At 45.2% G+C, this 57,671-nt stretch carries 56 protein-coding genes, 1 pseudogene and 1 riboswitch (1 of these 58 running past the window's edge); of the genes and pseudogenes, 27 read left to right on the top strand and 30 right to left on the bottom strand.

What is annotated here, in order from left to right:
• On the top strand, positions 1-1,783 hold the 3' portion of the coding sequence (locus tag OH461_RS16255) for a M16 family metallopeptidase (RefSeq protein ID WP_270021624.1). The gene continues 1,052 nt to the left of window position 1, outside the view; 1,783 of the gene's 2,835 nt are visible here — the last part of the coding sequence; its start codon lies beyond the left edge, outside the window; the stop codon is at positions 1,781-1,783.
• 86 nt (positions 1,784-1,869) lie between these two features.
• Here OH461_RS16255 and glmS read toward each other — a convergent pair whose 3' ends face one another.
• Entirely contained in the window at positions 1,870-3,702 is a 1,833-nt protein-coding gene (gene glmS / locus OH461_RS16250; protein ID WP_270021623.1) for a glutamine--fructose-6-phosphate transaminase (isomerizing), read from the bottom strand.
• A 57-nt stretch (positions 3,703-3,759) separates the two neighbouring features.
• Positions 3,760-4,521, bottom strand: coding sequence for a DeoR/GlpR family DNA-binding transcription regulator (locus OH461_RS16245; protein WP_270021622.1), 762 nt, complete (start codon positions 4,519-4,521; stop codon positions 3,760-3,762).
• Between the two features lie 471 nt (positions 4,522-4,992).
• On the opposite strand from OH461_RS16245, the gene pykF reads away from it, so the two are divergent.
• On the top strand, positions 4,993-6,405 hold the full coding sequence (gene pykF / locus OH461_RS16240) for a pyruvate kinase PykF (protein ID WP_270021621.1): 1,413 nt from the start codon (positions 4,993-4,995) through the stop codon (positions 6,403-6,405).
• A 171-nt stretch (positions 6,406-6,576) separates the two neighbouring features.
• On the top strand, positions 6,577-7,239 hold the full coding sequence (locus tag OH461_RS16235) for a GntR family transcriptional regulator (protein WP_270021620.1): 663 nt from the start codon (positions 6,577-6,579) through the stop codon (positions 7,237-7,239).
• A 44-nt stretch (positions 7,240-7,283) separates the two neighbouring features.
• On the opposite strand, the gene OH461_RS16230 is transcribed toward OH461_RS16235, so the two are convergent.
• The 3 genes from OH461_RS16230 to OH461_RS16220 form a co-directional block, all read right to left on the bottom strand.
• On the bottom strand, positions 7,284-9,176 hold the full coding sequence (locus OH461_RS16230; protein ID WP_270021619.1) for a sensor domain-containing diguanylate cyclase: 1,893 nt from the start codon (positions 9,174-9,176) through the stop codon (positions 7,284-7,286).
• A gap of 138 nt (positions 9,177-9,314) precedes the next feature.
• The gene (locus OH461_RS16225; RefSeq protein ID WP_270021618.1) at positions 9,315-10,010 is read right to left on the bottom strand and encodes an oxidative stress defense protein; all 696 of its coding nucleotides are present in this window, start codon (positions 10,008-10,010) and stop codon (positions 9,315-9,317) included.
• A gap of 97 nt (positions 10,011-10,107) precedes the next feature.
• Complete coding sequence (locus OH461_RS16220; RefSeq protein ID WP_270021617.1) at positions 10,108-11,004, bottom strand: LysR family transcriptional regulator ArgP; 897 nt, start codon at positions 11,002-11,004, stop codon at positions 10,108-10,110.
• Between the two features lie 133 nt (positions 11,005-11,137).
• On the opposite strand from OH461_RS16220, the gene OH461_RS16215 reads away from it, so the two are divergent.
• Both OH461_RS16215 and OH461_RS16210 read left to right on the top strand, forming a co-directional pair.
• Positions 11,138-11,767, top strand: coding sequence for a LysE/ArgO family amino acid transporter (locus OH461_RS16215; protein ID WP_270021616.1), 630 nt, complete (start codon positions 11,138-11,140; stop codon positions 11,765-11,767).
• A 5-nt stretch (positions 11,768-11,772) separates the two neighbouring features.
• A complete protein-coding gene (locus OH461_RS16210; RefSeq protein ID WP_270021615.1) occupies positions 11,773-12,255 on the top strand; it encodes a YbaK/EbsC family protein in 483 nt (160 codons plus the stop codon).
• Positions 12,256-12,310: 55 nt separating this feature from the next.
• On the opposite strand, the gene mscS is transcribed toward OH461_RS16210, so the two are convergent.
• From mscS to epd, 4 genes are all read right to left on the bottom strand, one after another.
• Positions 12,311-13,177 (bottom strand): small-conductance mechanosensitive channel MscS, encoded by an 867-nt coding sequence (mscS, locus tag OH461_RS16205; RefSeq protein ID WP_270021614.1) that lies wholly within the window; start codon positions 13,175-13,177, stop codon positions 12,311-12,313.
• A gap of 327 nt (positions 13,178-13,504) precedes the next feature.
• Positions 13,505-14,581 carry a class II fructose-bisphosphate aldolase gene (fbaA, locus tag OH461_RS16200; protein WP_270021613.1) on the bottom strand — a complete coding sequence of 359 codons (1,077 nt, stop codon included), beginning with the start codon at positions 14,579-14,581 and terminating at the stop codon, positions 13,505-13,507.
• Between the two features lie 152 nt (positions 14,582-14,733).
• The gene (locus OH461_RS16195) at positions 14,734-15,894 is read right to left on the bottom strand and encodes a phosphoglycerate kinase (protein ID WP_270021612.1); all 1,161 of its coding nucleotides are present in this window, start codon (positions 15,892-15,894) and stop codon (positions 14,734-14,736) included.
• Between the two features lie 155 nt (positions 15,895-16,049).
• A complete protein-coding gene (gene epd, locus OH461_RS16190; RefSeq protein ID WP_270021611.1) occupies positions 16,050-17,090 on the bottom strand; it encodes an erythrose-4-phosphate dehydrogenase in 1,041 nt (346 codons plus the stop codon).
• A 195-nt stretch (positions 17,091-17,285) separates the two neighbouring features.
• On the opposite strand from epd, the gene OH461_RS16185 reads away from it, so the two are divergent.
• Entirely contained in the window at positions 17,286-17,522 is a 237-nt protein-coding gene (locus OH461_RS16185) for a hypothetical protein (protein WP_270021610.1), read from the top strand.
• Between the two features lie 63 nt (positions 17,523-17,585).
• Here the strand turns inward: OH461_RS16185 and tkt are convergent, their stop codons facing one another.
• Positions 17,586-19,580 carry a transketolase gene (tkt, locus tag OH461_RS16180; RefSeq protein WP_270021609.1) on the bottom strand — a complete coding sequence of 665 codons (1,995 nt, stop codon included), beginning with the start codon at positions 19,578-19,580 and terminating at the stop codon, positions 17,586-17,588.
• A 325-nt stretch (positions 19,581-19,905) separates the two neighbouring features.
• On the opposite strand from tkt, the gene metK reads away from it, so the two are divergent.
• The 8 genes from metK (at position 19,906) to ruvX (ending at position 26,489) form a co-directional block, all read left to right on the top strand.
• Positions 19,906-21,060 carry a methionine adenosyltransferase gene (gene metK / locus OH461_RS16175; RefSeq protein WP_270021608.1) on the top strand — a complete coding sequence of 385 codons (1,155 nt, stop codon included), beginning with the start codon at positions 19,906-19,908 and terminating at the stop codon, positions 21,058-21,060.
• A gap of 285 nt (positions 21,061-21,345) precedes the next feature.
• The gene (locus OH461_RS16170; protein WP_270021607.1) at positions 21,346-22,143 is read left to right on the top strand and encodes a DUF2189 domain-containing protein; all 798 of its coding nucleotides are present in this window, start codon (positions 21,346-21,348) and stop codon (positions 22,141-22,143) included.
• A 69-nt stretch (positions 22,144-22,212) separates the two neighbouring features.
• Positions 22,213-22,710, top strand: coding sequence for a SprT family zinc-dependent metalloprotease (locus tag OH461_RS16165; protein ID WP_270021606.1), 498 nt, complete (start codon positions 22,213-22,215; stop codon positions 22,708-22,710).
• Between the two features lie 125 nt (positions 22,711-22,835).
• Positions 22,836-23,531: an endonuclease gene (locus tag OH461_RS16160; RefSeq protein ID WP_270021605.1), complete on the top strand. Its 696-nt coding sequence runs from the start codon at positions 22,836-22,838 to the stop codon at positions 23,529-23,531.
• Between the two features lie 123 nt (positions 23,532-23,654).
• Positions 23,655-24,386: a 16S rRNA (uracil(1498)-N(3))-methyltransferase gene (rsmE, locus tag OH461_RS16155; protein WP_270021604.1), complete on the top strand. Its 732-nt coding sequence runs from the start codon at positions 23,655-23,657 to the stop codon at positions 24,384-24,386.
• A 12-nt stretch (positions 24,387-24,398) separates the two neighbouring features.
• A complete protein-coding gene (gene gshB, locus OH461_RS16150; RefSeq protein WP_270021603.1) occupies positions 24,399-25,346 on the top strand; it encodes a glutathione synthase in 948 nt (315 codons plus the stop codon).
• A gap of 91 nt (positions 25,347-25,437) precedes the next feature.
• Positions 25,438-26,001, top strand: a complete 564-nt coding sequence (locus OH461_RS16145; protein ID WP_270021602.1) for a YqgE/AlgH family protein — start codon at positions 25,438-25,440, stop codon at positions 25,999-26,001.
• Between the two features lie 62 nt (positions 26,002-26,063).
• On the top strand, positions 26,064-26,489 hold the full coding sequence (gene ruvX / locus OH461_RS16140; RefSeq protein ID WP_270021601.1) for a Holliday junction resolvase RuvX: 426 nt from the start codon (positions 26,064-26,066) through the stop codon (positions 26,487-26,489).
• Between the two features lie 69 nt (positions 26,490-26,558).
• Here the strand turns inward: ruvX and pmbA are convergent, their stop codons facing one another.
• Complete coding sequence (pmbA, locus tag OH461_RS16135) at positions 26,559-27,902, bottom strand: metalloprotease PmbA (protein WP_270021600.1); 1,344 nt, start codon at positions 27,900-27,902, stop codon at positions 26,559-26,561.
• 120 nt (positions 27,903-28,022) lie between these two features.
• Here pmbA and yjgA point away from each other — a divergent pair, with 120 nt between their 5' ends.
• On the top strand, positions 28,023-28,550 hold the full coding sequence (yjgA, locus tag OH461_RS16130) for a ribosome biogenesis factor YjgA (RefSeq protein WP_270021599.1): 528 nt from the start codon (positions 28,023-28,025) through the stop codon (positions 28,548-28,550).
• Positions 28,551-28,626: 76 nt separating this feature from the next.
• Here the strand turns inward: yjgA and thiQ are convergent, their stop codons facing one another.
• From thiQ to mpl, 5 genes are all read right to left on the bottom strand, one after another.
• Positions 28,627-29,334: a thiamine ABC transporter ATP-binding protein gene (gene thiQ, locus OH461_RS16125; protein WP_270021598.1), complete on the bottom strand. Its 708-nt coding sequence runs from the start codon at positions 29,332-29,334 to the stop codon at positions 28,627-28,629.
• Positions 29,321-30,946 carry a thiamine/thiamine pyrophosphate ABC transporter permease ThiP gene (gene thiP / locus OH461_RS16120; protein WP_270021597.1) on the bottom strand — a complete coding sequence of 542 codons (1,626 nt, stop codon included), beginning with the start codon at positions 30,944-30,946 and terminating at the stop codon, positions 29,321-29,323. The genes thiQ and thiP overlap by 14 nt, the downstream gene beginning before the upstream one ends.
• Before the next feature lie 8 nt (positions 30,947-30,954).
• The gene (gene thiB / locus OH461_RS16115) at positions 30,955-31,962 is read right to left on the bottom strand and encodes a thiamine ABC transporter substrate binding subunit (protein ID WP_270021596.1); all 1,008 of its coding nucleotides are present in this window, start codon (positions 31,960-31,962) and stop codon (positions 30,955-30,957) included.
• Between the two features lie 61 nt (positions 31,963-32,023).
• Positions 32,024-32,133, bottom strand: a riboswitch (TPP riboswitch).
• Positions 32,134-32,197: 64 nt separating this feature from the next.
• Entirely contained in the window at positions 32,198-32,821 is a 624-nt protein-coding gene (locus tag OH461_RS16110; RefSeq protein ID WP_270021595.1) for a flavin prenyltransferase UbiX, read from the bottom strand.
• Between the two features lie 3 nt (positions 32,822-32,824).
• Positions 32,825-34,180 carry a UDP-N-acetylmuramate:L-alanyl-gamma-D-glutamyl-meso-diaminopimelate ligase gene (mpl, locus tag OH461_RS16105; protein ID WP_270021594.1) on the bottom strand — a complete coding sequence of 452 codons (1,356 nt, stop codon included), beginning with the start codon at positions 34,178-34,180 and terminating at the stop codon, positions 32,825-32,827.
• 329 nt (positions 34,181-34,509) lie between these two features.
• Here mpl and fbp point away from each other — a divergent pair, with 329 nt between their 5' ends.
• On the top strand, positions 34,510-35,523 hold the full coding sequence (fbp, locus tag OH461_RS16100; RefSeq protein ID WP_270021593.1) for a class 1 fructose-bisphosphatase: 1,014 nt from the start codon (positions 34,510-34,512) through the stop codon (positions 35,521-35,523).
• A 129-nt stretch (positions 35,524-35,652) separates the two neighbouring features.
• Complete coding sequence (gene ppa, locus OH461_RS16095) at positions 35,653-36,180, top strand: inorganic diphosphatase (RefSeq protein WP_270021592.1); 528 nt, start codon at positions 35,653-35,655, stop codon at positions 36,178-36,180.
• 65 nt (positions 36,181-36,245) lie between these two features.
• On the opposite strand, the gene OH461_RS16090 is transcribed toward ppa, so the two are convergent.
• The 4 genes from OH461_RS16090 to tamA are packed head-to-tail and all read right to left on the bottom strand — an operon-like array spanning position 36,246 to position 42,484.
• On the bottom strand, positions 36,246-36,593 hold the full coding sequence (locus tag OH461_RS16090) for a DUF2799 domain-containing protein (RefSeq protein WP_270021591.1): 348 nt from the start codon (positions 36,591-36,593) through the stop codon (positions 36,246-36,248).
• 23 nt (positions 36,594-36,616) lie between these two features.
• On the bottom strand, positions 36,617-36,964 hold the full coding sequence (locus OH461_RS16085; protein WP_270021590.1) for a gamma-glutamylcyclotransferase family protein: 348 nt from the start codon (positions 36,962-36,964) through the stop codon (positions 36,617-36,619).
• A 37-nt stretch (positions 36,965-37,001) separates the two neighbouring features.
• Positions 37,002-40,769, bottom strand: a complete 3,768-nt coding sequence (gene tamB / locus OH461_RS16080; RefSeq protein ID WP_270021589.1) for an autotransporter assembly complex protein TamB — start codon at positions 40,767-40,769, stop codon at positions 37,002-37,004.
• On the bottom strand, positions 40,766-42,484 hold the full coding sequence (gene tamA / locus OH461_RS16075) for an autotransporter assembly complex protein TamA (RefSeq protein WP_270021588.1): 1,719 nt from the start codon (positions 42,482-42,484) through the stop codon (positions 40,766-40,768). Before tamA ends, tamB begins: the two co-directional genes overlap by 4 nt.
• Positions 42,485-42,612: 128 nt before the next feature.
• Here tamA and msrA point away from each other — a divergent pair, with 128 nt between their 5' ends.
• The 8 genes from msrA to OH461_RS16035 all read left to right on the top strand — a co-directional run bounded on the left by msrA (position 42,613) and on the right by OH461_RS16035 (position 48,839).
• Positions 42,613-43,245, top strand: a complete 633-nt coding sequence (gene msrA, locus OH461_RS16070) for a peptide-methionine (S)-S-oxide reductase MsrA (protein ID WP_270021587.1) — start codon at positions 42,613-42,615, stop codon at positions 43,243-43,245.
• An 87-nt stretch (positions 43,246-43,332) separates the two neighbouring features.
• Positions 43,333-43,884 carry a YtfJ family protein gene (locus tag OH461_RS16065; protein WP_270021586.1) on the top strand — a complete coding sequence of 184 codons (552 nt, stop codon included), beginning with the start codon at positions 43,333-43,335 and terminating at the stop codon, positions 43,882-43,884.
• A gap of 103 nt (positions 43,885-43,987) precedes the next feature.
• Positions 43,988-44,287 carry a DUF2607 family protein gene (locus OH461_RS16060; protein ID WP_270021585.1) on the top strand — a complete coding sequence of 100 codons (300 nt, stop codon included), beginning with the start codon at positions 43,988-43,990 and terminating at the stop codon, positions 44,285-44,287.
• Positions 44,288-44,369: 82 nt separating this feature from the next.
• Positions 44,370-45,119 carry a zinc uptake protein ZrgA gene (gene zrgA, locus OH461_RS16055; RefSeq protein WP_270021584.1) on the top strand — a complete coding sequence of 250 codons (750 nt, stop codon included), beginning with the start codon at positions 44,370-44,372 and terminating at the stop codon, positions 45,117-45,119.
• Between the two features lie 68 nt (positions 45,120-45,187).
• The gene (locus OH461_RS16050) at positions 45,188-45,895 is read left to right on the top strand and encodes an ABC transporter ATP-binding protein (protein ID WP_270021583.1); all 708 of its coding nucleotides are present in this window, start codon (positions 45,188-45,190) and stop codon (positions 45,893-45,895) included.
• Positions 45,892-47,151 (top strand): ABC transporter permease, encoded by a 1,260-nt coding sequence (locus tag OH461_RS16045; protein ID WP_270021582.1) that lies wholly within the window; start codon positions 45,892-45,894, stop codon positions 47,149-47,151. Before OH461_RS16050 ends, OH461_RS16045 begins: the two co-directional genes overlap by 4 nt.
• A gap of 2 nt (positions 47,152-47,153) precedes the next feature.
• Positions 47,154-47,651, top strand: a complete 498-nt coding sequence (locus OH461_RS16040) for a DUF3299 domain-containing protein (RefSeq protein WP_270021581.1) — start codon at positions 47,154-47,156, stop codon at positions 47,649-47,651.
• 291 nt (positions 47,652-47,942) lie between these two features.
• Positions 47,943-48,839 (top strand): TIGR03899 family protein, encoded by an 897-nt coding sequence (locus OH461_RS16035; protein WP_270021580.1) that lies wholly within the window; start codon positions 47,943-47,945, stop codon positions 48,837-48,839.
• Between the two features lie 58 nt (positions 48,840-48,897).
• On the opposite strand, the gene pgi is transcribed toward OH461_RS16035, so the two are convergent.
• Entirely contained in the window at positions 48,898-50,550 is a 1,653-nt protein-coding gene (gene pgi, locus OH461_RS16030; protein WP_270021579.1) for a glucose-6-phosphate isomerase, read from the bottom strand.
• Positions 50,551-50,836: 286 nt separating this feature from the next.
• On the opposite strand from pgi, the gene OH461_RS16025 reads away from it, so the two are divergent.
• Positions 50,837-51,256 carry a secondary thiamine-phosphate synthase enzyme YjbQ gene (locus tag OH461_RS16025; RefSeq protein WP_270021578.1) on the top strand — a complete coding sequence of 140 codons (420 nt, stop codon included), beginning with the start codon at positions 50,837-50,839 and terminating at the stop codon, positions 51,254-51,256.
• A gap of 78 nt (positions 51,257-51,334) precedes the next feature.
• Here OH461_RS16025 and alr read toward each other — a convergent pair whose 3' ends face one another.
• The gene (gene alr, locus OH461_RS16020) at positions 51,335-52,411 is read right to left on the bottom strand and encodes an alanine racemase (RefSeq protein ID WP_270021682.1); all 1,077 of its coding nucleotides are present in this window, start codon (positions 52,409-52,411) and stop codon (positions 51,335-51,337) included.
• Between the two features lie 13 nt (positions 52,412-52,424).
• On the bottom strand, positions 52,425-53,837 hold the full coding sequence (locus OH461_RS16015) for a replicative DNA helicase (RefSeq protein WP_270021577.1): 1,413 nt from the start codon (positions 53,835-53,837) through the stop codon (positions 52,425-52,427).
• A 178-nt stretch (positions 53,838-54,015) separates the two neighbouring features.
• Here OH461_RS16015 and OH461_RS16010 point away from each other — a divergent pair, with 178 nt between their 5' ends.
• Positions 54,016-54,780 (top strand): DUF481 domain-containing protein, encoded by a 765-nt coding sequence (locus tag OH461_RS16010; protein ID WP_270021576.1) that lies wholly within the window; start codon positions 54,016-54,018, stop codon positions 54,778-54,780.
• 73 nt (positions 54,781-54,853) lie between these two features.
• Here OH461_RS16010 and rplI read toward each other — a convergent pair whose 3' ends face one another.
• The 7 genes and pseudogenes from rplI to OH461_RS15975 all read right to left on the bottom strand — a co-directional run.
• Entirely contained in the window at positions 54,854-55,306 is a 453-nt protein-coding gene (rplI, locus tag OH461_RS16005) for a 50S ribosomal protein L9 (protein WP_270021575.1), read from the bottom strand.
• Positions 55,307-55,339: 33 nt separating this feature from the next.
• Entirely contained in the window at positions 55,340-55,567 is a 228-nt protein-coding gene (rpsR, locus tag OH461_RS16000; protein ID WP_000090472.1) for a 30S ribosomal protein S18, read from the bottom strand.
• A 15-nt stretch (positions 55,568-55,582) separates the two neighbouring features.
• Positions 55,583-55,885: a primosomal replication protein N gene (gene priB / locus OH461_RS15995; protein ID WP_270021574.1), complete on the bottom strand. Its 303-nt coding sequence runs from the start codon at positions 55,883-55,885 to the stop codon at positions 55,583-55,585.
• 8 nt (positions 55,886-55,893) lie between these two features.
• Positions 55,894-56,283, bottom strand: a complete 390-nt coding sequence (gene rpsF / locus OH461_RS15990) for a 30S ribosomal protein S6 (RefSeq protein ID WP_270021573.1) — start codon at positions 56,281-56,283, stop codon at positions 55,894-55,896.
• 212 nt (positions 56,284-56,495) lie between these two features.
• Positions 56,496-56,981, bottom strand: coding sequence for a bacterioferritin (gene bfr, locus OH461_RS15985; RefSeq protein WP_270021572.1), 486 nt, complete (start codon positions 56,979-56,981; stop codon positions 56,496-56,498).
• A gap of 74 nt (positions 56,982-57,055) precedes the next feature.
• Entirely contained in the window at positions 57,056-57,244 is a 189-nt protein-coding gene (locus tag OH461_RS15980; RefSeq protein ID WP_270021571.1) for a (2Fe-2S)-binding protein, read from the bottom strand.
• A gap of 315 nt (positions 57,245-57,559) precedes the next feature.
• Positions 57,560-57,671 (bottom strand): annotated as a pseudogene (locus OH461_RS15975) (elongation factor Tu); the annotation flags it as partial.

Genomic DNA, 57,671 nt, shown 5'->3' with positions numbered 1-57,671 from the left:
AAGCAAAACTCGACTGCAATATTTGATCGTCGCTCATCCATTTAATGATCAATACCAAGCGGCTTTTGAACAAGTATCGACTGAGCTACAGCGATTAGCTAAGCAACCTATCAGCGCTGAGGAGTTGGTGACGGCTAAAGAGCAAATGCACAGCAAAGTTGAACAACAAGCTAAATATCATGCTCGCTACGGCAATCAATATCTAGCAGACCAATTAGTACAAGCAGACAGCTATGATCTACCTATGATGGATAAGCCGCAGCAACTGGCTCTGACCGAGGCCTTCTTAGCTTCACTGACTGCGCAAGATATACAACAAGCGGTTGCGGCAAGACTTAACATCGCTTCACCAAAACTGGCCTTAGTGGGCCCAGATAGTGATGCTAAATCTGTCGACATCGATCAGTTCATCACGAAGTGGCAAGAGATTCGTCAGTCAGCGCCACCAGCATTCACGCTGACTGAACCCAAAATCTCAATTGATATTGAACCTGCGGCGAAAGGGAACATCATTTCTAGTGCTTCAATTGATTCATCTAACGATCAAGAGATTAACGAGTATCAACTTTCTAACGGCATGAAAGTCGTAGTGATGAGCCAAGAAGGATTAAAAGGCGGTACTCAAATAAACCTAAGACTAAAAGGTGGTCGCTCGCTCGAACCGGATAACGAATTAGGTGTTGTGGATTGGGCTGGTAAACTTGCTCAACAGTGTGGCTATGGCGATCTCACAGCCCATCAAGTGAATCAATGGAGTAAGCAGCATCAAGTGTTTGCCTCTCCATACAGTGAACTACTCCACCATGGATTCACGGCATCAGCGGAAACCGATCTGTTTGATCAAGCATTACGCTTATTGTATTTCAAACTAACCCAAGCGAATGCCTGCCAAGACAAATTAGCTAAAATGAAGAAAGCCACTTTGCAAGGGCTAACCAAGGTGCCTGCGGAACGTATTTTCATGGATCAAATCAGCCAATCAGCTTTTGAGCACAGCGAACGTTTAATTGCAGACAAAAACGGCCCATGGCAGCAGTTCACCGTTGAGCAACTCACTCAGTGGCGAGAGCGCCTATATAGCGACCCATCACAAATGATAACCACCATTGTGACCAATAGTGATAGCAAAACACTGCTGCCAAGTATTGAGAAGTGGTTGGGGGGTATTGAACCTAACGAACAACCTCAACTGAAAGCGGTGGATCGTGGCGTTCGTCCAATAGCGAAACAAGAAACTAAACGTTTTGATATTGGATCAAGCAACAAAGCCATGGTGCAAATTCAGTACAGTAATAGCCACGACTGGTCTCTCGAAGATCAAAGTGCATTGCAGCTATTAGAGCAAATTACCAACATGAGGCTGCGTGAAACCGTGCGCGTAAAAGCATCCGGTGTTTACGTGATTAATATGTCTCAAATGCTTGCGCGCGATCCTGCCCCTTACTATTTAGCAAGGTTGAACTTTACAACCGCTCCGCAGCGGGCTGAAGGTTTAGTAAAACTCGCCAATGCAGTTGTGCAGCATGTTCGTACGAACGGAGTTACACAGCAAGAGTTAAACCAAGCGAAAAAAGCGTGGCTAGTGAATCAAGAACAACAAGAGGTTTACAGTGACTATTGGTCTGCATCTCTTAGCCAAGATAGCTTTGGTGAGCAGCCGTACAAAAATACCTTAGAGGCGAAAGCCTATATTGAGGATGTAGAACTCAGCCATGTTAACCAACTGGCTGCATCTTTGTTAGGACAAAATCAAAAAACCTACTTACTGATGCCTAAGCAATAAATGCGGTTTAAAAGAGCATTGTTGTACTCCAAGTAAACAACAAAAAACCGAGGCAATGGCCTCGGTTTTCTCATTTATCACTTCGATTACTCAACCGTCACCGCTTTGGCTAGGTTGCGGGGTTGGTCTACGTCAGTCCCTTTGATAAGGGCAACGTAATAAGAGAGGAGCTGCATTGGCACTGTGTAGTAGATTGGCGCAGTCACTTCACTCACATGCGGCATGGTGATGATCTTCATCGTCTCATCCGCTTCAAAGTCTGCATCCGCATCGGCAAATACATACAGTAGACCACCACGGGCACGTACTTCTTCAATGTTTGATTTCAGCTTTTCTAGCAAGTCATTGCTTGGGGCGACCACTACGACTGGCATATCTGCGTCAATCAAGGCTAATGGACCATGCTTCAACTCTCCTGCCGCATACGCTTCAGCGTGAATGTAAGAGATTTCTTTTAACTTCAATGACGCTTCCATCGCAATTGGATAGAACTCACCACGCCCCAAGAACAATGTGTGGTGCTTATCAGCAAAGTCTTCGGCTAATGCTTCAATCTCTTTCTCAAATGCCAACGCTTGATTAATCTGATTTGGTAACGCATGCAGTGCTTCGACAATCTGTTTTTCTTTCTCTTGGCTAATGCGGTTTTGCTGTTTACCTAAAGCAGTCACAAGCATCAACAATGCAGACAGCTGTGTAGTAAACGCTTTCGTTGAAGCCACACCAATTTCTACACCGGCACGAGTCATAAATGCAAAGTCAGATTCACGAACTAAAGAAGAACCCGCGACGTTACAGATAGTCATAGCTGCCATGTAACCTTTCTCTTTTGCCAATCGCAGTGCTGCCAACGTATCGGCTGTTTCACCCGATTGAGAAAGCGTAATCAATAAGCTGTTAGGGCGAGTCACAAACTTGCGGTAGCGGAATTCAGAAGCGATTTCGACATCACAACTCACACCAGCAATATCTTCAAACCAATAGCGTGCGACCATACCCGCGTTATAAGACGTACCACATGCGACAATCTGTACGTGCTCAACGTTAGTTAAAATCTCTGCTGCGTTAACACCGATTGCTTCTGTCACGACAGAGTCCGCAGTGATACGGCCTTCCATTGTGTTGATCAAAGCCGTTGGTTGTTCATAGACTTCTTTTTGCATGAAATGACGATAGTTGCCCTTGTCACCTGCGTCATGTTCTGCGTTTGACTCAGCGATTTCGCGCTCAACACGCTCACCTGTCACATCATAGACCGTCACTTCACGGCGAGTAATTTCAGCCACATCACCCTCTTCAAGGTACATGAAGCGGCGAGTCACATTCAGCAGTGCAAGTTGGTCTGAGGCTAGGAAGTTTTCACCGACACCAAAACCAATCACAATCGGGCTACCAGAACGAGCAACAACAACACGTGAAGGATCATTACGATCCATAACAACTGTGCCATAGGCACCTTCAAGTTGCTTGGCTGTTTTTTGCAGTGCTTCTAAAAGAGTAGAAGATGAACGCAGTTCCCAAGCGACTAAGTGAGCAATCACTTCGGTGTCAGTCTCTGATTCAAAGACATAGCCACGCTCGCGCAGCGTTTCACGTAGCTCCTTATGGTTTTCAATTATACCGTTATGTACCACGGTAATGTCGCCAGAGATGTGTGGGTGAGCATTCGCTTCTGAAGGCTCGCCATGAGTTGCCCAGCGCGTATGAGCGATACCTGTACCACCCTCTACTTGAGCAGCATCAACAGCATCAGCCAACTCTTGGACTTTGCCAAGACGACGAACTCGAGTCAGATTAGATTGACTATCTACGACGGCAATCCCCGCCGAATCGTAACCACGATACTCAAGGCGTCGTAGCCCTTCTACCAAAATTTCAGCGACGTCACGCTGTGCTACTGCACCAACGATTCCACACATAATTCTCTCCAAATTGTCATTCCAGTGGGCAGCAAGCAAAGGCCCATAAAAGGAAGGTTAAGCTAACACCACCTTGATACCGTTCGATTCGATTTGTTGTCGGTATTCTGGTGATAAATCTTTGTTGGTGACTAAGATGTCGATGGCATCCCAGCTCAATTCTAGATTAGGGATTTTTCGAGCGATTTTTTCTGATTCGACCATCACTATCACTTCGCGGGATACTTCAGCCATCACTTTGCTCAAACCAACTAATTCATTAAACGTCGTGGTACCACGTTCTAAATCAACGCCGTCAGCACCAATAAACAATTGGTCAAAGTCGTAAGAGCGTAATACCGTCTCAGCAACTTGACCTTGGAATGACTCTGAATGGGCATCCCATGTACCGCCCGTCATGAGCAAATGTGGTTCGTTTTCTAACTCATTAAGCGCATTCGCGACATTCAACGAGTTGGTCATTACGACTAAACCACGCTTGGTATTTAACTGCTGAATCAGCGCGGCAGTGGTGCTGCCACTATCAACCACAATTCGGTTGTGGTCTCTGATCAACTTGGCAGCGGCTTCTGCCAACTCAACCTTACGAATCGAAACTTCTCCGTTAATTTCTTCACTGGTTACCTCAGAAGGTAGAGCAATTGCTCCGCCATATCGGCGTAATAATTGACCATTTTTCTCCAGCGAAGCGAGATCCTTTCTAATCGTTACTTCAGAAGTCTCAAACTGTTGCGAGAGTTCTTCAACACTGACTTCACCTTGTTGGTTTACAAGGTTTGATATTGCGTGTCTTCGTAGTTGAGTGTTTCGTTTCGACATTTAATTTTCAGCTTTAAGTTTCGATGTGAAAGCTATTATAGTCAAGTCGAAACTTTTAAGTCCATTTATTTCGATCCAAAAAATTAATAATTAGCGATAAAACCTTGTCCTAAGACAATTCTTAAGCAGTGATATTGAACTCATTCAGTGGTAGAATTCGCAGCCGAAAAGAAAATAAATTACAGAAAAGACCGTTATTTTTTTGCAACCTTGAGCGTCTAAAGTGGCATTTGTCACAGAAACACCGACGAGAAGGACGTCAAAATGGTCATAAAATGACTAAATTTGACAACAGACTTTCAGAACTGGAGCAGAACGCTAGGCGTGACTACACTGATAGATTGCAGGCACAAAATGCATAATCATCAGTAAAAGCTTCAGAGACAGGAGTGATGGCGAAACAACTCGCCACGGCTTCTGAACACAAACCGAGTTTCAAATTGTAACTATATTTACCGGAGAGTATCTTCCATGAAAAAGACCAAAATCGTATGTACGATTGGCCCTAAAACTGAATCTGTAGAGAAGCTAACTGAACTAGTAAACGCAGGCATGAACGTTATGCGTCTTAACTTCTCTCACGGTGACTACGAAGAGCACGGCACTCGTATCGCGAACTTCCGTCAAGTAATGGACACTGTAGGCAAGCAACTTGCTATCCTTCTTGATACTAAAGGTCCTGAAATCCGTACTATCAAACTAGAAAACGGCGACGACGTTGATCTAGTAGCTGGTCAAGAATTCACATTCACTACTGACACTTCAGTAGTGGGTAACAAAGAAACTGTAGCGGTAACTTACGCTGGTTTCGCTCAAGACCTAGAAGCTGGTAACACTATCCTAGTAGACGACGGTCTAATCGAGATGGAAGTTATCTCTACAACTGCTACTGAAGTTAAGTGTAAAGTTCTTAACAACGGTGCACTAGGCGAAAACAAAGGTGTTAACCTTCCTGGCGTTTCTGTTCAACTTCCAGCTCTATCTGAAAAAGATAAGAACGACCTTAAATTCGGTTGTGAGCAAGGCGTTGACTTCGTTGCTGCTTCTTTCATCCGTAAAGCATCTGACGTTAAAGAAATCCGTGAAATCCTAGACGCGAACGGCGGTAGCGACATTCACATCATCTCTAAGATCGAGAACCAAGAAGGTGTTGATAACTTCGACGAAATCCTAGAGCTTTCTGACGGCATCATGGTTGCTCGTGGTGACCTAGGTGTTGAAATCCCAGCTGAAGAAGTAATCTTCGCTCAGAAGATGATGATCGAGAAATGTAACCGTGCTCGTAAGATGGTTATCACAGCTACTCAAATGCTTGATTCTATGATCAACAACCCACGTCCAACTCGTGCAGAAGCGGGTGACGTTGCGAACGCAATCATGGACGGTACTGATGCTGTAATGCTTTCTGGTGAAACTGCGAAAGGTAAGTACCCAGTTGAAGCTGTAACTATCATGGCTCAAATCGCTAACCGTACAGACGGCGCGCTTAAAGCTGAACTAGGTTCTCGTCTAGACAGCCCACGCCTACGCATCACTGAAGCAGTATGTAAAGGTGCAGTAGACACAGCTGAGAAGCTAGCTGCTCCACTAATCATCGTTGCAACAGACGGTGGTAAATCTGCACGTTCAGTACGTAAGTACTTCCCAACTGCAAACATCATTGCTCTAACAACTAACAAGAAAACTGCTGCACAGCTAGTTCTAACTAAAGGTGTTCGCCCTGTTCTTGTTGATTCAATCGACAGCACTGATGCTTTCTACCAAATGGGTAAAGAGTACGCTCTAAACGCTAACTTTGGTAAGAAAGGTGACATCGTAGTAATGGTTTCTGGTGCACTAGTTGCTTCAGGTACAACGAACACTGCGTCTGTACACGTTCTATAAGATTCGAAATTAAAAATCGAATATATAAAAAAGAGGGCTTCGGCCCTCTTTTTTTATATATCTGCACTTGCCTCACTATTCAGTACGCTGTATTATCCACCAGATAGTATTACGTACCGTTAAAGTTTGAATGGTTATAACCAATTCAAACCACAAAATGAGGAAGCAGCAGTGTCTAGCCCAACGTTGACAGATAAAGTCGCACAAATGATTCGTAAGGACATTCTGACTGGTGAACTTCTACCGGGTCAAAAACTGGTCGTCGCAGATCTTAAGGATAAATACAATGTCGGTGCGTCCCCTATTCGTGAAGCTCTTGTCCAACTTTCTTGGAGCAAATACGTTGCTCTAGAACCACAGAAAGGCTGCTGGGTAGCGCCTGTATGTATTGAAGAATTAGCTGACTTATATGAAAGTTTACGTGTCGTTGCGAATGTTCTACTGAAAAAAGCGATCAACTCTGGAGACGAGAGCTGGGAACTCGATGTTCTAACATCTTTCCACAAGCTATCAAGAATGAAAGTGATTGATGGTGAATACGATTGGACAGAGTGGGAAGAGCGTCAGCAACAATTCCACGTATCACTACTGGAAGGTGCGAATTCTAAGCACATGTTTAGCTTCTTCAGCGACTTAATCAACCAAATTAAACGCTACCGCTACTACGCAATCATCAACGGTTTGGATGTCAGTGCATTTGATATCGATGAGTACGAAGCGATCATGAAGCTTGTTCTCGCGAAAGACAGCGAGCAAGCGGCAGACAAATTTGATAACCATCTAAACCGTTCAATGGAACAGATTCAACGTGTTATTGAAGAAACCAGCGCTTAACAACGTAATGAACCCATAAAAAATCGAGCCTAGGCTCGATTTTTTTATGCAATATCATCACTGCTATAACATATGGATACTCGATTTCGGCCATGAGCTTTGGACTCATACAAAGCAATGTCTGCACACTTATAACAACGTGTATTGTCGCCGGTTAAATCCGTCAAACCAATACTGATCGTTACTGGCACATCTTCAGACATTTCGACGATAATTCGTAAACGATTCAAGGCAATTTCCGCTTCAGCGACTGACGTTTGCGGCATGATCACAGCAAATTCTTCACCACCAATTCGAGCGATAAAATCAGTATCGCGCAATGAATCTACCATGATGGCACTGATTTGGCTGATCACTCTATCCCCTTCATCATGGCCAAGATCATCATTCACTCGCTTAAAGTAGTCGATATCAAGCAGTGCTAAGCATGACGGCAGAGCTTCAGGGTAGCGCTCTAGAACTCGAGCCGATTGTCTTAGTTCAATCTCAAACTTACGGCGATTCCAAAGCTGAGTCAGTTCATCTTTTTCACTCAAAATTCGGAGTCGATTCTCAAGCTCTTTGCGCTCACTGATATCAACCAATGAGGTAATGTAATAACTGACGCGCCCTACTTTGGATAACACTCGCTGCGTTCTCATCAAAGCGATCACTTGTGCTCTATCGTTTCTGATTGTGGCTAAGGTGACCTCGCCTTCCCACAATTCATCATTAGTGACCGTTTCAAAGATCTCTAACATGGTTTCAATGTGATCGTCGTCCATTAAAAGCTTGATGACGTTTTTCATCTTTAATTGCTCAGCGCTATAACCCGTCAGACGAGTAAACTCATCATTAATCATAATCGCGCGGTGATAACGATCGGAAATGAGCACAGCAGACATCCCGTTTAACGCAGCACGAGCTAATTGACTCTCGTTACTGCGATTACGGTAATACAATAGCGCCCAAGTTGCAGGCACTGCGAAAGCAAGCACTAAAATGAATACGAGTGAGGCTTCTTGTCTCAACGCTCGTAACTGCTCTGAAGAACGCTCGACCAATCTTTTTTGATCAAGAATCACGGTCAAATAAAGCGAAGTGTTTGGCATAAAGTGCATTTTTTTATAAGCGACAATACCGCCCTTCTCGACGACATAGCCAGACTCAGTATCACTGGTTGTCATCTCTTGCCATGCAACAGGATAATGATTGGCAATGTTGTATTCTTGGCGCTCAGGTAGGATATGACCAAAAAGATAATTAGAGTCTTCATTGGCTAAATAAAACCCGTCAGGGTTAATCAAAGTCGGACGAAAATCCTGGTCTGGTGAGTAATTCAGGCGGGAGGCCAAATACCAAACATCAACATTGAGCAGTAAATAGCCAAGCCTTTCCCCTTGAGAGCTCACTGGAGTCATCACTCTCAGTGCAGGAGTATATGGCTGAACGTGAGCCCCATTTTCCATCTCAAGATCAATACCCCACGAGCCTATCTGCTCATTTTCAAGTGTCTGAGCGTAAGCAAAGTAATCTCGTTGGGATTTATCTTGTAAAACCGTGGCAACGGTCGAAATAGAGTCTAATTGCGAATGATTGAGGCGGATCTTTTCAACACCACTCGTGTCCAAAAAACGAAGCTGACTATACCAATGCTGATTTTTAAGCACAGAGCGCCACATTTCTTCAACTACAACTTTATTTGATGCATTTGGATTGTTGGCATAGTCAAACAAACTGCGACTATGTGAAAGTAGTTCCGTCACGGAGATAAACTGACTACGTAAACTTTCATATTCACGTTCACTATAGATCAGCTGATGGATGGCATCTTTGCCAGTTTGTCGCACGATCTCGGACTTCACCTCGTAGTACTCTTGGACGTAGTACAGAGAAGCCAAAAAAAACAGTGTCAGCGTAGTACCGACTAAAGAAAAAAAAGTGTATTTTCGTTGCATGAGGCCACAGCAGGGATTTGCGTGGTGGGTATTATATACTCAAAAGTATGAAAAATATTCGTCTGATTGGCAGACGAATTTAAGAAAAACCAACTTCCATCGGAAATTTTGGTCGCCGAAGCGACCAAACATAATCAGTTAATCTTCCAATCGATAAATGACGTCAACTCGATCTCGAATCACTAATGTAGAATCTTGATAACCATTTGATTCGGCTTTCATATCCATACTCATTGCGCGCATTAACACCGGTTGAGTATTGTGGGAATTGTAATTGATCTGCCAAACACCAGAAATATCTTTGCCGAAACCTTCTGCCAATGATTTTGCTTTTTGCTCAGCATCTTTGATCGCCGCTAAACGCGCTTGCTCATGAAACTTAGCTTCATCTTTCACTTTCAAAGTGATGTTATCCACTTGATTGATACCAGAGCTTAAAGCCACATCCAACAACGGATTGAGCTTCTCTAACTCAACGACCGTTACGGTTACTGTGCGCGTCGCGCGGTAACCAACCAACTCTGGTTTGCCTTTCTTCGGATAATGATACTGAGGGGCAATATATAAATTAGTGCTAGAGATTTGTTCTGCTGAAACGCCGTTGTCTTTAAGCAACTGCAAGAAATCACCGACAACTTTATCTACTCCTTGCTTAGCTTGTTCAGCGGTCATGGTACTTTCGACCACTTTCACCGAGAACTCAGCCATGTCAGGCGTTGCGATTACTTCACCGTAACCTGATGTCGAAAGGTGGGGAAAATCCATAGTATTGGCTACTGCGCCAAAACTCATACCAGCAGAAAGTGCCAGTAATAGTGCAGATACCTTTTTCATACTGTAAACCTTATGAATGTAGTTGACCTTTACATCATAAGTTAATTACCTTTGACCACCAATTAACCACGATAAAACTGACACAATTTTAACCAAGTTAACTCGGTAAAATGGAGCGAGCATGATCAACAATTGCTTCAGAAATCGACTTTAACAATCCACTTTCTAACTGCCAATGGTGCCAATAAATACGCTGAGACAAAAAGAAATCAGGCGTGATATTAACCAGAGATCCCTCTTCCAATTCTTGTTCAATTTGCAGCCTTGGGATCAGGCAGTAAGCAACGCCACTTAATGCCAACTTCACAAACGCCTCAGAACTTCGCACCGTATGCTTAATAATGCTGCCTTTCGGTAAATTAAAGTGCTGATGAACAAAACGCTCATGCATGTCATCATGCTGATCGAAAGCCACCGCCGGCGCATGCTGCAAAGAGTCTCTATTTACGCCACCAGGAAAGTAACGTCGGCAAAAATCTGGGCTGGCGACACACAAGTAATCCACTCGGCCTAAATAGTCCGCATCGCAACCCGCAATAGGCTGATCCTCTAAGCTAATCGCCCCTGCAACTTCCCCTCTTCTAAGCCTTTCCAAGGTTCTGACTTCATCATCAACCGTTAGGTTTATCTCTACTCTGGTTTCTCTCATCAATTGCGTTAAGCTTGGCAGCAACCATGTCGCTAAGCTATCTGCGTTTGTTGCTAAAGAGACGCTCAATGGCTTACTACTCGCATCATTAGTAAGCTCAGGGACAAGCTCACTTTCGAGGATACGTACACGCCGATATAGACCGAGTAATTTTTTTCCCACAGGTGTTGGTCTAGGCGGATGTTCCCTTACTAAGGCCGGTTGGGCGAGAAACTTTTCTAGCTGTTTTAGCCTTTGCGATACCGCAGACTGAGAGATACATAGTTCATCTGCTGCGCGCTCAAAACTGCCCTGTTGAACAATACAATCTAATGCTTCTATCCATTTATAATCTAAGCCTCGCACTACCCGACTCCACTCTAAGCAACCACCATTAGTGATACTTATACTAGATTAAAATCATTAAATATACTTATTTAGAACTGAGCGTTATCTTGTCGCCCATAGTAGAGATTCAGTCACTTTGGAGAGAGAAACAGTGAGCTTTTGGGTGTTGTTACAAGGGTTTGGCTTAGGGGCTACCATGATCATTCCGATCGGAGCACAAAACGCATATGTACTTAATCAAGGAATTAAGCGCAATCACCATCTTACTACTGCAACGATTTGTAGTTTGTTAGATACCCTCTTTATCTCGTTAGGGATCTTTGGCGGCGGTGCCCTGCTGTCTCAAAGTGAATGGCTACTGACTTCTGTCACCCTTGGTGGTATCGCTTTTCTTTCTGTCTATGGCGCCCTATCACTCAAAAGTGCATTTCAATATAAACATTATGATGAAACGCAGCGAGAAGTCACGGCTCGCGGGAAACGCACTGTGATCTTAGGTGCATTAGCGGTTACGGTACTTAACCCACATTTGTATTTGGATACTGTGGTTATACTGGGCTCAATCGGCGGACAATTCGAAGGCCATGAGCGGTTATCATTCGCTATCGGGACTATTATGGCTTCTTTTGTATGGTTCTATTCGCTATCAATCGGCGCAGCAAAACTTGGCCCAACCTTGTCTAAACCCAAAGTAAAGCAAGGCATCGACATTGCGGTAGCACTAATGATGTTCACCATTGCAGGGCTACTCAGTAAAGAGCTTATTCATCAATATTGGTAATCAACATGGACAAACTAGAGCATTTATATCAAGCAAACATCGAGTTACTTCAGCAACTCAGTGTTGATTATGGCCAATGGCAACATGAACCAATTTTGGACTTTGAAACGGATGTGCTAGTGGCTAAACGGCTGGGCTGGACGGCCACTCATACTAAGAGTTTATTCTTAAAGTTAAAAGGCGGAGGGCATGCTCTTTTTCTCACTGAAAAAGATACCCGTCTTGATAGCAAGGCGTTAAAAGAGATTCTGGGAAAAAGGCCATCGATTTGTAACGACCAAGAGATGTCTGAGATCACTGGCTGTGTTGCCGGTGCGGTATGCCCCTTCACCCTACCCGCAGATATTACTATCGTTGTTGATAGTAAGCTGCACCAAGAAGATGAGATCCTCTACACTCCTGCACGACCAGACATCACATTTGCGATTAAAGGGGCGGACCTTAAAACGGTATTAGCCAAGCTGCCCAACGCCATTCATGAGCTATAAAAAAGCGAGGCTAGTGCCTCGCTTTTTAAATCCACTCAATCACTTTAATCAGTAATTAGCCTTCAACCTTGTTTAGGTGAACATCCATTTGTGGGAATGGGATCTCGATACCTGCTTCATCTAGCGCTTCTTTGATCGCTTGAGTTGAATCGAAGTATACATCCCAGTAATCCGCAGTCTTACACCATGGGCGAACCACAAAGTTCACTGAAGAGTCCGCTAGAGCCACGACACCAATTTGAATGTCTGGGTTCTTAAGGATACGCTCATCTTTCTCTAGTACTTCACGAATCACGTTCTTCGTTAGTTTTAGATCGGCGCTGTAAGAAACACCAATAGTCAAATCAACACGGCGGGTTTCATGACGAGAGTAGTTTGTGATTGGACCACCAATCACACCAGAGTTCGGCACAACAACCATTTTGTTGTCTGGGGTTTTCAGTACCGTTTGGAAGATTTGAATCGCTTCAACGCTACCTGCCACACCGCCAACTTCTACGTAATCACCTGATTTAAATGGACGGAATGCCACAATCAATACGCCAGCAGCAAAGTTAGATAGAGAACCTTGCAGAGCCAGACCAACCGCTAAGCCCGCAGCACCAATTACGGCTACTACAGAAGCGGTTTGAACACCGATACGGCTTAGAGCAGCAATCAATACGATAACAAATAGCATGTAACGTACTAGGCCGTGTACGAACTCTACAACCGCTTTATCTAGCTTCTTCTTCTCTAATACTTTCGCTACGCTGTTAGCAACCATCTTAGTGATGATGTTACCAATAAACAGAATCAGAACTGCTGAGATAATGTTTACACCGTATTGCACAAGCAAGTCTGAGTTGTTTGCCAACCAACTTTCTGCTTTGGCTAAGCCATCCACTAATGGAGTTTGAATCTCTACTGATTCACCTGACATAAAAATTTCCTCTTAAAATAAACGACTTAATAAGCCGTGCTGCTTTTTATAACGACAAAATCCATATTGACTTTCTTAGTGAGGGCGTCAATTTTGCGCGACGATATCCCAATTTCTAGATTATGCAAAGTCAACTTTGTGCAAAGATAATCAAAAACAGTGATTTAGGGGGCTGAGGATATCGACCTGTTAAAGGTTACGCATGCCCTTTACATTTCGCCACATTTTTTTAGCAAAAATTGCTTCTGTCTTATAACTACTCAGAAAAAGAGCAAAAAAAACCCGCTCAAAGAGCGGGTTTTCAAAACGATAAATTCTAATTCAGAATTATAGTACGTCGATTGCGTTAAGGTCTTTGAACGCTTGCTCAAGACGAGTAACCATTGAAGTTTGAGCCGCACGTAGCCATACGCGTGGATCGTAGTACTTCTTGTTTGGCGCATCTTCGCCAGTTGGGTTACCGATTTGACCTTGTAGGTAATCGCGGTTTTCAGCTTCGTACGCGCGGATACCGTCCCAAGTTGCCCACTGTGTATCAGTATCGATGTTCATCTTGATAACGCCGTAACCGATAGACTCTTGGATTTCAGCTTCAGTTGAACCAGAACCACCGTGGAATACGAAGTTTAGAGCGTTAGGTGCGATACCGAACTTCTCTGCACAGTATGCTTGAGAATCACGTAGGATAGTTGGAGTTAGAACAACGTTACCTGGCTTGTAAACACCGTGTACGTTACCGAAAGATGCTGCGATAGTGAAACGGTGTGAAACAGCGTTTAGTTTCTCGTATGCGTAAGCAACGTCTTCTGGAGAAGTGTAAAGCTCAGATGCGTCCATGTGAGAGTTATCTACGCCATCTTCTTCACCACCAGTACAACCTAGTTCGATTTCTAGAGTCATGTTCATTTTAGCCATGCGCTCTAGGTACTTAGCAGAAATTTCGATGTTCTCTTCTAGAGACTCTTCAGAAAGGTCGATCATGTGAGAAGAGAATAGAGGCTTACCAGTTTGAGCGAAGAACTCTTCACCCGCGTCTAGAAGACCGTCGATCCATGGAAGAAGTTTCTTAGCAGCGTGGTCAGTGTGAAGAATTACAGGAATACCGTAAGCTTCAGCTACAGCGTGTACGTATTTTGCACCAGCTACAGCACCAAGGATTTGAGCACCTTGACCTTCAAGTTTAACACCTTTACCAGCGAAGAAGCCTGCGCCACCGTTAGAGAACTGAACGATAACTGGAGCTTTAACTTTAGCCGCTGCTTCTAGTACTGCGTTTACTGAGTCAGTACCAACACAGTTAACTGCAGGAAGAGCAAATTTGTTTTCTTTTGCTACTTCAAAAACTTTCTGAACATCATCGCCAGAGATAACACCTGGTTTTACGAAATCGAAGATCTTAGACATGGGATGTAATCCTATTTATCTGTCGTTTTATTAACAAAAACAATTAAGTTTAAAATTTTGCAAACGTTTGCTCACAATGCGCGCTATTCTATCAGAGAATAATATGACATGCAGCAAACAAGAAAGCGGGAGATAACCCCCGCTTTATTTAATTATTTTGCGCGTGCTTCTAGCATTTCTACTGCTGGAAGAACTTTGCCTTCTACAAACTCAAGGAAAGCACCGCCGCCTGTTGAGATGTAAGAAACGTCCGCTTTGATACCGAACTTGTCGATAGCTGCTAGAGTGTCACCACCGCCCGCTACAGAGAAACCTTCAGAAGCTGCGATTGCTTCAGAGATGCCTTTAGTACCCGCTTCGAAGTTCTTGAATTCGAATACGCCTACAGGACCGTTCCATAGGATAGTCTTAGCGTTTTTCAGGATTTCAGCTAGCTCAGCAGTTGAATCTGGACCTAGGTCGAAGATCATGTCGTCGTCTTGAACTTCAGAAACGTGCTTGATTTCAGCTTCTGCGTTCTCGTCGAATGCTTTTGCACATGCTACGTCAGTTGCAACTGGAATAGCACACTCTTCCATTAGCTTCTTAGCAGTGTCTACTAGGTCAGCTTCGTATAGAGATTTACCAACGTTGTGGCCAGCAGCTGCGATGAATGTGTTCGCGATACCACCACCAACAACAAGTTGGTCAGCCACTTTAGATAGAGACTCAAGAACAGTTAGCTTAGTAGAAACTTTTGAACCACCTACGATAGCAACCATTGGGCGAGCTGGCTTGTCCATTGCTTTAGCTAGAGCTTCAAGCTCGTTAGCTAGTAGAGGACCAGCACATGCTACAGGAGCGTGCATACCAACGCCGTGAGTAGAAGCTTGTGCACGGTGAGCAGTACCGAACGCGTCCATTACGAATACGTCACATAGTGCCGCGTAAGCTTTAGATAGCTCTTCTTCGTTCTTCTTCTCGCCTTTGTTGAAACGAACGTTCTCAAGAACAGTCAGTTCACCAGCGTTTAGCTCTAGGCCGTTTAGGTAGTCTTTCGCTAGTTTAACTTCACAATCTAGTGCGTCGTTTAGGTAGTTAACTACAGGTAGTAGAGAGAACTCTTCAGCGTATTCACCTTCAGTAGGACGACCTAGGTGAGAAGTTACCATTACTTTAGCGCCTGCTTCTAGACAGTGCTTGATAGTTGGTAGTGAAGCTAGGATACGTGCATCAGAAGTCACTTTGCCTTCTTTTACTGGTACATTTAGGTCAGCACGGATGAATACACGTTTACCTGCTAGATCCAGGTCAGTCATCTTGATTACAGACATGATTTGTCCTCTCAAATAATAAATAGATAAAGTTTTTGAAAACTCGGCAACCCTGCCAAGCCTGTTAATTCTTCAAACTGTTTTTGGATATGGAGACCCTTCAAACTTATTTCAAGGGGAAAAATAATTTTATTTCCATATTCCTTTTGGGCCTTTTATTTTGCGGTTTGCATCGCTAACGCTGTGTCTAGCATGCGGTTGGCAAAGCCCCATTCGTTATCACACCACACTAGCATTTTCACTAAGTGACCATTGCTTACGCGAGTCTGCGTTCCATCGACAATGGCGCTGTGCGGATCGTGATTGAAGTCCACCGAAACAAGCGGCGCTTCAGTATAGTCAACAATATTGCGTAATGTACACTGAGATGCGTTAACAATGGTTTGATTTACGTCATTAACTTTCACATTTGTACTAATTGTGACACTTAAATCCATCGCAGTGACGTTTACTGTCGGCACGCGCACTGAAATAGCTTCAAACTTGTTGGAAAATTTCGGGAATATTCTTTCAATACCCTTATGCAGTTTGGTATCGACTGGAATGATGGATTGGCTTGCCGCGCGAGTACGACGTAAATCGGAATGATAGGCATCAATCACTTGCTGATCATTCATTGACGAGTGAATCGTCGTAATCGTCCCTGAATCAATACCAAACGCGTCATCCAACACCTTAATGATCGGTACGATACAGTTGGTGGTGCAGGAACCATTGGAAACAATGTTGTGCTCTGATTTGAGCGTATCGTGATTAACGCCATAGATGATGGTGTTATCGAGATCGTTAGCACCTGGGTGAGAAAACAGAACTTTCTTCGCCCCTGCTTCAATATGAGCAAGCCCATCAGCTCGGCAACCATACACACCGGTACAATCCAATACGATGTCGACTTCTAAATCACGCCAAGGCAATAACTCGATTTCAGTCAAATGAAGAATGCGGATTGAATCTCTATCACCACTATCAGGTTGGCAAACGTCATGGTGCACATAGAGGTGCTCTTGATCGTGAGAGATTTTTTTCGCAAAGCGACCATGGCTTGTATCGTACTGAAGTAGATGTGCCATTGCTTCAGGTTGAGCCAACTCATTAACCGCAACCACCTTTATTTGCTGATGTTTGCCGCTTTCATAAATTGCTCTTAAGACATTACGACCGATTCGTCCAAAACCGTTGATCGCAACTTTCAGCATGATTCCATCGCCTTAGAAGATTTTCGTGGCACAAATATTACCCGATTGTTAATCAAAACGCATCAAGATAGTGAGCTATCCCGCAAAATCATTTTATAAAACATACAAGTGAATAATGAGTTAATGCTAAGCTGATCTCGGTGAGGTTTCCTGCGGCTATTTGAACACCTAGTTTTTCAACCAAAGGAACAGGTTATGAAATCATATCCAGCGACTCACTTTTGTACTAAATGTAATATGGAAACTCCTCATAAAGAGATATTGGTAAGAAAGCCGAGCAGCTACGATACAGATACCTCTCTATTAGGCAGAATCCAATTACTTGCTCACACCTTTATCAATGGTGGTCACTATTACGATATGGATCGCTACGTAACCTGTAAGGTTTGCGGCACGAAAGAGCTTGATAATAAAGGTAACGAATTCGAGTAACGCATAGTACAAACATAAAAAAACCGAGCCTAAGCTCGGTTTTTGTTTTTCTACACTAAACGATTAAGCCAGAAGCTCTTGCGCTGTGTTTAATACGTTTTCTTTCGTGAAGCCAAACATCTTGAATAGCTCACCTGCAGGTGCAGACTCACCGAATGTCGTCATACCGATAATGCGGCCGTCGAAGCCTACATACTTGTACCAGAAGTCAGCAATACCCGCTTCAATCGCGATACGTGCCGTTACATCTGATGGTAGAACCTCTTCACGGTAAGCGGCGTCTTGCTTATCAAATGCATCGGTTGATGGCATTGAAACTACGCGTACAGCTTTACCTTGTGCTGTTAGCTCTGCTGCGGCTTCTACTGCTAGCTCAACTTCAGAACCTGTCGCGATTAGGATTAGCTCTGGCTTACCAGCGCAATCTTTCAGGATGTAACCACCCTTAGCGATGTTCGCTACTTGCTCTGCATCACGCGCTTGCTGCGCAAGATTTTGACGAGAGAAGATCAATGCTGTTGGCGCATCTTTACGTTCGATAGCCAGTTTCCACGCAACGGCTGACTCAACTTGGTCACATGGACGCCATGTACTCATGTTAGGCGTCATACGTAGAGAAGCGATCTGCTCTACTGGTTGGTGAGTCGGGCCATCTTCGCCAAGGCCGATTGAATCGTGCGTGTAAACTTGGATGTTCTGAACTTTCATCAGAGCAGCCATACGCATTGCGTTACGAGCGTATTCCATGAACATTAGGAATGTTGCGCCGTAAGGAACGAAACCACCGTGTAGTGCGATACCGTTCATGATTGCTGTCATGCCGAATTCGCGTACACCGTAGTGGATGTAGTTACCAGAGAAGTCACTTGCTTCTAGCGACTTAGAACCAGACCACATAGTCAGGTTAGAAGGCGCAAGGTCAGCAGAACCGCCCATGAATTCTGGTAGCATTGCGCCAAACGCTTCTAGTGCGTTTTGCGATGCTTTACGTGATGCAATATCAGCTGGATTAGCTTGAAGGTCAGCAATGATTTGCGTTGCTTTCTCTTCCCACTCAGCTGGTAGTTCACCGTTTAGACGACGCTTAAGCTCAGCAGCTTCTGCAGGGTAAGCCGCTGCGTAAGCGTCAAATTTAGCATTCCAAGCCGCTTCTTTGTCAGCGCCTGCTGCTTTTGCATCCCACTCTGAATATACATCTGCAGGGATTTCAAATGCTGGGTGTTCCCAACCTAGGAACTCGCGTGCAGCTGCAATTTCTTCAGCGCCTAGTGGAGCACCGTGACAGTCGTGAGAACCTGATTTGTTTGGCGAACCAAAACCGATGATGGTTTTAGTACAGATTAGCGTAGGGCGAGGATCTGCTTTCGCCGCTTCAATTGCTGCATTGATTGCGTGCGCATCATGGCCATCTACTGCTGGGATTACGTGCCAACCGTAAGCTTCAAAACGCTTAGGTGTATCGTCAGAGAACCAGCCTTCAACATGACCATCGATAGAGATGCCGTTGTCATCCCAGAATGCAATCAGTTTACCTAGACCAAGCGTGCCCGCTAGAGAACATGCTTCGTGCGAGATGCCTTCCATTAGACAACCGTCACCCATGAAGACATAAGTGAAGTGGTCAACGATATCGTGGCCTTCTTTATTGAACTGAGCTGCTAGTGCCTTCTCTGCTAGCGCCATACCTACTGCGTTAGTGATACCTTGGCCAAGAGGACCTGTTGTCGTTTCAACGCCTGGAGCATAACCGTACTCAGGGTGACCCGGAGTTTTAGAATGCAGCTGACGGAAGTTTTTCAGATCATCAATTGATAGTTCGTAACCGCTTAGATGCAGTAGCGAGTAAATCAACATTGAGCCGTGGCCGTTAGAAAGAACGAAACGGTCGCGGTCTGCCCACTCTGGGTTTGCTGGGTTATGGTTTAGGTGTGAACGCCAAAGGACTTCAGCGATATCAGCCATACCCATAGGTGCGCCAGGGTGACCAGAGTTAGCTTGTTGTACGCCATCCATGCTTAAAGCGCGGATTGCATTGGCAAGGTGTTTACGAGAAGACATGTCTGCTCCTAAGTGCAATAAAGCGAAATGATTGTAGGAAATTTGAGGCGGTATTCTCTCAAAGCACCTATTTCACTGCAAACGTTTTCCAGACAAATTCTGCACAAATATTCCGTTTTTATCGTCAAGATCTTCCAAGTTAATAAATTTGCACCGCAAATGGCGCAAACGTTTGGCAGTCAGTCCGAGAAAAAATAGCTTGTAATTTGAACCATCAAATTTAAAATAGACGTCTAGATGTAGAAACACCTACAAACATTAACGGTATTGAGACGAAATGGTCATGTGCCTTTTCGTCATAACTTAATTATAAAGTGGAGCTCACATGGCTAAGCACCTGTTCACTTCTGAGTCTGTTTCAGAAGGCCATCCAGATAAAATCGCTGACCAAATCTCTGATGCAGTTCTTGATGCCATCATTGAACAAGATCCTAAAGCACGTGTTGCTTGTGAAACTTACGTAAAAACCGGCATGGTTATGGTTGGTGGTGAAATCACCACTTCAGCATGGGTTGATATTGAAGAGCTAACTCGTCAAACCGTACGTGAAATTGGTTACGTTCACTCTGATATGGGCTTCGATGCTGATTCTTGTGCGGTACTTAACACTATCGGTAAGCAGTCTCCAGACATCAACCAAGGTGTTGATAAAGCAGATCCTAAAGAGCAAGGCGCAGGCGACCAAGGCATCATGTTTGGTTACGCAACTAACGAAACTGACATCCTAATGCCAGCTCCAATTACTTACTCTCACCTTCTTGTACAGAAGCAAGCAGAAGTACGTAAAAACGGCACACTACCTTGGCTACGTCCAGATGCAAAATCTCAGGTAACGTTCCAATACGACCAAGGTAAGATCGTTGGTATCGATGCAGTTGTTCTTTCAACTCAGCACTGTGATTCAATCTCTACTCCTGACCTACGTGAAGCAGTAATGGAAGAGATCATTAAGCCAGTTCTACCATCAGAGTGGATCAGCAAAGAGACGAACTTCTTCATTAACCCAACTGGCCGTTTCGTAATTGGTGGCCCAATGGGTGACTGTGGCCTAACTGGTCGTAAGATCATTGTAGATACTTACGGCGGCGCGGCTCGTCACGGTGGTGGTGCATTCTCTGGTAAAGATCCATCGAAAGTAGACCGCTCAGCAGCATACGCAGCACGTTACGTAGCGAAAAACATCGTAGCCGCTGGCATGGCTGACCGTTGTGAAATCCAACTTTCTTACGCTATCGGTGTTGCAGATCCAACATCTATCATGGTTGAAACGTTCGGTACTGAGAAAGTACCTCACGAAGTAATCATCGAAGCAGTACGTCAAAACTTCGACCTACGCCCATACGGTCTACAAGAAATGCTGAACCTACTTCAGCCTATCTACAAAAAGACAGCGGCATACGGTCACTTTGGTCGTGAAGAGTTCCCATGGGAAGCGACTGATAAAGCAGACATCCTACGCGATTTCGCAAACATCAAGTAATCTCGCGTTAGACACTCTATCAAGCCCTCGCTATTTAGCGGGGGCTTTTTTTATCCCTCTTTTTTACTGCCTGCCTGAACAAAAATACAACAATTATTTGTAAATTGCTCCGACTCCGCCAATAGTTAAAATAATGTTAAATGTCATTAGACGTATAACGCATGATGCGGGCTCACGCCGGAGATGTCTTTACCTTCACTCAATACAGTAAGCCAGACACAGTAAGCCAGACATCAACGTTCTTCGTATAAAGCGAAGTAAAGTGAGATAAATCAAGGAGGAGTTATGCCTCGCACCGTTCACCCGTCCGATTTGCACAGCAAAGAGAAGGACACGAAACAATCCGAATACGCACGCACCATTGAATGCAATCAACTCAGCGTATCCGCCCCTTTTCATTGGCTATCGCTCGCCTTGCACGACTTCATTCGCATGCCGCTGATCAGCGCTTTTTACGGCGTCTGCTTTATGGCAGCTGCCATTGGCATCGTATTATTGATTCAATGGCAAGGCACGCACCTAGTTGTGATGCCTGCATTGGTGGTCTACATGTTGATTGGGCCATTCCTCGCGCTGGGGCTTTATGATGCCAGTTGGGAAAGAGAGAAAGGTCACTCAGCGAGCTTGTTACACTCCATGAAAGCAATCGGTCGCAACTCGACGTCTCAATGGGCCTTTGCTGTTCTGTTAGCCGTCTGTATGATTTTCTGGATGCGAATCGCCGCGCTGCTTCATGCCCTCTATCCATCCGTGCAAGGCGCGCCATTAACCGATTTTCTACCCTTTTTAGTCATTGGTTCTGGCGTTGGTTTCGTATTAGCTTGCGTAGTTTTCAGTATCTCTGCTTTTTCTATCCCACTAATGATGGAAAGACGAGTCGATGTGATGACCGCTGTATTCACTAGCTTTAACGCCGTCCGATCCAACATCCCAGCCATGATCGTTTGGGCTGCGCTGATTTGTGGCGGTATTTTAATTGGCTTCGCCACTTACGGTATAGGCATGCTATTCACCATGCCAATCTTAGGTTACGCCACATGGCACGCTTACCACGAAGTGATTAAAAAGAAACACTCCGCTTAGCGCTTAACAGCGACGATCAAGCACGTTATGATGCCTCGGCCAATTGGTCGGGGCTTTTTAGGATTAGACGTGGATTTCGAATTAAATTACCAAGTAAAGCAAGTTATGGCCGATTGCTTAGTCAAAGCACAGCAAACCTTTCAACGCTCATTCCCTTTGCCGACTATCAGCTATAAATTACGCGGTAAGGCTGCGGGCAAAGCCTACCTACAGTTAAATGAAATTCGCTTAAACCCGGTACTATTTACTGAAAACCAACAAGCTTTCCTCGAAGAAGTCATTCCTCACGAGATGGCTCACCTGATCACTTATCAAGTCTATGGGCGCGTTCGCCCACACGGCAAAGAATGGCAAGGGATTATGGAACAAGTGCTCGGTGTACCGGCTAAAACCACACACAGCTTTTCAGTTAACTCTGTGCAGGGCAAAACTTTTCAGTATCAGTGCAGCTGTAGCACTTACCCGCTGACTATTCGACGCCACAATAAAGTAGTAAGAAACCAAGCGACTTATCGCTGCCAGCAATGCCAACAAACTCTGGTCTTTACTGGCAAGCAACTCAGCTAGCCCCATTCACTGCACTGATTAACCTTATTCCACCGCTTTAATCATCAACTGAGCTAAATATCATCATATATGAGCAAAAATGAGTGTTATCATTAATAAAGTCCTACTTTCTAAATACTTTATCTATGAAAAAATTCATTTGGTTTGGCTTAGCACTATTGAGCAGTGTCGCGGTCGCTGCGCCACCTAGCTCATTCTCTAAAGCGAAAAAAGAAGCCGTCAAAATCTACCATGATCACACAACGAGCTTTTACTGTGGCTGTGACATTACTTGGCAGGGTAAGAAAGGCATTCCTGATTTAAGTGCTTGCGGCTATAAAGTCCGCAAACAACAAAAACGAGCCTCTCGCATCGAGTGGGAGCATGTTGTACCCGCATGGCAATTTGGCCACCAGCGTCAATGTTGGCAAGATGGCGGCAGAAAGAACTGCACCAAAAAAGACAAGCAATTTCGTTTAATGGAAGCGGATCTGCATAACCTGACCCCAGCTATCGGTGAGGTCAACGGCGATCGATCCAACTACAACTTTAGCCAGTGGAATGGCGTTGATGGCGTCAGTTACGGCCGCTGCGAAATGCAGGTTAACTTTAAGCAACGTAAAGTTATGCCACCTGATCGTGCCCGCGGCTCTATTGCACGAACTTACCTCTATATGAGCCAAGAGTATGGCTTCAAATTATCTAAGCAGCAGCGCAACCTCATGACGGCTTGGAACAAGCAATACCCTGTCGATTCATGGGAGTGTGAACGCGATAAACGAATCGCTAAAGTTCAGGGCAACCATAACCCATTTGTGTGGCAAGCCTGTAAAACTCAGTAATGAGTTTATTTAGGCGAGTAACTTTGCTCTGTTGAGATAGAAACTCGCTTTAACCCTTGTTTTTTAGCACTAACGCATCCATGTTAGTTTTTATATCAACCACTCAGCTGGAACCTAATCACCATGCGAATTCCACGAATTTATCATCCAGAAACCATTCAACAACTTGGCAGCCTAATGCTAGGTGACGATGCTGCTGGCCATATTGGCCGAGTGCTACGAATGAAAGAAGGCCAAGAAGTGCTTTTATTTGATGGTAGTGGCGCTGAATTTCCAGCGGTAATCTCTGAAGTGACAAAAAAAACTGTACAAGTGGATGTCACCGAGCGCGTTGAGCGCAGCAGTGAATCACCGCTCGATCTGCATTTAGGTCAGGTGGTTTCTCGTGGCGATAAGATGGAGTTCACCATTCAGAAGTCAGTCGAGCTTGGCGTGAATACCATTACTCCACTTATCTCGGAGCGCTGTGGCGTTAAGTTAGATCAGAAGCGTTTTGAGAAGAAACTCGCGCAATGGCAGAAGATTGCTATCAGTGCGTGTGAACAATGCGGCCGCAACACAGTGCCAGAAATTCGCCCAATTATGGCGCTCGAAGAGTGGTGCGCTGAACAATATGATGGCCTTAAGCTCAACCTTCACCCTAGAGCAAAATACTCCATCAACACATTACCGACTCCTGTAGAGAAAGTTCGTCTGCTGATTGGCCCTGAAGGTGGCTTATCTTCAGCAGAGATCGATATGACACAAGAGTACCAATTTGAAGAGACCCTGCTTGGTCCTCGTGTACTGCGTACCGAGACAGCAGCCTTGACCGCAATTACCGCCCTTCAAGTTCGCTTTGGCGATCTTGGCTAACCGGAGAAGATCATGATTAAACTTGGCATCGTGATGGACCCAATCTCGTCCATCAACATCAAAAAAGACTCTAGCTTCGCCATGATGCTTGAGGCTCAGCGCCGCGGCTACGAAATCCACTACATGGAGATGAATGATCTACACTTAGATCAAGGTGTTGCGGTAGCAGATACCAAAGTCGTTGAACTTAAAGAAGATCCTAGCGGTTGGTACCAATTCAAGTCAGAGCAAACCATCGAGCTGGCAGAGTTAGATGCGGTATTGATGCGTAAAGATCCTCCTTTCGATACTGAATTTATTTACGCGACATACATTTTAGAGCGCGCAGAAGAGAAAGGAACGTTAATCGTTAACAAGCCACAGAGCCTACGTGATTGTAACGAAAAACTCTTTACTGCTTGGTTCCCTGAACTAACACCGACAACCATTGTGACGCGCAAAGCTGAGAAAATTAAAGCATTTCGTGAGCAGCACGGTGACGTGATCTTAAAACCACTCGACGGTATGGGTGGTGCTTCTATCTTCCGTGTCAAAGAAAACGATCCAAACGTATCAGTGATCATCGAGACCTTGACGAACCACGGTCAAAACTACGCGATGGCACAAACGTTCGTTCCTGATATCAGTAACGGTGACAAACGTATTTTAGTGGTCGATGGCGAACCAATGCCTTACTGCCTTGCCCGTATTCCTGCCAAAGGTGAAACACGTGGTAACCTTGCAGCTGGCGGCACAGGTGAAGCTCGTCCACTAAGCGAAACGGATCTTAAAATTGCTCAAGCTGTTGCTCCAACGCTAAAAGAGAAAGGTTTGATCTTCGTTGGTTTAGATGTGATTGGCGATAAGCTTACTGAAATCAACGTAACAAGCCCGACTTGTATTCGTGAAATCGAAGCCGCTTTCGATATCTCGATTACAGGCAAGCTGATGGATGCGATTGAGCGTCGCTTAAATAAATAAAGCCATTCGAGGCCAATACCGTTCGAGGCAGAGATAAACTGCCTCGTACAACTCCTCTCTTGCAATGGCAATCAATAAGGTTGATGTGATAATGAATTTGACTAACCATTTTTTAGTCGCGATGCCTGGCATGAAAGATCCTTATTTCCAGCGCAGCGTCATCTACGTATGTGAGCATAACGAAGATGGTGCAATGGGCTTAATGATCAACTCTCCCATTGAAGTGACCATTGGCAAAATGCTGGAAAAAGTAGACGTTCAACCCGTTCACCCACAGCTGAGAACAGAAAAACTAGAGATGCCTGTACTCAATGGCGGCCCAGTTTCAGAAGATCGCGGGTTTATTCTTCATCAACCGAAAGATCGTTATGAATCGAGCATTCAGATGACTGAGCAGATCATGGTGACCACATCAAAAGATATCCTGAGCGTATTAGGCACTGAAGCCGAACCGAATCAATATATCGTCGCGCTGGGTTATTCTGGCTGGGAGCCTGGGCAACTCGAGACCGAATTGGCCGAAAACTCATGGCTCACCATTGAAGCCGATCCAGACATCATGTTTGAAACCCCCGTCAAAGAACGTTGGCAAAAAGCGGTACAAATGCTTGGCATTGATGTCGCACAGCTCTCTAGTCAAATTGGTCATGCGTAATAGATAACGTATAAATTCAGCTAGGCGTGACCTTTCAACTTATTTCCCAAGGCAGTAATTTTATGTCTAAGACAATCATGGCTTTCGATTTTGGTACTAAAAGTATTGGTAGTGCGATTGGCCAAGAAATCACTGGCACAGCTTCACCATTGAAAGCGTTTAAAGCCAATGATGGCATTCCGAATTGGGATGATATCGAAAAGCAGATTAAAGAGTGGCAACCTAACCTTTTGGTGGTTGGCCTTCCAACCGACCTACACGGTAAAGATTTAGAAAGTATTACCCAACGTGCGCGTAAGTTTGCTAAACGCCTACAAGGCCGTTATGGCTTGCCTGTAGAGCTACACGATGAGCGATTATCGACAACCGAAGCTCGCGCCGACTTGTTTGCGATGGGTGGCTACAAAGCACTTACGAAAGGCAATGTCGATTGTCAGTCTGCGGTGGTGATTTTAGAAAGCTGGTTTGAAGCGCAGTGGGGCAAATAGCCAAACGCTAAGTGCTATTGAAATAAAAATCCCAAGCCTAAGCTTGGGATTTTTAAATTTAGTCGCTAATTATTCACCGGCAATTTTCATGGATTCAAGCAAGATAGAACCAGTTTGAATCTGCGAGCGTGTTTCAACGTCATTACCAACAGCAACAATTTGCTGGAACATCTCTTTCAAGTTGCCTGCAATCGTCACCTCAGACACTGGGAATTGAATCTCGCCATTTTCAACCCAGAAACCAGCAGCACCGCGTGAGTAATCACCCGTTACGACATTCACACCTTGTCCCATGGTTTCAGTCACCAATAGACCTGTGCCTAACTCTTTTAGCATTTGATCGAAGCTTTGCCCTGTCGATTGCACAAACCAGTTGTGAATACCACCAGCGTGGCCTGTAGGGGTCATGTTCATCTTACGTGCAGCGTATGAGGTTAGCAGGTAAGTTGCCAATACGCCGTCAGTGATGATTTCACGATCTTGAGTAAACACACCTTCGCTATCGAATGGGCTTGATGCTAAGCCACGCAGAATGTGCGGGCGCTCTGCAATGTTGAACCATGAAGGCAACACCTGCTCACCAAGCTGATCCAACAGGAAAGAAGATTTACGGTAAAGATTGCCGCCGCTGATTGCCATGACTAAGTGGCCAATCAAACCTGTTGCTACATCAGCAGCAAACATCACTGGGTATTTACCCGTTGCTAGCTTTTGCGGGTCAAGACGGCCTACCGTTTTTTCTGCTGCTTCACGACCAACCTTCTCTGGTGTCCAAAGCTCATCTACATGGCGTGCAACCGTGTAGCTGTAGTCACGCTCCATCTCACCATTTTGGCCTTGGCCAATCACACAACAGCTCGTGCTATGGCGGCTTGATGCGTAGCTTGCAAGTAGGCCATGGCTGTTACCATATACTTTTAAGCCATAATGGCTATCGTAGCTTGCACCATCACTCTGTTTGATTTTGTCGCTGTAAGACAGCGCATGGCGCTCTGCTTCAATGGCGATTTTTGCTGCATGATCAGGATCGGGCGTATCCGGGTGGAATAAATCCAAATCAGGGATCTCTTTGACCATCAACTCTTTATCAGCCGGGCCCGCGTATGGATCTTCTGACGTGTATTGCGCAATATCTAATGCCGCCAATACCGTTTGCTGAATCGCTTTTTCGCTTAAGTCAGATGTCGATGCACTGCCTTTGCGTTGACCACGATATACCGTGATACCCAACGCTCCATCGCTATTAAACTCAACGTTCTCTACTTCACACATACGAGTAGAAACGCTTAAGCCTGTCGATTTACTGATCGCGACTTCTGCGGCATCCGCCTTTTGCGCAGCCATTTCAAGTGCTTTTGCTACTGCGGCTTCTAGCTCAACTTGCTGTTGGGCAACTTGTTGTCTTACGTCCATATCTTCTTATGTGATGGTGTTTGTTCGCTATTCGATATAGATAGGATAACAAGAATTTCGCTTTCTCCCCATGATTGTTGTTAAAATAGAGAAATAGATGTTCAAATTAGGGCAAAAGAGATGGCTCGTAAGAATCAAAAAGCGCCATGGGAACCGGAAGAAGAGATCATTTGGGTCAGTAAATCCGAAATGAAACGCGACATGGAAGAGTTACAAAAGCTAGGCGAAGAGCTTGTAGGTCTAAAACCAGCAGTTCTGGCAAAATTCCCGCTAAGTGAAGACCTTGCCGAAGCAATTCATGATGCGCAGCGTTTTAAAAACGAAGCACGTCGTCGCCAACTTCAACGTATTGGCAAGTTGATGCGTTACGAAGATCCAGAACCGATCCAAGCAGCGCTGGATAAGGTACGTAACAAGCACTCACAAAACACAGCCGTTCTGCACAAACTTGAGCAGCTGCGTGATCGTGTTGTAGAAGAAGGCGATAGCGCCATTGCTGACGTACTTGAGCTATATCCTGACGCAGACCGTCAACGTCTACGTCAACTTTCTCGCCAAGCTGCGAAAGAGAAAAAAGCCGGTAAACCAGCAAAGTCATACCGTGAAATTTTCCAAATCCTAAAAGAGCTTAACGACGAAGATTTCTAACCTTTCCTTGTTATGACTCCTTTAGATACGCGAAAAGCAGCCATTGGCTGCTTTTTTGTTATGGAGCAATGTAAACCTACGACCGACTCGCCTGAACAAACGCGCTCAGTTCCGAATTAGGATGACTGCTCGATAGCGTTGCAATCTTATCGGCGACGGCCACTCTACCCTGCGCGACAAACGCAAAATCCGAGGCAATGGTTTTGGCATCACTAAGATGGTGCGTCACCATAATGACCGTTAGGTTTCGCTCTTTAGCTAAGCGTTGCACTAAGGCGAGCATCTCTTCTCGTAGTACCGGATCTAATGCAGAGAAAGGTTCATCTAACAGCCAAATTGAATGAGGCTGTACAAAGCAGCGTGCTAACGCTACGCGTTGCCTTTGCCCGCCAGAAAGCTGCTCAGGAAGTCTATCTAACATTTCACCTACGCCGACTTGCTGCGCCGCTTCAATCACTTGCTGCTTTTGCGACTCCGTCAGTTTTAAGCCTGGGTTAAGTCCAAGGCCGATATTCTCGCGCACCGTTAAATGAGCAAACAAATTATGCTCTTGGAATAACATCGCTAAAGGCCTCTGATGAGGCTGCTTGCCGACTAAACTAATACCGTCTGCCCACAATTCACCACTTTCAGGCTCGATAAAGCCAGCCATTAATGCCAACAAAGTAGACTTACCGGCACCACTTGGCCCCATCAACGCGACTATCGCCCCTTGATCTACTTCCAAATCAAAGTGAAAGCCTTCATTGTGATAATAGTAATCGATTTGTTTAACGCTGAGCATACTTTACCTCTGTATTCCCATGAGTATGGTTGCCCGATACTCGACCAAACAGCTTTTCAATTAGGCTAAAGCAGCCCACACTCAACATAAGTAATGTCAGTGACACCGCTGCCGCCGCTTCCATCTGATAGCTACCTAATAACTGGAATAGGTACAGGGGAAGAGTTCTAAAATCTTGACCGCCAAACAAAGCAATTGCGCTTAGATCACCAATCGCAACCATAAAGCTAATCGAGAATGCATTTGCCATTGGCTTAGCCAACGCTCGCCATTCAATGACCTTAAATCTTTGCCAGCCGCGGATACCTAAGCTCGCACACAAGTATTGATATTGCTGTTCAATATGCAACATCGGCTGAGATAAGGTTTTGACGATATACGGCAACCCCATCAGAGCATTAACTGCCACCACCACAAAAAACGCCAAGCTAAAGATATCGCTAAATGAGCGCAGTAATAAGAATAATCCGGTTGATATCACTAGCCCCGGAGTGACCAAAATAATCGTGCCAATCAACTCCACTTTATCCGCCTGCTTAGAGCTACTGTTGAGTCTTAATCGTCGGCTGGTTAGCAAGATAGCAATACCGGCACTCAATGCAATCACACTCGCGACAATCGCAACTCGAAGCGAAGCAAACAGCGCTGACCAAAAACGTTCATCGCCTAATACTGCAAGCGCCTGCCAATTCAAGCCACTTAATACCACCATCACCAACGGCGGGATAACAAGTAAGACAGCAAAGCTTATCCATGCCCAATCCCAACTGCGAGTCAGCTTGGTGTCATTGACCAAATAAGGTGTAGTTGAGCGGCTTCCTGACGTGATAGGCATTGGCTTCGCTAAACGTTGAATGGTTAACGCCATCGTACCGCACAGCAGCATTTGCCACATGGCAAGCAATGCCCCGGCTTGTAAGTCAAAATCAAACTTAATCGCTTGATAGATCGCAAGCTCAATAGTGGTCGATTTGGGCCCGCCGCCCAATGCCATTACGGTGGCAAAACTGGTAAAGCAAAGCATGAAGACTAAGCCACTAACGTGAGGTAATTGCTGACGCAACCTCGGCCATTCTACCCATTTAAATTTCTGCCATTGAGACATACCAAGATGGGCACACAATTTATGTTGCTCTTGAGGAATGGTTTCGAGGGCTTGCAGCAACAAGCGCGTTGCGTAAGGCAAATTAAAAAAGAGATGGGCGAGTAAAATGCCATTTAGACCATAAATAGAAAACGGTAACTCATTGTCTATTGCCTGTAAGCCATCAGCAATGAGGCCACTGTTACCATATATCGCAAGTAACCCAAACACTCCCACCAGAACAGGCAACACTAATGTGGTACTAAATAGCCTGAGTATTAAAGTTTTACCTTTGAACTGACGTCGAGATAACGCGTGTGCAACTGGCAACGCTAAGCCGACACTGAGTAAGGTCGATAAGAACGACTGATAGAAGCTAAATTGAGTGACGTGGCGATAGTAAGGATCTTGCCATACTTGCAGGACATTGACGCTTGGCGCGGCATGAATCAACGCGCCAAGAGCACAAATAACAAAGGTCGCGATGAACACCGCGACCCAGAGACCTAATTTAGGTATGCGATTCACAGAAAGCTCTACTTAATTAAAGCGCTTTGCCACTCGCGAATCCATGCTTTGCGTTGACTAGCAACTTCATCTGAACTGAAGCTTAGCCCTTTAGAAGGTACAGTAAGAGTTTCAAAGCCTTTTGGTAACTCTACTGCCGTTACTGGGTACATCCAGTTGCCTGTTGGCATTTCAGATTGGAACTCATCGGTTAAGATAAATTGTAAGAACTGATCCGCAAGTTCACTGTTCTTGGTGCCCTTCACCTTAGCCGCTACTTCAACTTGCATGTAATGACCTTCAGAGAAGTCTGCTGCTGCGTAATTAGCATCTTGCTCTGCGATTAGGTGATAAGCCGGTGATGTGGTGTAAGACAGCACCATATCAGATTCACCCTCAAGGAACATGGAATAAGCTTCAGACCAACCTTTGGTAACGGTTACGGTTTTCTTAGTTAGTTGCTGCCATGCTTGCGCAGCATCATCACCATACACTGACTTCATCCACAGCATTAGGCCTTGGCCCGGAGTTGAAGTACGAGGGTCTTGGTAAATCACTTTAAGATCGTCACGTGATTCCACCAGCTCTTTTAGGCTTTTCGGTGGGTTCGCCAACTTTTCTTTGTTGTAGACAAATGCGAAGTAACCATAATCGTATGGCACGAAAGTTTTATCTGACCAACCATTGGGTAACGTCACTGACGAAGTATCTAGGTTGTGTTCCGCTAAGAAACCGGTTTTCTTTGCTTCTGCCACTAGGTTGTTATCTAAACCCAACACAACATCAGCTTTGCTGTTACCGTTCTCAAGACGCAGGCGGTTAAGAATGGATACACCATCATCAAGAGCAACAAAGTTAATGTCACAGCCACATTGTGCTTCAAAGGCTTTTTCTACTTTCGGGCCTGGGCCCCAATCTGCAGCAAAAGAATCGTAGGTGTATACAGTTAGCGTTTTATCTGCCGCAAAGGCTGAAGTGGCTGTTAGGGTTGCAATTGCTAGGGTAGCTTTAGCAAGGGTGGTTAAGGTGGTTTTCACTGTTCGCTCTCTCCGTTTTGAGCGGCACAGGTTTGAGGTCGGCGTTTAATTATCCTTAACAATTAAATCCAGACTCAATTCCTACGCCAGCATTATCTGGTTCAGGTCCACGGGTTCCGGCAGCAAACCGATCTCAGCCATAAAAAGTCGTTGGCTCCCCGATGAGTATGGGTTGGATTGTAATCATTCCGTTAACCAATAGCTAGCGGAATAAAAACAGCGATATTATCTGAATTTACTGACGGGAATCGTAGCCCCAACGAGGTACTAAACCTTGTTCAACACCGAGGTGGTCTAGAATTCGTGCCACCATAAAATCAACCAAATCTTCAATTGATTTAGGCTGATGATAAAAGCCTGGCGCGGCTGGCATAATAGTCACGCCCATTTGCGATAGCTTGTGCATGTTCTCTAGATGCAAGGTAGAAAATGGCGTTTCACGCACCACAAGTAATAATTGACCACGCTCTTTCATCACCACATCCGCTGCGCGCTCAATCAGGTTATCCGACATGCCATGAGCAATCGCGGCAACACTGCCTGCCGAGCAAGGGCATACCACCATCTGTTTTGGCGCAGCAGAGCCTGAAGCCACTGGCGAAAACCAATCATCTTTACCACAAACAACTAACTTGTCAGGGTCACACTTTAAGTGCTCCACCAGCGCTTTTTTGGCCGCTTCAGGGCCGCTAGGTAATTTAAGGCCGTGCTCGGTGGCAAGCACCACACGAGCAGCCGATGAAATCAGCAAGTAAACTTGATAATCAGCGGCTAACAAGCACTGTAATAATCTCACCCCATACGGCGCGCCAGACGCTCCCGTAAACGCTAAGGTAATCGACTTGCTGTGTTCACTCATAAATTATTTAGCCTTTAACTTCTCTAGTAGTTTGCCGTGAATGCCTTCAAAGCCACCATTGCTCATCACCAAAATTTGATCACCCGCTTGAGCCTGTTGGCAGATGGCTGTCACCAGTTGGTCAATATCATCACTCACTTGAGCAGGCTGAGCACACTGCTTAGCCACATCTTCAACTGACCATTCAATACTGTCTGGTTGGAACAAGAACACTTGGTCCGCTTGCTTCAGCGAAGCGGCTAAGGTTTCTTTGTGTACACCACGCTTCATGGTCGCTGAGCGTGGTTCTAATACCGCGATAATTTTGCTGTCGCCGACTTTGTTACGTAAGCCGCCAAGCGTCAGTTCAATCGCCGTTGGGTGATGAGCGAAATCATCATAAACAGTGACGCCATTCACCTCACCTTTTAATTCTAGGCGACGCTTAGTGTTAATGAACTTGCCGAGTGCTTCACAAGCCAAATCAGGCGTCACGCCAACATGACGCGCCGCAGCAATTGCCATCAGAGCGTTATCAACGTTGTGATCACCCACTAAGTCCCACGTCACTGTACCAACGCGCTCATCTTTCAGGTAAACATGAAACTCTGAACCATCGTTGATCACTTTCTCTGCTCGCCAGTCACCTTCTTCGCCGGTGTACTCGTTCTCGCTCCAACAACCGCGCTTCAATACATCAGCAATCGCTTGGTCTTTTTGCGGCGCAAGAATGCGGCCATTACCCGGTACAGTGCGCACCAAATGGTGGAATTGGCGTTTGATCGCTTCAAGATCGTCAAAGATATCAGCATGGTCGAACTCAAGGTTGTTCATGACTAGCGTACGAGGATGGTAATGAACAAACTTTGAACGCTTATCGAAAAAAGCACTGTCATATTCGTCAGCTTCTACCACGAAAAACATACTTTCGCCCAAGCGAGCAGAAATGCCAAAGTTGCCAAGTACACCGCCAACCAAGAAGCCCGGCTTGTAACCGCAGTCTTCGAGAATCCAAGACAACATACTTGAAGTGGTGGTTTTACCGTGAGTACCCGATACCGCCAATACCCAACGATCATGCAGCAAAAATTCTTGTAACCATTGCGGCCCAGAGGTGTAACGTAGGTTGCTATTCAGCACATGCTCAACACAAGGATTGCCGCGACTCATCGCATTGCCAATCACAACAAGGTCAGGCGCAGGGTCTAACTGAGAAGGGTCAAAACCCTCTATTATTTCAATACCTTGAGATTCAAGCATGGTGCTCATTGGTGGGTAAACGTTCGCGTCACTACCCGTTACTTTATGCCCCAATTGACGAGCTAACATTGCTGCGCCACCCATAAAAGTGCCACAGATCCCCAAGATATGAATATGCATAAACCTAACCTTGTCCTACGCAAAAATAAGGCACTCATTATGGCGATAAAGGCAATAAAAGCGAACCGTTTTGATCACTCTAATTCAATTTAATCTGTTCAATTGCTGCTCATTTACCCACTACATACCTTGTTGAGTTTTCACCGCACTAGCAACTAAATAAATTGAGATCTCAAGCGGTTAGTTTATTACCCATAAAAAGATCTAGATCCTACAATTATCTCAACGGCTCAAAGAAGCCGCCTTTAACCTGCTTTGAATCCATTATCGGGTTCAATGTAGGCATTTAGCCCCGTGGTAAATACCTCCCCTAACCAAAAGGAAATAACATGTCTGGAATGCGCACCCTTGGCGAGTTCATTGTAGAAAAACAAACGGACTTCCCCCACGCTAGCGGTGATCTCTCATCCCTACTTGCTTCAATTCGACTTGCAGCCAAAATCGTCAACCGTGAAATCAATAAAGCTGGCCTTGCTGATATTACCGGCGCGGTGGGCACTGAAAACGTTCAAGGTGAAGCTCAGCAAAAGTTGGATTTGTATGCCAACGATAAGTTTAAAGCCGCTTTGGAAGCTCGTGATCAAGTGTGTGGTGTGGCGAGTGAAGAAGAGGACGAAGCGGTCGCGTTTAATAAGGATCTAAACAAGAACGCCAAGTACGTGGTATTGATGGATCCACTCGATGGCTCATCCAATATCGATGTGAATGTTTCCGTCGGCACGATTTTCTCAATCTACCGTCGCGTATCTCCAATTGGCACACCGCCGACTCAAGAAGATTTCTTACAGCCGGGCAATAAACAGGTGGCTGCGGGTTACGTAGTGTATGGCTCGTCTACTATGTTGGTTTACACCACCGGTAATGGCGTAAATGGCTTTACTTACGATCCTTCGATTGGCTCTTTCTGCCTTTCACATGAAAACATGTTGATCCCTCAAGATGGCCAAATTTACTCGATCAATGAAGGCAACTACATTCGATTCCCGCTTGGGGTGAAAAAGTACATTAAGTATTGCCAAGAAGATCAGCCTCAAGATAACCGCCCATACACTTCGCGTTACATCGGCTCTTTGGTCTCTGATTTCCACCGTAACCTACTTAAAGGTGGCATCTACTTATACCCAAGCACACAAAGCCATCCAAAAGGAAAACTGCGTCTACTTTATGAATGTAATCCAATGGCATTCATTATGGAACAAGCTGGTGGCAGCGCATCAGACGGCGTGAATCGTATCTTAGATTTGAAACCGACCGAGTTGCACGAGCGCGTACCTTTCTTTGTCGGCTCAAAGAACATGGTGACGAAAGTGGAAGAGTTTTTAGAGCTCAACCGTGAAGACTAACCCTTTCTTTTAAAGCGCCTTCGGGCGCTTTTTTATTCAACAATTTTCACTACACTTTATTTACATTTGCGCCGCTTTGGCGATATCGTAATAGATGTTTTTTGAACAATTATAAATAAGGATATACCCATGAGTTTGAATGACATTCCAGCTGGTAAAGAGCTACCCAATGACATTTATGTCGTGATTGAAATCCCCGCCAACGCTGATCCTATCAAATACGAAGTCGATAAAGATTCTGGTGCCGTGTTCGTCGACCGCTTCATGTCTGCACCCATGTTCTACCCGTGTAACTATGGTTATGTAAACCACACTCTGTCACTGGATGGCGACCCTGTAGACGTGCTCGTTCCGACCCCATACCCATTGATGCCCGGCTCTGTGATTCGCTGCCGCCCTGTGGGTGTATTGAAGATGACTGACGAGTCAGGCGAAGATGCAAAAGTAGTCGCAGTACCTCACAGCAAAATCTCGAAAGAGTATGAACACATTCAGGATGTAGGCGATATTCCTGAACTACTAAAAGCACAAATCACTCACTTCTTCGAACGTTACAAAGAGCTGGAATCAGGCAAATGGGTAAAAGTGGATGGATGGGCAGATGTCGCAGCAGCGCGTGAGGAAATTTTAGAGTCTTACCAACGAGCACAGAAGTAAACTCTGAACCCTATATACAACATAGCCCGCAGTTCGCGGGCTATGTATCACTGAGCTACCATGGATTACCAAAGATCTTGTCTGCCATTGTAGTAATCTTGGCGGAAGAAGGGGTCCTGGTCATCGCAGATACCTCGATAAGCTCTGCCTAATCTTCCTAGCATGTAAGCGCTTTGGTCGCAGTAAGTCTCCTTACCTTGCTCATAGCCTTGCAGATACGCTTGATAAAACTCTTCGTTGATGGCGCTTTGCGCTTCCAGTTTCGCCAGCTTCTCTTCCGACTGTATAATATGACCATCCATTGCGCGCTGTTTACCGTAAGCAAGCCAATCAGACTCACTTTGCAAAACTGGTAGAGGTTGGGCACTACAGCCAACAAGCAAGGCTGTTAATAACATCAGAGTGTACTTCATTGTTGGTCTCTCCTCGTATAGAGCTAAACCCTTTGACACCAGTCCCCTGAAGAAATAAGCACATCCAACTTACTTGAATCTTGATAAAAATAAATCCAAGCCTCGCCGAATTGCGTCGAGATTAACTCACGTCGATATTCAACCGGAACATCTTCCAATTCATCAAGAGCGCTTAGGGTCGCTTCACTTACTAAGTATACTTCACCAGAAATACTTTGATGCCCTTCTACAACAGCAGGGTAAGCCCCCAAATCATAAAGTGCGTATTGTGCTGGCGTTTGATGTCCGCCAAGGTATTGAGCTTTAGCAAGATAATGGGCGTTGCTCTGCCCTTCTCTCAAGGTGCCATAAACAAATACCAAATGCTGCATCTTGTGCCTCCTTATACCGCGCTAAACCAACAAATGATCAATCAAACTCAAATTGATACAGAAGATCGACCGCACTGTCTAATCCTGATACCGCTTCGACATAAAGGTCTTTCATTAAGCGATAACGCACCGTGAACTCACCGACAGAATCAAAAATCCCGACACCATATTTGACCTGTAAGCCAGGCAAAATATAACCACTCACTGTCACCTGAGAATCATCACCTGTTCCTGCGGTATCCAATTGAAGGTCTTGCACGCCAAAGGCTTCGCCTATCTCTCCAACCAAACGACCACTCTTGGCTAAGCTCAAACCAATCAAGGTGGTGGTCATCGCGTTACCGCCAGATTCACCATCAATATCTTGCCCTCGTAGCAAATAGGACAGTGCATTGGCTTGTGGCATGGCGGGTTCAGAGAAAATCGCAACTTGCGGCTCATCTGCCGACCCGGTGACCTTAACACCAGCAATCACTTCATCTTGAGTGTTTTCTGGATTTCGAATCGCAGAGATTTGCAGGTACGGCTGATCGGCAGGGCCATTCATTAAGATCTTACCTTCTTTGATCAAAAGATCTTGGCCAAACGATGAGTAAGAACCATCAACGATATTCACTTCACCAACAATAAATGGGCCTTTATTTTTCTGCGTTACATTCAAATTACCCACGAGGCCGCCTTCAAGACCAAACGCCGATAACTTAAAATCATCGCCAATCTTAATGTTGATGTTGGTTTCGACTTCAAAAGGCACTTTACTCTCTTCATCGACGGGCTGACCAGAAGCGTCGACAATCACTAAGTCCTTCGATACACCAACTGCACTAGCGGGTACGTCTTCAACCACTACTCGCCCCCACGGCAAGGCAATTGAGCCATCAATACGGGCATTCTTTGGAGAGGCTGAAATCGTCATGTCTGGCACGACTTTCACTCTCACCATAGGTGGAGCATTCACCATCAGCTCATCCGCAAAAACACGAACCTTACTTTGCCAGTTTGCAAGATCTTGCCAATCGGCATTACCTTCCACATCCAACTGACCATCAGGAGTTTGGATCGCAGCATCAATCAACGCTTGATAGCCTGAGAAGTTAACCTCTAAACGACCTGAGTCGATATCAATCGGTGACACTTCCCCTTGCAACAACATGTCATCAACCACAAACTGGCCATTCACTTGTGGGTGCATCAATGGCCCTGAGATGTCGAGATCCGTCGAGACGTTGGCATTAAGTTCACTGTATTCACCTAATAGCGAGTTGAGGAAACCGAGATTAAAGGTTGAAAGCGCAAGCTTGGCTTGAAGTTGCTTATCATCAACGGTGACATCAGGGATCATCAAACGACCCGTTACATCGCCGTTATCCGTCACATCCAATAGCCAATCCGCTTCTAACTTGTTGTTTGCTAACTTGGCATTGATATCCACACTTTGCCAGCCAACCACTAAAGGCTCAGCAAATTGCTGACTGACTTGCCCTTTCGACAAACGTACTTTGGCGTCAACTTGTGGCGCAGTTTTAGGTGCCCACTTCGCCCAAGCCTCGGCTTCTAATCCCCCATCGAGCTTAGTCTCTTTGGGCAAGAACATGGCGATTTGTGCAAAGTCGAACTGCTTAATAGCAAGCTTAGCCTCACCACTTTCGCCAACCGTGATGTTTTCTTGTAAACAGATAGAAGCGTCTTGTTGCAACCAACAATGCGCAGCCACTGAAACTTGTGTTTTAGCCGCATCAAAAGCCAACGCGGTTGGTTGATTCAGTTGCCAGTCGCCTTGCTGAGAAGAAATACCCATTCGGGTTAAAGCACCATCCCATTTAAGCGTCGGTTTATCTTTCAAACTGCCATCAAGTGATAAGCTGGTCGACGCGATATCAGACGTTAAATCCAACGTCAGTTGGTGCTGCTTTTGCGTGCCGACCAACTTTAGTAATAATTGATCAATCACATTTCCTTGATAACTTGCGTCTTCAACTCTTAGCACCAGATCGCCATTCACTTCCGGCATAGGTTTTACTGAACCAGAGAGATAGACCTGCTTCACCTTAGCTTGCTCTTGCCACGCTAAACTATTGGCAGTGAGGTTGAGCTGTACCTGCGGATGCTTCAAATCGCCTCTCAGGTTCACCGAGCCTTGTGCTTGCCCTTTGAGATCGGGCACCGATTTCACGAGATCTGGCAACTGCAATGTCAGATCAAGTCGCCATTGCTTATCCAACTCACCTTCAGCTTGCACACTATTAGGACCATGAGAAAGCACTAAGCGAGGCGTTTTCAAATGAATGTCACCTTTGCCCGCTTTGTCAGATGCTATCAGTGAACCTTCAATATTCAGTGGGTAATCACGCAATATGCCATCAATATCGAGCTGAGGTAGATTAACCTGCCACCCCCCTTGCTGAGTCAGTGCTCCATCCGTCTTCAGTGAACCTGAGATGCTTCCTTCCGCTTCAGGCCATTGTAGGCCCGGCTGAATATCGGTTAGCTCAAGCTGTGCTTGCCAATTGACTGGCGCCTGCCAGTTCGCCATGACTTTACCTTCAATCGTTCCGCCCAATGTTTGCAAAATCATTTGCGAAAACTGAATATGCTCAAGGTCTCCAGCCCCTTTCACATTGATACCCACAGCAGGAATCGCCGTCCCTTTCGCCTCTCCTTGTAAAGCTAAGCCATAACCTTTTAAAGAGCCTTGTACTTTCAGTTCATCAATATCGGCTTGATAATCTGCTTTACCTTGCAGTGGCCACTGAGCTTTAGTTTCTGTTAGGGCCAAATCAAACGGTAGTTGCGGATCAAGAGGTTGAATCGCGCCTTTGAGTTCACCTGTTACTAAGCCACCAAACAAAGCCTCTAAGTTCAGGTTTGCCGCGCTACCGTTGGCTTTCAATTCCAATGTTTGGCCTTTCGCAACAGCCTCATGCACTGTTGCAGACAGAGAAACATCTAACGGGTAATCGCCGGTTAGCTCGACATTACCCGAGGCGTTAGCGCTCACTTGAGACATCGCTAGCTCTAACGTTTTTAGATCTATTTTGGATTGATGAGCAAGCAGCTCGAGACCAAGGTGAGTGACTTCAATCGGTGTTGCTTGTTGCAGCGTAAAATCTTTAATATCTATACGCTTAGCATCAATAGAAAGCGGAAGTACAACCTCGGGAAGCACAATCGCTGTTGATTGTGGATCTTTACTTGCCTTCTGCTCCGAGGCTTTCTCTGAAGCCTCTTCACTTTGAGCAAGCTCAACTGAAGCCCCTGCTAACAAAGTACGATTTAGAGCTAAACGAGAGCCTTGGAAGGAGAATCCCGTCGTAAACTGCTGCCACTGAATATGATGCCCCAGTACTTTTAGGTCGATATCATTGAGCGCAATACGCCCTACTCGAATCGGTAATGGTGACGTAATCGTACTACTAGACTCAGGCTCTTGAGCAGGTGCTGTTGCAGTACTTTCTGGCAGTTGAGGCATATTGAACGTCAGCCCTGAAAGAGCGACTTCATCGATACACAAGCTTGGCTCACTAAAACACGCCGCTTTAACGGCTAACGTCACACTGTCAGCTTTTGCCTCGATGTTGAGAGACTCATCATTGAACTGCACATTCTCCAGGCTAAACTTAGGAAAAATCGCGCCTTGGTAATCACCAATTTTTAACTGAGGCACAAATTTTTCTGCGGTCCAAACCGCGAGGCTAAGCCCCGGCTTAGAAAACAGCAATATCGCTAAAACAACGCTAATCGCCAGTAGCAGAGACACAAACGAAATCGATAGCCATTTCGACCACTTTAAAACAATCTTGGTCATAGCTCTGGCCCTAATGTGAAGTGAACTTGGAACTCATCACCTGGGTTAGCATCAAAGCCCCAAGCGAAGTCTAAACGAACCGGACCGACAGGAGAGGCCCAGCGAATACCCACACCAGCCCCGCGTTTAAAGTCAGGCTGTTCATTAAATGCATCACCGTAATCGTAGAAGATCGCCCCCCACCAATTACCATAAACTCGGTATTGATACTCTAGCGAGGTCGTCACCATGTACTTAGCACCCGTCAATGCACCACTGCTGTCCTTTGGTGAAATCGATTCATAGCCGTAACCACGCAGATTATTATCACCACCAGCAAAGAAACGCAGAGATGGCGAGAGTTTTTCAAACTCATCGGTCACGTTAGCGCCACCATCAATACGGAAAATTCCGCGATGATTATCGCCAATGCTACGAATCCATGATGTGCCCGCTTGCGCACGAATCACGCGAGTTTCTGACAATGCATTGGGATCGCCATATTCGAGAGTTAAGCTTTGACGATCGCCCCACATTGGCATCGAGCTGCCTCTAACACGAGTGCGAGAGAAGGATATGCCCGGTAACAAGAACTGCGCAGTATCATCTTGTAAGCCTTGCTCATAGTTTTCTAGCAAGTAACGAATGAATAAGGTTCGGTGCCAACCGTTGTCCAGCGTCCAATGGCGCTCTAACGCGAGGTTGGATTCCAAACTTTTCGTGTCGCGGTTATCGAGATTTTTCATCCCATATTGAATGCGATAGTACTCGTTAAGAACATCATCTAACGGAATGCGGTAGCCTGCGGTAATCGTCTGCTCTGGGGCAGACAGTGAAAAACTGCTATCAAAACTGTGGCCCCGCGAATTTACCCATGGCTTCTTCCACTTTAATGAACCTCGCACCCCCACATCCGTTGAATAACCAATACCCGTTTCTAATTGGTTGCGCGCTTGAGGCGCAAGAGACACCTTAACTGGTAGGTTTCGTCCTTGGCCTAGTTGGCTTAAATCAGGCTCAACAAATACCGAGGAAAACCAGTCAGTATTGGACAAATTCTGGTTATATTCACCAATTTTGGTAACATCATAAGGTTCGCCAAGCTCATACGGCTCTAAAGAGTGCACGCGATCTTCTTCAATTTGGCTACCACTGATACTAGTTTCACCAAAGTGATAGCGCATACCACTATCGTAATGCAGACGAACATACGCTTGATTTAGCTCTGGTGAGACTTCCAATCGGCTGACTTCGAAGTCCCCTTCAAAGTAACCTTTTTTCAATGCGAGATTACGAATACCCGATTTCAAAGCATCATAAAGACCTTGGTTGAGCGTATCTCCTGTTTTTAGGCCGCTTTTTTCAACCAATTTAGTAAAGTCTTCATCTTCGCTAGCCTCACCAGCAAACTGAATATCTAACTCATCTATCAGCACGGGCGCGCCAGGCGTCACCGTCACCAGTAGTTCACTGCCACCATCTTCGGCAGAGAAGTGAAATTCTGGATGATAATATCCAAGCGCGTTGAGCGCTTCTGTTATGCTTTTTTCTAACCGAGCTCGGAAACGTAGATTGGTGGAGTAGTCAGATTCAGGGATGGAGGCAAGATACGCATCCACGTTATTTTTTAACTCACCATCTAAGCCCTTAACTGACAAATCCACGCCTTTTGCAATGCTGTAGCTAGGCATCGTCAATAACGTGGCAACGATTAATGGTAAAGGCTTTTTTATCATGGACTTTTAAGGCTGTTATTTTCGTATTGTTTGATATAAATGATAACGTTAGTTAATAAAATAGTCTGTATGAAAACCGTTAAATTCTCGGTCTACTACTCAAAGGAAGACTCAACAAGGATACTCCCATGCTAGATAAACAAACCATGATCGCTCCAGAGCGTGCTCTCATCGGCCGCGACACACCAATGTCAATTGAAGAGCAGCACTTCGTCAATCAATCCAGTTTGACGGCGAAACCGAGTGGCAGTCAACAACAGATCCTATTAGGTATGGGATGTTTTTGGGGCGCAGAACGACTATTTTGGCAACTCAACGGAGTGGTGAGTACGTCTGTCGGTTATGCCGGCGGATACACGCCTAACCCAAGCTATGAAGAAGTGTGCTCAGGTAAAACAGGTCACACCGAAGTTGTACGAGTAGTGTTTGACCCAAGTGAAATCACATTATCTGAGCTTTTGAAAACCTTTTGGGAACGCCACGATCCCACTCAAGGTATGCGTCAAGGCAACGACTTAGGCACACAATACCGCTCTGTAGTTTATACCTACAGCCAAGAACAACTAGAAATCGCACAACAATCGAAGCAGCAATATCAAACGTTGCTTGGTGAAAGCAAACCGATCACTACCGAAATCGAGATGGCTAACGACTATTACTTTGCTGAAACCTACCATCAGCAGTATTTAGCTAAAAATCCGAATGGCTATTGCGGCCTTGGTGGCACTGGCGTTTGCTTCCCTCCAACAGGAAATGAATGATTCGACCACTCTTTTTCGTTATTGAGTATATACTTTAGAAACATGTCGCTTCATCAGTATCACTGCTAGAACATTAAGGAAATCATAATGAAACACAAAACGTTACTCGCACTGGCGCTTACTTTAGCTTCCAGTTCTGTTTTTGCTCACAACATCAAACTTGAGCAAGCCGTGCCAAGTGTTGCGGTAACAAGCCATGGTGAAATTTTGGTTCAAGACAATGATACGGTTTATCAAGCATGGGATACTCAAGCGATGCTTGGCAAAGTACGCGTGGTTCAGGCCATCGCTGGTAGAAGCAGTTCTAAAGAAATGAATGCCCCTCTTATGGCTGCTATCACCGCTGCCGAGTTCCCTGCTGAGAGCTACCAAACCACAACCATCATTAACCAAGATGACGCGATTTGGGGTACTGGCTCATTTGTAAAATCTTCTGCGCAAGACAGCAAAAAAGAGTTCCCATGGTCATCCATGGTGTTGGATGAAAATGGCACGGTTGCTAAAGCATGGGGTCTTCAAGCGGAATCGTCGGCTATTCTCGTGCAAGACAAACAAGGTAAAGTACTTTTTGTCAAAGAAGGTGCGCTCAATGAGAGTGAAATTCAGCAAGTACTAAGCCTAGTTAAGCAAAGCTTATAAGCGTTTATTCAAGCCGTTATACCACTGATTTTTCAAATTAGTCTTAACCTTTAGAGTCGAGTTGTTATAGTATAACAACTCGACTTTTCTTAGGTGGTAACCTGTGGTCTCTTTCTACGCTCACACACGCAAAAAAACTCTGGTCGCACTTTGTGCAGCCATGTTTATGCTGTGGATGAGTTTTGCCTATATTGATCACCAATACGACCTTTCTCCCCAACACCATGAACACCATCAATGCCAGCTGTTTGCTAATGCTCTGCATGGCACGCTTACTGCGCCAATCATCTTAGCTAGTCCACAATTGCAAGAGCCGCCGTATTTCTTCTCCGAGTATCCATACATCGCGGCTCATGTGATCGTGCCATTAGCGAGAGCTCCACCTGAATCAATCTATACTTAACTTTCTTCTCCCTATTTAAATACCTGAGCGAAGAGTTCGCTCAGGTACGTTTTAATAAATTTATAATGATTCAGGATTTAACATGACTAAGTACTCTCCACTTGCCCTTTGCCTTGGCCTTGCTCTTTCTCAAACCGCAATGGCTGAAGATCACTTCCGCCAGCATGACGCTCACGTTCATGGCGAAGTGGAATTCAATATTGCCCAAGATGGCCATGAGCTATTAGTAGAGATTACCGCTCCAGGAGCAGACGTAGTTGGCTTTGAACACGCCCCTCAAAACGATGAGCAGAAGAAAGCTCTGCAGCAAGCTGAAGCTCACCTAAACAATGCTAACTCTGTGCTACTTCTTGCGTCTAATGCGCAATGTAAACTCGAGCATAAATCAGTAACACATACTTTAGGTCAAGATACTCATGATGATCACGAAGGTCATGACCATGATAAACACGATCATGACCATGAAGGCCATGACCACGATAAACACGATCATGACCATGAAGGCCATGACCACGACAAACACGATCATGACCATGAAGGCCATGACCACGACAAACACGATCATGACCATGAAGGCCATGACCACGATAAGCACGCTCATGACCATGAAGGCCACGACCACGACAAACACGATCATGAGTCACACGGTGGTCACGGCGAATTCACTATTGAATACCATTACCACTGTGACAACCTAGCCAAACTTGAATCAATTGACACAAAATGGTTTGAGCTATTCCCAGCGACCAATAAAGTGAAAGTCAACTTGCTCACTGATACTAAGCAAGCAGCCCTAGAACTATCAGAAAAGCAAAGCACTATTAAGTTCTAATCTAGATCTTGCTTAAACCCAATAGCCTGAACGCATCAGGCTATTGGTATCACTTATTGGAAGCAAAAATGACAATAGAAACATTACCTCCAGTGGTTCACCTTAAGCAGGTGAAGTATCGCTGGGCCAATAATCCTAACCCAACGTTAGATATTCCGTTGCTCGAAGTACAACGTGGCGAGCACCTATTTATTAAAGGGCCAAGTGGCTGCGGTAAATCGACACTACTTGGTCTTCTGACCGGAATTCTTAAAGCAGATGAAGGTCAAGTCAACGTACTTGAGCAAGACTTGAAAACCCTAAAAGGGGCGCAACGTGACCGTTTTAGAGCTAATCATATAGGCTATATTTTCCAACAGTTTAATCTGCTGCCTTATCTAAGCGTGATAGAAAACGTAGTGTTACCTTGCCAGTTTTCTAAATCTCGCCGCCAACAAGTAAATGGCAACTTACAGCAACAGGCTCGCACGCTACTGACTAAACTTCATTTGCCAGAAGCATTGATGGACAAACCAGTCACAGAGCTCAGCATCGGACAACAACAACGCGTGGCGGCTGCCCGAGCATTGATGGGCAACCCGCAATTGATCATTGCAGATGAACCGACTTCCTCACTGGATCATGACAACCGCACCGCCTTTATTGAACTGCTGCTTGAGCAAGTGAATCAAGCCAACGCCACGCTACTGTTTGTCAGCCATGACCCAACTCTAGAATCGTTGTTTGATCGAATTATCGACTTGCAGTCACTCAACCAAGCAGGAGCGCAATCATGAGCCCAACATTAATGCTTGCTTGGAAAAGCGCCAATAACCGACGCTTAACCGCAATTTTGACCATTCTCACCGTAGCGATTTCCGTTATTCTGCTATTAGGTGTAGAGCGTATTCGTACTCAAGCGAAAAGTAGCTTCGCCAATACTATTTCAGGTACCGACTTGATTGTCGGCGGCCGCTCAGGGCAAGTGAACTTATTGCTTTATTCCGTATTTAGAATTGGTAACGCCACCAACAATATAGACTGGAAAAGCTACCAAGAATTTAGCCAACATCGCTCGGTAGATTGGACCATTCCTCTTTCATTGGGTGACTCCCATAAAGGCTTTCGCGTTCTAGGCACCAATCAAAGTTACTTCGAGCACTACCGATACGGCCGTAAGCAGAACCTCGCTTTAGCGCAAGGCCGCTCATTTAACGGGCTATTTGAAACTGTGATCGGCTCAGAAGTAGCAAAGAAACTTGGCTACACTATAGGCAGTGAGATCATTATTGCTCATGGCATTAACGACGCAGGCTTCAGCCGCCATGACAAACTGCCCTTTAAAGTAGTCGGTATTTTTGAACCGACTGGTACGCCAGTAGATAAAACTGTGCACGTCTCTTTAGAAGCCATTGAAGCCATCCATGTTGGTTGGGAATCAGGGGCAAATCTTGGCAACACGCCTTCAGCAGAACAACTACTCCAGCGTGACTTTGAACCGCAACAAATTACCGCTATGCTAGTCGGACTAAAATCCAAGATTCAGACCTTTGCTCTACAAAGACAAATTAACACCTATCCCAAAGAGCCCTTGAGTGCGATTTTACCGGGTGTTGCCCTACATGAGCTTTGGGGCATGATGTCGGTAGCAGAGCAAGCCTTGATGGCGGTTTCCATCTTTGTTGTAGCTGCGGGTTTACTAGGCATGTTGTCGAGTTTACTGACCAGCTTACAAGAAAGGCGACGTGAAATGGCCATCTTACGAGCGATGGGCGCAAGACCAAGGCACGTATTTTCATTACTCATCTTGGAAGCCAGTGCGCTAACAGCAGTAGGCATTCTAGTCGGCACGCTTTGTCTGTATGGATTACTTGCGGCTATCGGGCCGATTATCGCGCAAAACTATGGTATTCAGCTGCCGTTGATCGGGCTAAGTCAATATGAGTTACTGTTACTTGGCGCGGTACAGCTTTCCGGCACTGTAATTGGCATTATCCCTGCCATCCGTGCTTATAAACAGTCACTCAGCGACGGTATGACAATAAGAGTTTAGAAATGAAAAAAGCAGTACTACTTTTCTTTTGGGCCATCACCATGGTGGCTCTACCAGGGCAAGCAAGCGCGAATGAAGATGTGCTTCAACTGGATTGGATTGACTTAGTCCCAGAGGATGAGCGCAATCAATTTGATGCGGTCGGTATGCCTGTTACCAATCACTCGGGAGCCGCGGCTCAACAATTAAAGGTGGGTAAAGTTCGCCAAGAACTCAATGGGAGTGAGGTAAAAATTCCGGGGTACGTAATTCCATTAGAAGGGGATGAAGACACCATTACTGAGTTTTTACTCGTGCCTTATTTCGGTGCTTGTATTCATGTACCGCCACCGCCACCAAACCAAATTATCTATGTTCGTTTTCCTAAGGGTGCACCCGTACAGCAACTATGGGATGTCATTTATGTGATTGGTAAGCTTAAAACAGAAGTCGTCAGTCATGAACTGGCAGAAACAGGCTACGTAATCGAAGGCACAGAGATAGCAGAATACGATTACTAACATCGATTAACATCTAAGCAACCTATTAATTATCCGCACTACGTTAGATATCTAGATAAATAGACTAACACTGCTACATAAACCAGTAGCAACAGGGTAATTGATAGGTGCTTTATTAGTTTATTATCACTCGAATACTTCATAAATCCCTCTCAAAAAGCGATAACAATTTTAACAAACCATTAGCATAATCACTAGCAAATTTTTGCGTCACGAACTTGCTGAGTTTTTCTGGTAGCTTTTGCATGAAAAAGGTACAGTGATAAGCTCTCTGTTGGTTAAGGAAATGGTATGTCTGAGAGCAACAAACCTGTGGTGATTGACCACGAACCTACAAAAGAAAATCAGCAACATAAGAAGTCCCATTACGTCAAAGACAGCTCTAGTCGAGTTGTACATATCGCGCAGACATTTGGACTCGATGCCCTCCTTCAGAAAGAAGCTCCACAGAAGCCCGCTTTAGAACGTTCTTTGGTTCGTGAACGCCGTAGACGTGAACAAAGACAAAAGAACTTAGAACAGATCTTAAAGCTGACACACTCTTCATGCAGCGATGAAACCGCAGGTGAACCAGACCAAGACTGGCTATATCGTTTCTTCGATATGGCACAAGAAGTTCATAACCCTTCAATGCAAAGGCTCTGGGCACAGGTACTCAAACGAGAAGTAACCAACCCAGGTTCAACGTCAATGAAAGCGCTCAAAGTGCTGCAAGACATGACACCAAAAGAGGCGCAAATACTGCAACGTGCAGCCTCTCTCGCTTGTAGCTTTGGCTCAGATAACAGCCGCAAGTTATTAATCGGCTATCGTGCACAGGGGGGGATATTCAGTTTTGGTAAGCGCAATATCACTAGCAACATTAATGTTGGCAACTTCCAACTGCCCTACTCAAGTTTATTGGTCTTGTTCGAACTTGGGTTAATGCATGGCACGGAATTGGAATCTGGCGAGATTGAACTGGAGTCGCCACTGCCGCTCATCTACCAAGGCAAACAGCTATCACTGCAAGCACACAGCAAAGGGGTAAGGCTGCTCTACTACCGTTTTACACCAACAGGTAATGAACTTTGTAAGTTATTGGGTAATAAGACAAACAGCCAATACTACGATCAACTCATCGCGCTATTGGGGCAAAAGTTTACCACTCAAACGGATGCGCCAAGCAGCATTCATCACACTGTGTAATAAACATAAAAAAACGCCAGCAATATGCTGGCGTTTCTCTATCCGTTCCGACGGTCAATTATGCTTTAAACGCTTTAAATGCGTTAATCAGGCCATTCGTCGAGCTATCGTGTGAGCTGATTTCTGTTGCGTCAGCTAACTCAGGTAGGATTTGGTTCGCTAGTTGTTTACCTAACTCTACACCCCACTGGTCAAAGCTGAAGATGTTCCAAATAACACCTTGAACAAAGATCTTGTGCTCGTACATTGCAATAAGGTTACCTAGAGTACGAGGTGTGATTTGCTTAACTAGGATAGAGTTCGTTGGGCGATTACCTTCAAACACTTTGAATGGTGCTAGTGTTGCCGCTTCTTCCTCAGATTTACCCGCTTGTGCAAATTCTGCTTTTACAGTCTCTTCTGTCTTACCAAAGGCTAGCGCTTCAGTTTGAGCGAAGAAGTTAGACATTAGCTTCTGGTGGTGATCGCCTGCTGGATTGTGGCTTAATGCTGGCGCAATGAAGTCACAAGGGATCAGCTTAGTGCCTTGGTGGATCAACTGGTAGAACGCGTGCTGACCGTTAGTACCTGGTTCACCCCAAATGATTGGGCCAGTTTGGTAAGTCACAGCATTGCCATCACGGTCAACGTATTTACCGTTAGACTCCATGTTACCTTGCTGGAAGTACGCAGCGAAACGGTGCATGTACTGATCGTAAGGTAGGATTGCTTCTGATTCTGCACCGTGGAAGTTGTTGTACCACAGACCAATCAACGCAAGAATTACTGGCACGTTGCTTTCTAGATCGGTAGAAGCAAAGTGGTTATCCATCTCGTGAGCACCATCTAGTAGCTCAACAAAGTTGTCGTAACCTACCGCTAGTGCGATTGAAAGGCCGATTGCAGACCATAGTGAGTAACGGCCGCCAACCCAATCCCAGAATTCAAACATGTTGTCTGTATCAATACCGAACTCAGAAACCGCAGTTGCGTTAGTTGATAGCGCTGCAAAGTGCTTCGCTACGTGCGCTTCTTCACCTGCTGCTTCTAGGAACCAGTCACGTGCTGTGTGCGCGTTTGTCATCGTTTCTTGAGTAGTGAATGTCTTAGACGCGATAAGGAATAGCGTCGTTTCTGGGTTTACCTTTTTCAATGTTTCTACGATATGCGTACCATCAACGTTAGAAACAAAGTGTAGGTTTAGGTGATTTTTGTACGGCGCTAGCGCCTCTGCCACCATGTAAGGACCAAGATCAGAACCACCGATACCGATGTTTACGATATCCGTAATCGCTTTGCCTGTGTAGCCTTTCCACTCACCGCCAATAACGCGATCAGTGAATGATTTCATTTTTTCTAGTACTGCGTTAACAGCAGGCATTACGTCTTCGCCGTCAACCATAACAGGCTTGTTGCTACGGTTACGTAGTGCAGTATGAAGCACTGCGCGACCTTCTGTTTGGTTGATTGCTTCACCGCTAAACATCGCTTCAATCGCTGACTGAAGTTCTGTTTCTTTCGCTAGAGCAAAAAGGTGCTGTAACGTTTCTTCGTTAATTAAGTTTTTAGAGTAATCGATAAGAAGATCGTCACCAAAACGTGTAGAGAACTTATCAAAGCGCGCAGCATCCTGAGCGAATAGCTCAGTCATATCCATATCTTGTGCAGATTCAAAATGCGCAGTTAGCGCTTTCCAAGCTTGTGTTTGCGTTGGATTAATATTTTTCAACATGGTCTCTATCCCGATGTTACAGTAGGTTTTTATTCCCGGCTTTTTACAAAACCTTAGGAATCCCCGATTTTAGCAAAAATAATATAAGGTAAATGTTTGGGCTAATTGCCACAAAACAAGGTTATGTAATTTTTTTTCACTGGCTAATTATGATGCAGTTGCTTTGCACTCACATTGAGTTAAATCACATTAGCTTATCTAGCGATTGCAACTAAACAATTAAATCCCGTGAGATTAGACTAGCCACAGGCTCTCAATTTGCCAAGTAAATATCAAAGGAACGTTTATGTGGTCTCAGAAAACGATCAACTTACAGCAACGCTCACGCGGGTTTCATCTAATCACTGATGAAATTGAACAACAACTACCGCAAATTAGTTCATTATCAGTAGGTTTATTACATCTATTTATCCAACATACCTCTGCCAGTCTCACGCTAAATGAGAACGCTGATCCGACCGTTCGTCATGACATGGAGAAGCACTTTAATAAGTTTGTCCCTGAACGAGCCCCCTACTACCAACACACCTACGAAGGAGATGACGATATGCCGGCTCATATCAAAGCTTCGACGTTAGGAGCAAGTGTCACCATTCCTATCTGCAATGGCCGCTTAGCGCTGGGAACATGGCAAGGCATCTACTTGGGTGAACATCGAGATATGGGTAGCAGCCGCCGAGTGATCGCGACGATTCAAGGCGAGTAATTGCTTAGATAGCGCGTCCCAACGAAAACAGCAGCCATTGGCTGCTGTTTTTTGCTGAACTTAATTTATGTTCAAGAACTACTTGGTGTAAACCATCTCAACTCGTGAGGTCAGTTTAGTCACAAGTTCATAGGCGATAGTACCAATGTGGCTGGCGACTTCTTCTGAAGGCAAGTCCTTACCCCACATGATAGCCTCATCACCCACTTTGTCTTGTGCATCAGGGCCTAAATCAACCGTTAACATGTCCATCGAGACACGGCCAGCAATCGGTACACGTCGGCCATTCACCAGCACTGGCGTACCGTTTGGTGCAGTTCTTGGATAGCCATCACCGTAGCCAATCGCAATAACGCCCATTTTGGTATCACGTTCGCTAGTCCAGATACCACCGTAGCCAACACTCTCACCTTTTTTCACATCACGTACTGCAATTAAGTGCGATTTCAGTGTCATCACTGGTTGGTAGCCAAGCTCGGCAGCAGTCTTCTCTGCGAAAGGTGACACGCCGTACATGATAATGCCCGGTCTTACCCAATCAAGATGGCTATCTGGCCACGCTAAAATACCGGCAGATGCCGCCATAGAGCGTTCACCTTGGCAGCCTTCAGTAAGCGACAAAAACAGTTCTGTTTGCTCGACAGTGGTGGATTTATCTAACTCGTCAGCACTAGCAAAGTGACTCATGTAGCGTAAAGGCTTCGCCACGTTATCACAGGCTTTCAGGCGAGTAATAAAATCATCGAGTTGTTCTGGTCGCACTCCTAAACGGTGCATGCCACTGTCGACTTTAATCCACACTTTAACTGGCGTTTCCAACTCAGCTTGCTCTAGAGCTTGCAGTTGCTCTTCACAATGCACGACCGTTTGAATGTTATTCGTAACCAAAACAGGCAAATCACCAGAAGAATAAAAACCTTCTAGCAACAAAATCGGTTTCACGACTCCACAAGCGCGTAATTGTAGCGCTTCTTCAATGCGTGCCACACCAAAGGCATCGGCACCATTCGCATGTTGAGCAATATGGCGTAGACCATGACCATATCCATTGGCTTTTACCACAGCGATAATCTTACAAGCCGGGGCTTGCTGCTTTACTTGCATCAGATTATGTTGCAGCGCATTTAAATCCACATGCGCAGTGGCGGCCTTCATATAACTCATAGGCTTATTCTTCATCCACATCAAACGCAGGACCTGCGTAGTTATCAAAGCGAGACCATTGGCCTTGGAAGGTTAAGCGAACCGAACCGATCGGGCCGTTACGCTGCTTACCAAGGATAATCTCAGCCGTGCCTTTCATTGAGCTATCTGGGTTATAAACCTCATCACGATAGATGAACATGATTAAGTCGGCATCCTGCTCAATAGAGCCTGATTCACGCAAGTCCGAGTTTACTGGTCGTTTATCGGCACGTTGCTCTAGGGAACGGTTTAGCTGCGACAGCGCGACCACAGGTACATTCAACTCTTTCGCTAACGCTTTCAGTGAGCGAGAGATCTCGGCGATTTCCAAGGTACGGTTTTCAGAAAGTGCGGGTACGCGCATCAACTGCAAGTAGTCGACCATGATCATCGATAGACCACCGTGCTCACGAGCAATACGACGCGCACGAGAACGCACTTCGGTAGGTGTTAAGCCAGAGCTATCATCGATGTACATGTTCTTCTTCTCCATTAGGATACCCATGGTAGAAGAAATACGAGCCCAATCCTCATCATCAAGCTGACCAGTACGAATCTTGGTTTGGTCGACACGAGAAAGCGACGCCAGCATACGCATCATGATCTGTTCTGATGGCATCTCTAGCGAGAAAATTAGTACGGGTTTGTCAGAAACCATTGCAGCGTTTTCACACAAGTTCATCGCAAAGGTGGTTTTACCCATCGACGGACGTGCCGCCACGATCACTAAGTCAGAACCTTGCAGACCTGCGGTCTTCTTATTTAAATCGGTAAAGCCAGTATCGACACCAGTCACGCCATCTTGCGGTGATTTATACAGTAGCTCGATACGCTCTAATGTTTTTTCTAGAATGTTGTCGACGTTTTGCGGGCCTTCGTTTTCATTAGTACGAGACTCCGCAATGGCAAACACCTTACTCTCTGCCATGTCGACCAAGTCTTCAGACGTACGACCTTGAGGGTCATAACCTGCATCGGCAATCTCATTCGCCACACCAATCAGATCACGAACCACCGCGCGCTCGGCCACGATATCGGCATAGGCATTAATGTTGGCCGCAGAAGGGGTGTTTTTTACTAAGTCAGCAAGGTAAGCAAAGCCACCGACATCTTCGAGCTGCTCGTGCTGCTCTAAGTGCTCAGATAGAGTAATTAAATCCAGCGGTTTGCTGTCTTCAAGAATGCGCTGTACCGCTTCAAAAACTAGACGGTGCGGGCGACTGTAAAAGTCACGTGCGACCACACGCTCAGCAACGGTATCCCAACGCTCATTATCTAATAATAAACCACCAATAACAGATTGCTCTGCTTCTAGGGAGTGCGGAGGGGTTTTGATTGCATCCACTTGGGCATCAAAATTATTACGTTTGCGATTGTCCGGTCTGGTATCTGCCATGGTCTTGCTCAACAACTTTCTATGACCGCTCATTATAGCGAGAATCGCGTCATTGTCTTTATCAGAACCAAAGTTTGTGGACATCTCATATAGAATTAACTTATTGCTGACCGAGAAAAACGTGTTTGAATCTATATTCCCTGCTTAGCTCCCCCATTTAGAGTGTTTGAGGTTGTTTGTGTCGAAATACTGGCTTGCGAGTTTAGCCTTAATGTCCCCGATGTTTTCCTATGGACAGGAAGAGCCTGAGCAGGCCAATGAAATTGAAGTTCCCTCGCCTTGGTCATCTGAGGTCGAGTTCGGCTATCAATCTCACACCGGCAACTCAGATTCACGCTCTTTGAACTCACGTTTGAATGCGGAATATACCGCAGGGCGTCACCGTACCAGTGGTGAATGGAAATTTTATTTGCTCTACAAAGATGGCGAAGAAGATAAGCGCCAATCCACCTATACCGCGCAAAGTGACTACAAGTTAGGACCAAAAACCTATCTGTATGGCAGCTTTAAAGGGGTCGATTCTCGCTACAGTGCATATTTCAAGGATTACACCTTATCTGGTGGTCTTGGTTATCAGTTTTCAAATACTGAAGAGTTTGTGTTCGAGCTGGAGCTTGGCCCTGGTTTTCGTTACCAAGAGCCGAATAAAGATGAAATCGATGATGACGATATTATCTTTCCCGATATGGTTGAAGAGGCGATTTTCCGTGGCAACATCAATAGCTCATGGCAAGCACTAGATAACTTGAGCATCTCAGCCGACCTGACCTTAGTCTCTGGCCGCAGCAACACGCGAACTGACACTGACATCAGCGTGACCAATAATATTACCGAAGACATCGCGCTCAAGATTTCTCACTCGCGCCAATACCACGATAAAGTGCCAGAAGGGCTAGAAAAAGCCGATAGCATTTTTGCCATCAACTTGCTATTTGTCTTCTAGAGACGAACATTTTCTTCAGACATAAAAAAAGCACCTGCGAACAGGTGCTTTTAAAATACGTCTTGATACTGAATTACTCAGCAGCAACAACTTGTAGGTTAACTGTAGCGAATACTTCAGAGTGAAGTTGAACGCTAATCTCGAACTCACCAGTGTTACGTAGTGCGCCTTCAGGAAGACGAACTTCGCTCTTAGCAACTTCAACGCCTGCTGCAGTGATTGCATCAGCGATGTCACGAGTACCGATAGAACCGAATAGTTTGCCTTCGTCACCAGCTTTAGAAGCGATAACAACAGCTTCTAGAGCGTTAACTTTCTCAGCACGTGCTTCAGAAGCAGCTAGTTGCTCAGCAACTTTAGCTTCTAGTTCAGCGCGACGAGCTTCGAACATTTCAACGTTGCCTTTAGTTGCCATAACTGCTTTACCTTGTGGGATAAGGAAGTTACGAGCGTAGCCAGACTTAACGTTTACTGTATCGCCAAGACCACCTAGGTTACCGATTTTATCAAGTAGAATAACTTGCATTGTTTAATCCTCTTTCTTAATAAAACGAACCGATTACTGATGCTTGTCAGTGTACGGTAGTAGAGCTAGGTAGCGCGAACGCTTGATAGCGCGAGCTAGTTGACGCTGGTACTTAGCGCTTGTGCCAGTGATACGGCTAGGTACGATTTTACCAGCTTCAGTGATGTAGTTTTTAAGAGTTGCTACGTCTTTGTAATCAATCTCTTGTACGCCTTCTGCAGTGAAACGGCAGAATTTACGACGACGGAAGAAACGAGCCATGGGCTATCTCCTGATCTAAATATAAGTAATGTTGTCGGCATGCAGCACTAGTTTTCCCACGCCATTTCGGCCGGTCTGATAAGCGACAAAACCGCCTACCTTAATGCTACTGCCTTGTACTAAATCTTGAGTGAGTGTTGTTGACCTTTGCCCACTAATCACTACCGGCATACGACAATAAACTTGTCTCGGTAGGTCAGCTTCAATAACCGTAGAACGATGCTCTAGCCAAAACCGGCAATGTTCTACGCCACTAGGGCTTTTACTACGAATAGGAGGCTTAGCAACAGTGCCACTCAGCTCCATTCGATTGGTCATACAATCAATTACTCAGCAGCTGCTTCTGGTTTAGCTTCTGCACGCTCTTCACGACGAGGAGCACGCTCTGCACGCTCTTCTTTTTGCTTAAGCATGATAGATTGCTCAGTGATAGCAGACTTAGTACGCATGATCATGTTACGTAGAACTGCATCGTTGAAACGGAAAGCAGTTTCTAGTTCATCGATTACAGCTTGGTCAGCTTCAACGTTCATTAGAACGTAGTGAGCTTTGTGAAGCTTGTTGATTGGGTAAGCCAGTTGACGACGACCCCAGTCTTCTAGACGGTGTACTTTACCGCCAGCTTCAGTGATAGAACCAGTGTAACGCTCGATCATGCCAGCAACTTGCTCGCTTTGATCTGGGTGCACCATGAATACGATTTCGTAATGACGCATTGGTTGCTCCTTACGGATTATTAGCTTCCACAGTTGGCTCAGTCATCCAGAGGAAGCAAGGAACTAAAGATAATTGACTGAGATTTAAGGAGCACGAATAGTACAGAAACAGAGCAACTTTAGCAAGCAAAATGTATGGCTAGAAGAAAGGACAAAAACAAAAAGAGCACCTATGGCTAAGGTGCTCTTTCTATTCAAATCTTACTTAAAGACTAATCATCATCGTCTTCGTCAACATATTGAGCTTGCAGGTAATTTTGAATCCCTGTCATGTCAATCAAGCCTAGCTGTGTTTCTAACCAATCCACATGCTCTTCTTCGTCTTCCAAAATATCTTGGAACAGATCCCGCGAGACATAATCATGGATATCTTCTGCGTAGGCGATAGCATCTTTTAAATCTGGTATGGCGGCCATCTCTAACTTCAAATCACACTCAAGCATCTCTTTGGTATCTTCACCAATCATCAGCTTGCCGAGATCTTGTAAGTTAGGTAGTCCCTCTAAGAATAAAATGCGTTCAATAAGATGATCGGCATGTTTCATCTCGTCTATCGATTCATGATACTCCTTATCCGCTAGATGCTTTAGACCCCAGTCTTTATACATGCGTGCGTGTAGGAAATATTGATTGATTGCGACAAGCTCATTGCCGAGCACTTTGTTGAGATGTTGAATTATTATTGGATCGCCTTTCATGACAAAACCCTCCTCGTTGGCTCACTTTAAACTGTAGAACCAATCAAGAAGGTGTCAAAAAGCTCAACAAGCATTTAGCTTGCTTGTTGATACAAAACTGGCGCTGTTTGGTCGAGGATTTCTTTCGCCTGCTTAATACACTTGCCACATTGGCTACCTAATGCCGTGCACTTTTTAATGCCTCGAATATCAGAAATGCCTTCTTCTAACACTAACTTCCTGATTTTCTTATCTGAAACACCATGGCATAAACAGACGTACATACTACTTTCCAAATAACCGCTCTGTGCCAAGAAATATAAACAAGAATTGTTCTTGTTACCACTTAGATCTTCAGCAAAATTAAGACCGATTTGTTATATAAAAACGCAGAAAGAAGCACATGAGAGCAGTGCTAGTAAAGAAAGGGATAAAGAGAACAAGTGGAATGAGTTTAAGTCGATGTTTTATCGATAAGCAACTTAAATTGAATCAAGGTTAAGCCGTCAATTTTGCTTATAACCAAAACGAAAAAAGGAAGCCGAAGCTTCCTTTTTCTTAATGCGAGTATCGCAATATCTTCAAATAATTCTTAAGAATTAAGCGAAGATCTTAGCAACAACACCAGCACCTACTGTACGGCCGCCTTCACGGATCGCGAAACGAAGACCTTCGTCCATTGCGATTGGTGCGATTAGCTCAACAGTCATT

Source organism: Vibrio sp. LaRot3 (assembly GCF_027587025.1).
In the GTDB taxonomy this organism is placed as follows: domain Bacteria; phylum Pseudomonadota; class Gammaproteobacteria; order Enterobacterales; family Vibrionaceae; genus Vibrio.
The sequence above is the reverse complement of the archived record's forward strand: the minus strand, read 5'-3'. Positions and strand labels throughout refer to the sequence as shown.

Bases quoted from the DNA above. Each gene is read 5' to 3' on its own strand.
- glmS (WP_270021623.1), bottom strand. From the start codon at position 3,702: ATGTGTGGAATCGTTGGTGCAGTAGCACAGCGTGACGTCGCTGAAATT.
- OH461_RS16245 (WP_270021622.1), bottom strand. From the start codon at position 4,521: ATGTCGAAACGAAACACTCAACTACGAAGACACGCAATATCAAACCTT.
- pykF (WP_270021621.1), top strand. From the start codon at position 4,993: ATGAAAAAGACCAAAATCGTATGTACGATTGGCCCTAAAACTGAATCT.
- OH461_RS16230 (WP_270021619.1), bottom strand. From the start codon at position 9,176: ATGCAACGAAAATACACTTTTTTTTCTTTAGTCGGTACTACGCTGACA.
- OH461_RS16225 (WP_270021618.1), bottom strand. From the start codon at position 10,010: ATGAAAAAGGTATCTGCACTATTACTGGCACTTTCTGCTGGTATGAGT.
- OH461_RS16210 (WP_270021615.1), top strand. From the start codon at position 11,773: ATGGACAAACTAGAGCATTTATATCAAGCAAACATCGAGTTACTTCAG.
- mscS (WP_270021614.1), bottom strand. From the start codon at position 13,177: ATGTCAGGTGAATCAGTAGAGATTCAAACTCCATTAGTGGATGGCTTA.
- fbaA (WP_270021613.1), bottom strand. From the start codon at position 14,581: ATGTCTAAGATCTTCGATTTCGTAAAACCAGGTGTTATCTCTGGCGAT.
- OH461_RS16195 (WP_270021612.1), bottom strand. From the start codon at position 15,894: ATGTCTGTAATCAAGATGACTGACCTGGATCTAGCAGGTAAACGTGTA.
- epd (WP_270021611.1), bottom strand. From the start codon at position 17,090: ATGCTGAAAGTTGCGATCAACGGTTTTGGACGAATCGGTCGTAATGTC.
- OH461_RS16185 (WP_270021610.1), top strand. From the start codon at position 17,286: ATGAAATCATATCCAGCGACTCACTTTTGTACTAAATGTAATATGGAA.
- tkt (WP_270021609.1), bottom strand. From the start codon at position 19,580: ATGTCTTCTCGTAAACACCTTGCCAATGCAATCCGCGCTTTAAGCATG.
- metK (WP_270021608.1), top strand. From the start codon at position 19,906: ATGGCTAAGCACCTGTTCACTTCTGAGTCTGTTTCAGAAGGCCATCCA.
- OH461_RS16170 (WP_270021607.1), top strand. From the start codon at position 21,346: ATGCCTCGCACCGTTCACCCGTCCGATTTGCACAGCAAAGAGAAGGAC.
- OH461_RS16160 (WP_270021605.1), top strand. From the start codon at position 22,836: ATGAAAAAATTCATTTGGTTTGGCTTAGCACTATTGAGCAGTGTCGCG.
- rsmE (WP_270021604.1), top strand. From the start codon at position 23,655: ATGCGAATTCCACGAATTTATCATCCAGAAACCATTCAACAACTTGGC.
- gshB (WP_270021603.1), top strand. From the start codon at position 24,399: ATGATTAAACTTGGCATCGTGATGGACCCAATCTCGTCCATCAACATC.
- OH461_RS16145 (WP_270021602.1), top strand. From the start codon at position 25,438: ATGAATTTGACTAACCATTTTTTAGTCGCGATGCCTGGCATGAAAGAT.
- ruvX (WP_270021601.1), top strand. From the start codon at position 26,064: ATGTCTAAGACAATCATGGCTTTCGATTTTGGTACTAAAAGTATTGGT.
- pmbA (WP_270021600.1), bottom strand. From the start codon at position 27,902: ATGGACGTAAGACAACAAGTTGCCCAACAGCAAGTTGAGCTAGAAGCC.
- yjgA (WP_270021599.1), top strand. From the start codon at position 28,023: ATGGCTCGTAAGAATCAAAAAGCGCCATGGGAACCGGAAGAAGAGATC.
- thiQ (WP_270021598.1), bottom strand. From the start codon at position 29,334: ATGCTCAGCGTTAAACAAATCGATTACTATTATCACAATGAAGGCTTT.
- OH461_RS16110 (WP_270021595.1), bottom strand. From the start codon at position 32,821: ATGAGTGAACACAGCAAGTCGATTACCTTAGCGTTTACGGGAGCGTCT.
- mpl (WP_270021594.1), bottom strand. From the start codon at position 34,180: ATGCATATTCATATCTTGGGGATCTGTGGCACTTTTATGGGTGGCGCA.
- fbp (WP_270021593.1), top strand. From the start codon at position 34,510: ATGTCTGGAATGCGCACCCTTGGCGAGTTCATTGTAGAAAAACAAACG.
- ppa (WP_270021592.1), top strand. From the start codon at position 35,653: ATGAGTTTGAATGACATTCCAGCTGGTAAAGAGCTACCCAATGACATT.
- OH461_RS16090 (WP_270021591.1), bottom strand. From the start codon at position 36,593: ATGAAGTACACTCTGATGTTATTAACAGCCTTGCTTGTTGGCTGTAGT.
- OH461_RS16085 (WP_270021590.1), bottom strand. From the start codon at position 36,964: ATGCAGCATTTGGTATTTGTTTATGGCACCTTGAGAGAAGGGCAGAGC.
- tamB (WP_270021589.1), bottom strand. From the start codon at position 40,769: ATGACCAAGATTGTTTTAAAGTGGTCGAAATGGCTATCGATTTCGTTT.
- tamA (WP_270021588.1), bottom strand. From the start codon at position 42,484: ATGATAAAAAAGCCTTTACCATTAATCGTTGCCACGTTATTGACGATG.
- msrA (WP_270021587.1), top strand. From the start codon at position 42,613: ATGCTAGATAAACAAACCATGATCGCTCCAGAGCGTGCTCTCATCGGC.
- OH461_RS16065 (WP_270021586.1), top strand. From the start codon at position 43,333: ATGAAACACAAAACGTTACTCGCACTGGCGCTTACTTTAGCTTCCAGT.
- zrgA (WP_270021584.1), top strand. From the start codon at position 44,370: ATGACTAAGTACTCTCCACTTGCCCTTTGCCTTGGCCTTGCTCTTTCT.
- OH461_RS16050 (WP_270021583.1), top strand. From the start codon at position 45,188: ATGACAATAGAAACATTACCTCCAGTGGTTCACCTTAAGCAGGTGAAG.
- OH461_RS16045 (WP_270021582.1), top strand. From the start codon at position 45,892: ATGAGCCCAACATTAATGCTTGCTTGGAAAAGCGCCAATAACCGACGC.
- OH461_RS16040 (WP_270021581.1), top strand. From the start codon at position 47,154: ATGAAAAAAGCAGTACTACTTTTCTTTTGGGCCATCACCATGGTGGCT.
- OH461_RS16035 (WP_270021580.1), top strand. From the start codon at position 47,943: ATGTCTGAGAGCAACAAACCTGTGGTGATTGACCACGAACCTACAAAA.
- pgi (WP_270021579.1), bottom strand. From the start codon at position 50,550: ATGTTGAAAAATATTAATCCAACGCAAACACAAGCTTGGAAAGCGCTA.
- OH461_RS16025 (WP_270021578.1), top strand. From the start codon at position 50,837: ATGTGGTCTCAGAAAACGATCAACTTACAGCAACGCTCACGCGGGTTT.
- alr (WP_270021682.1), bottom strand. From the start codon at position 52,411: ATGAAGGCCGCCACTGCGCATGTGGATTTAAATGCGCTGCAACATAAT.
- OH461_RS16015 (WP_270021577.1), bottom strand. From the start codon at position 53,837: ATGGCAGATACCAGACCGGACAATCGCAAACGTAATAATTTTGATGCC.
- rplI (WP_270021575.1), bottom strand. From the start codon at position 55,306: ATGCAAGTTATTCTACTTGATAAAATCGGTAACCTAGGTGGTCTTGGC.
- rpsR (WP_000090472.1), bottom strand. From the start codon at position 55,567: ATGGCTCGTTTCTTCCGTCGTCGTAAATTCTGCCGTTTCACTGCAGAA.
- priB (WP_270021574.1), bottom strand. From the start codon at position 55,885: ATGACCAATCGAATGGAGCTGAGTGGCACTGTTGCTAAGCCTCCTATT.
- rpsF (WP_270021573.1), bottom strand. From the start codon at position 56,283: ATGCGTCATTACGAAATCGTATTCATGGTGCACCCAGATCAAAGCGAG.
- bfr (WP_270021572.1), bottom strand. From the start codon at position 56,981: ATGAAAGGCGATCCAATAATAATTCAACATCTCAACAAAGTGCTCGGC.
- OH461_RS15980 (WP_270021571.1), bottom strand. From the start codon at position 57,244: ATGTACGTCTGTTTATGCCATGGTGTTTCAGATAAGAAAATCAGGAAG.